Source organism: Bacteroides sp. 2_2_4 (genome assembly GCF_000157055.1).
Lineage (GTDB): Bacteria > Bacteroidota > Bacteroidia > Bacteroidales > Bacteroidaceae > Bacteroides > Bacteroides ovatus.
Genome location: NZ_EQ973358.1, coordinates 235,947 through 293,617, shown reverse-complemented (window position 1 = coordinate 293,617; position 57,671 = coordinate 235,947). Strand labels below are relative to the sequence as shown.

Sequence of the window (57,671 nt, the reverse complement as noted above, 5' to 3'; positions counted from 1 at the left end):
GAGAGAAGAGAGGATGAGTTATTTACTAAAATAAATTTAGGTATTTATACCTTAGAATTTATTTTCTAGGAAAATACCTGTGCTTATGAGGCGACTACATCTCTTTGATGCTAAATTTTGCCCTCATCCTCTCTTATACAAAGATAAGTAAAATCTTTCGATAAAACAACCGGAACGAAGAAAACTATCGGTTGAACAACTCAAACGTGAACTTACAGCCTATTCCTCCGAATTTCCAATTTTCGCTGCTCACAAAAACTCCTACGTCAAAAATATGCGTACCGATGCCATATCCTACTTCCAGATAAGGTTGAAGGTGCGGCATAGAGAGGGCACTGATATAAATACGTTCATTCTGCACATAACGGGTGTACTTCATCAGATGCCGGAGAATAAGGAACGGAGCTTCGTAGGTGAAATGCCCCCGTACATAACGGCGGGAGGAATTATACCAACGTGAGTCAAGCACCTGAAATACTCCGCCGATTTCATCATTCCAACCTACGGGAAGATTATGGCGGGAGAAATTGGCAAAGTCCACAAAATACAACTCATCCTGATTGGTGAATGCTCCGAATCCGAAACGATAATAAATATTACGCATCAATCCCAACCGGATTTGATGCTGAAGGTCAAACTCTATTCTTTCATATTCACCCGTACTCTTGAACACTCCTTTAATACCTCGTTCATAATCGACCGAGAAAGTCGGGTATAAAGAATGGAGGTTAATCTTTCGCTTTCCGTTCATATAATAATAGAGTCCCGGAGTCCACTCTATCCGGATGCGGGGAGCGAAACTGATATAAGTGTTCTTGAATTTATCCATAAATTCCGGGGGCGGCATCGGATAATCGCCAGTGATTACAAAGCGGGAAGGCTCTACCGCTGTTCTTTTATGGGCCGAGAACCCCAGACCGATATCCAGTCCGTTGACTACTTCAACGGTATGACGGAAGTTAAAATACAAGTCCTTGAAATAATCGAGATGAATTAAATCGAAATTGAAGATACTGTCCGGCATAGCTTTCAGTTCGTCCAGCACTTTACTACTATAAATACGGTTACCGTTACCCACATTCAACCGGAAGAATCCCCGCTTCTGCGGCCAGTATTCAAAATCGGCATTCAATGACCAGTAGAATTCCTTACGCGTAAAGTTGTATCCGAGTTTAGGCACAATGCGAAGTAATTTATCCCCTCTGAAAAGACGGTTATAACGAAAATCCTGTCGATAAGACAAACCGTTGCTTCCACTATAACTGAATAAGAGCGGATTGATAAACGGAGAAAATCGCACACTTCCGATATTGGACAAATTGAATTTATAATCTTCTACCATCAAATCACCCATCGTTCCCCAAAAGGCCTGACTCTTGGACGGCTTTTCTACCGTTGTCGTGTCACGTCTAAGCGTATAGTCATGATATAGTTTTTTCTCACTTTCATTCAAAGGAATCGGCCGCATGATAGCAAAGGTAGAGGCGTCCGTCTTATAAGCGTTCGTGTCACACTGTAAAGAGAAAGATTCCGAAAGATTATATTTTCTCTTCTCTTTCTTGCGCACCTTTTTTTCTTTCAGTTCGATGGATTTATAATCTAAAGAAGCGGTGTAATTACCATCCACCTTATTTCCGAGAAATTTGAAAAGAGCTTCTACGTCATAACGCACCGGCAGGAATTCATTTTTCTTGCCTACATCTCCCATCTGAATCCAACAGGTAAATGTTATCAGCTCCGATCTTCCCGAAAAACGAATTTCACGAACACTCCAAACGTTACTGCTGACCACCATATAGCCACCCACCAACTGATCGCTCTTAGTGCGGGGGATAAAGCGAACCCGATAATCCAGATTGTTAGGATCTCCCATCACGCTGTCTATCCGGTATTTATAATATTTCTGTCCGTTTTTGGCCAGTGGTGACAATAAGCGTTCATCATTCAATAAAGAAGAAGAGTAGATATTTACATTAAAGTACTCGAGCAATCCAGGCAATCCCCTATTTCCTCTCACAGTTCCCTGGGAAGCCTTTACTTTCTGATCGTAAATATTGGGAGCCGTATAATGAAGATCACTATATGTTTCAAGCAGATATTCGCGAACACCCTTTTGCAAACGAAACATAGAAGGTACATAACGGAGAATAAAATTCTTCTTCTGAATGTCCATCTTACCTTTTATATATAGGTTCGCGCGATAATCACTGACTATCGTTTCATACAAAGGTGCAAAAGTCATCACACGTTCTATAATGGAGTCAGCAGAGATTTCCTGATGGGTATAAGGATTCATTATATAATTATTGGCTGTCCCCTTTGGTATAAAAGAGAACAGACACAATATGCATCCTATCAATATTTTATCTCTCAATCGTCGTATCTCCTTCATTAACGTAGGCAAATATAAAAAAGAATATCGAAAAGCAAGAGAAGTTGGACACTAAAAAGAGTTATCAGAAGAAAACCTTCACATTATTCAAAATAACATGGAGATGAACTAAATCTTTGGCGCGGTTGTCTCGAAATAAATGCAGGAAGCTCTGCATATTCTGCTATTCTCTTCATATATAAAAAACGAAAATCCTCTTTCAACCTATCACCACCTTTCTAAAACTCTTTATTCATCGCACTTACAGAGCGGTGATAGGTTGAAAGAGGAATTAATAAAACCTGTATGGAAGAAGTTATAATATGAAGGGGATTTCAACAATAATGGGAAAAATACAAAGTTCCAATATCTGTAAATATAAGAGCCCCCTGAAAACATATTAATGACTAAATCAACCCTTCTATCTTTTTATTTATCACTTTATTCTTGACAAAGAAGAAAATTGTCGTATCTTTGCGATACTCTTCATATCAACCAGGCAGGGAACCTGCCTCGTTTCGTGGCAGGCATTTTTATGCCTGTCCTGATGCTTCATATGGCGGTTTCGTACCCCCGTGTGGAGTGTTAATGCACCCACTGCCTGGTTGGTGAAGAGTAACGGGAAAGGCGGAACCGCTCTTATTTCATAGAAAATCTTCGCCTACCACCTTATTCATAATTATATTATGGAAACAAAACAAGTTACCGTTCAACCAGCGGTGGGAGGCATGATAAAGGCTTCCAAAGATTCATTTGTTATTCCTAAAGAAGAATTAAAGGATTTCTACCTTAAATTCGCTTTCCTCCTGAACCCGGATTCCTGCTCCATAAACCGCACCGAATTCGAACTTTTAAACATTCTGCTGAAAGACCTGAAAAAAATCCTGGCAGCATTGACTCACCTCAACACCCATCCTTGGGATGAAGGCATTGCAGAAATCCAAATTTCATGCGGTGTTTACTCCCTACAAGACAACTTGAGCAAAAAAGAGCGTATGCAGATGAACACCTCTATGGGTAAACACCTACAATTTCTTACCCAAATGGCTGTGAACAGCCCAGTGTTCAAACTGTTATTCAAGAACTATCACAACCATTATATCCAAGTGGAAAGTTTGGTTAAACAGATGGCTAAAGAAATCAACGAACAGCAACAATAAGAATAGAAGTTGGAGAATCAACAGAGGGGGTACTTTTAGAAAAACACATTATTTTTCAAAATACCCCCTCTAAAATAGGGGTACTTTCAGAAAAAACATATAATTTTGCGCCATCAACCGATAAAAAAATAGACCATTTATGTCAAAAATGCGTTTTTTTGCCTTACAAGAGCTTTCCAACCGGAAACCTCTGGAAGTTATTGCCCCTTCCAACAAACTCTCTGATTATTATGGTAGCCACGTGTTCGACCGCAAGAAGATGCAGGAGTATCTTCCCAAAGAAGCTTACAAAGCTGTAACCGACGCTATCGAAAAAGGTACGCCTATCAGCCGTGAAATAGCAGATTTAATTGCTAACGGTATGAAAAGTTGGGCTAAGTCACTCAACGTCACTCACTACACACACTGGTTCCAGCCTCTGACAGACGGAACAGCCGAAAAGCATGACGGCTTTATCGAATTCGGCGAAGATGGCGGAGTGATTGAACGCTTCTCCGGAAAACTACTGATCCAGCAAGAGCCGGATGCTTCTTCTTTCCCTAACGGCGGCATCCGCAACACTTTCGAAGCACGAGGATATACAGCCTGGGATGTTTCTTCACCGGCATTCGTAGTAGATACCACTCTTTGTATCCCCACTATCTTCATTTCTTATACAGGTGAAGCGTTGGATTACAAAACTCCATTGTTGAAAGCACTTGCCGCTGTAGATAAAGCAGCAACGGAAGTCTGTCAGCTATTCGACAAGAACATCACACGCGTATATACCAATTTAGGATGGGAACAGGAATATTTCCTTGTAGACTCCTCCTTATATAATGCACGCCCCGACCTCTGCCTGACAGGACGGACACTGATGGGGCACTCTTCTGCCAAAGACCAACAGTTGGAGGATCATTATTTCGGCTCTATCCCTCCACGTGTCACTGCATTTATGAAAGAACTCGAAATCGAGTGTCACAAACTCGGTATTCCTGCCAAAACCCGTCATAACGAAGTAGCTCCCAACCAATTTGAGTTGGCCCCTATTTTCGAAAACTGTAACCTTGCCAACGATCACAACCAGCTCGTCATGGATTTGATGAAGCGTATCGCCAGGAAGCATCATTTTAATGTACTCCTGCACGAAAAGCCATATAGCGGAGTAAACGGTTCGGGCAAGCACAACAACTGGTCACTCTGCACAGATACCGGTATCAATCTGTTCGCTCCCGGAAAGAATCCGAAAGGCAATATGCTATTCCTCACATTTCTGGTAAACGCCTTAATGATGGTTTATAAAAACCAGGATTTATTGCGTGCCTCCATCATGAGCGCCAGCAACAGCTATCGTTTGGGAGCCAATGAAGCTCCTCCCGCCATCCTCTCTTGCTTTCTGGGTTCACAACTCTCGTCTACTCTCGACGAAATTGTCCGCCAGGTAGGAAATGAGAAAATGACGCCGGAAGAAAAAACCACACTGAAGTTAGGCATCGGACGTATCCCCGAAATTTTACTGGATACCACCGACCGCAACCGTACTTCTCCTTTCGCATTCACCGGAAACCGTTTCGAATTCCGCGCCGCAGGTTCTTCTTCCAACTGTGCTGCCTCTATGATTGCAATCAATGCGGCCATGGCAAACCAGCTGAACGAATTCCGGGCATCGGTAGAAAAGCTGATGGAAGAAGGAGTTGGCAAAGACGAAGCTATCTTCCGCCTGCTGAAAGAAACAATTATCGCCTCCGAGCCGATTCGTTTCGAAGGGGACGGTTATTCCGAAGAATGGAAACAAGAAGCTGCACGCCGCGGACTGACTAATATCTGCCACGTACCGGAAGCCCTGATGCACTATATTGATAACCAATCCAAATCAGTACTTATCGGCGAACGTATCTTCAACGAGACCGAATTGAACAGCCGTCTGGAAGTGGAACTGGAGAAATACACCATGAAGGTGCAAATCGAAGGCCGTGTATTGGGCGACCTCGCCATCAATCACATCGTACCAACTGCCGTTGCCTATCAGAACCGTTTGCTCGAAAATCTTCGCGGACTGAAAGAAATATTCCCGGCTGAAGAATATGAAGTATTAAGTGCCGACCGTAAAGAACTGATTCGTGAGATTTCACACCGGGTCACTTCTATCAAAGTACTCGTGCGCGACATGACCGAAGCAAGAAAAGTAGCCAACCACATGGAAAACTACAAAGAAAGGGCATTCGCATACGAAGAAAAAGTACGCCCGTATCTTGACCAAATCCGCGACCACATCGACCACCTGGAGATGGAAGTGGATGACGAAATATGGCCGTTGCCTAAATATAGAGAACTGTTGTTTACCAAATAAAATGTCTGCAAGATTGCACGAAAGCTCCCACTTTTGTGCAATCTTTTTATAGATTCGTTCATTTTCTCATTTTTTCTTTTTACTTTTGTGCTGTATAACACAGTTTTGTAGCACTCATGGTAAAAATGAATATGTCAGACATCGATATTTCGGAACCATTATCCGATATGTTAGCTCCTCTAAACAATGAGCAAAAGGAGTTTCTGATGAATAATTATACGATACAAACCTACAAAAAGAATGAAACCATCTACTGTGAAGGAGAAACGCCACATCATCTGATGTGTCTCATCAGTGGAAAAGTGAAAATCTTCAAAGATGGTGTGGGGGGTAGAAGTCAAATTATCCGCATGATTAAACCACGCGAATACTTTGCATATCGTGCTTATTTTGCCAAACAAGATTTTGTAACTGCCGCAGCAGCTTTCGAACCTTCCGTTGTTTGCCTGATTCCTATGAGTGCCATCACTACGCTGGTTGCCCAAAATAATGACTTGGCCATGTTCTTTATCCGCCAACTTTCCATTGACTTGGGTATCTCTGACGAACGTACCGTTAATCTGACACAAAAACATATTCGCGGACGCTTGGCCGAATCACTCATCTTCCTGAAAGAAAGTTATGGACTGGAAGAAGACGGTTCTACGTTGAGCATTTATCTTTCACGTGAAGATCTGGCAAATCTTTCCAATATGACTACTTCGAACGCTATCCGTACCTTGTCGCAATTCGCTACGGAAAGACTGATTACTATCGACGGAAGAAAAATCAAAATCATCGAAGAAGAAAAGCTGAAGAAAATAAGCAAGATTGGGTAAGAGAGTTTCTGCACCAATCGTTCCACCCTAAATAGTGAACATACATATAGAAAATATAATTGCAGACATAAAACGTGGCAACAAACAGGCTTTCAAAAAGCTATTTGATGACTACTATCCTATTCTTTGCGTGTTCGCATCCCACTATATTGAAGACAAAGAAGTTTGCAAAGACATCGCACAAGATGTATTGTTAGCTTATTGGGAACGGAAAGAAGATTTTGACGACATTTTGAAAGTAAAAAGCTTCCTTTATACCGTCACCCGAAATAAATGTCTGAATCACTTAAAACATGAGCAATTAGATATTCCCTATTTTTCTGGACAGGAAGAGTTCGATAGTGGCTTCGAAGCTGCCATTATCGAACAGGAAACATTCCACATGGTTCGCAAAGCGGTAGAAGAATTGCCTACCCAAATGCGAAATATCATCTTATATTCTATGAAAGGGTTAAAAAACCATGAGATTGCTGACAAATTGCAAATTTCAGAAGGCACTGTCCATACGTTAAAGAAATTCGCCTATCGCAAACTTCGCGAAAGTCTCAAAGGCATAAATTACACCTTATTACTATTTTTATGCAAATAAAGTAACTTTTTGATTACCCCGTTTTTTCGATTGGATTGTTTTACTTATATAACAAATCGAAAAAACGATGAATTCATTTAAAGAAAAATTTAAAATTGCAAAAATCTTAGCTTCCTTATTTACTCATTCGTCTACCCCCGAAGAGGAAAAGAACTATCGTGCATGGTTGGATGAAAACCCGGAACATCAAAAGATAGCCGACCGGATATTAAATAAGGAAACGTATGAAGAAAACAGCCGGTTAATAAAAAGCTTCTCTTCACAAAAAGCGTGGGAGAAAGTCTATCCGTTATTAGGAGGCAATCAATCGGGTACTGTTTTTTCGTGGAAAAAGAGTCTGAAATATGCAGCTCTCATCTTATTGTTATTAGTACCTGCTTCTTACTTTATCTATCATTGGATATCCGAAGAAACGATTAGCGACATCACTCCGGGAACCCTTGGCGGGGAACTGATCTTGAGTGACGGCAAATCTTTCAATCTTTCCGACAATAATCTTCCGGAGAATGCGGTCAGAGCATTTGTGATCGATTCGAAAGGGATTAACTATCAGATTCCCGCCAACAAACCGCAAGTAAAAGAAATCCAAAACACACTACGCACATTGCAGGGGATGGAATGCCTTATCACGCTTTCCGACGGCACAAGGGTACATCTCAATGCGGAAACCCGGCTGACTTATCCGGTTTGTTTCAGTAGTAAAGAACGTATTGTGCAAATTGAAGGGGAGGCTTATTTTGATGTTGCCCCGGACAAGGAGCATCCGTTTATCGTAAAAACATCGCATACATCTATCCGGGTGACGGGAACGTCGTTCAACGTAAGAGCCTACGCTGATGAAGATACGGAAAGTACGACCTTAATCAGTGGAACAGTAAGAATCAACAGTAGAAATGAAGAATTCGAATTAGTTCCCAACCAGCACTATACATATAATAAAAATACCGGTACAAATACCGTCGCCAACGTAAACACTGATTTGTATACATCTTGGGAATCCGGATCATTTATCTTTTTAAATGTCCCTCTTGAGAATGTGATGTCATACCTGTCCAAATGGTATGGATTCCAATATTCTTTTGAAGACGAAGCAGCCAAACAGGTGCGTATCGGAGCTTACCTTAACCGCTACGCCAACATGAACCCGATTATCGACATGATTACAGAATTAAATCTGGTCAATATCAAACAACGGGAGGGCATCCTGCACATTTCCTACAAACAGTAATAATACATAATATAACTAACGCATTATGAAAAAACGAGTAAAATCCCTGCCGTGGGTGGTATCTTATGCAAGCAGAAACTTTGTGAAGTTCTGTCTTTTATGGATATTCTCCCTTTCTTCACTCATGATTCAAGCACAGGACAATCAGAGAATCTCCATTGACTTGAGAGGAGAAACGCTGGAAGCAGCACTCTGGTATCTGCAGAATCGTACGAAATTTGTCTTTATGTATGGAACGGAAGACATTGCTAATGTGACCGATATCACCATCAAGGCAAAAGATAAGACAATTACTGAAATTCTGGATGAATGTCTGGAAGGCACTAACCTGACTTACGAAATCTCTGGTAGCGCAATTGTTATAAAGAAAAAGCAAAGCCAGAAAGTTACAATCAGTGGTTGGATTCGAGATGCCAGTGGCGAAGCATTACCCGGTGCCACTGTTACGATTCGAGGCTCCAAACATGGAGCCATCGCCGGATTGGACGGACATTATACTTTTAATATTCCGGCACAAGAGGGATTGATTCTAACTTTTTCTTTTATCGGAATGGAAAAGAAAACGTTGAAATATACAGGTAAGAAAACAATCAATGTCACTCTGACCAGTTCCAGTACGGAAATTGACGAAGTGGTGGTTACCGGTTATCAGAATATTCAACGCCGCGACCTTGTTGGTTCCATTACTACGATAAAAGCGAAAGACATTATAATACCTTCCTACACTACTATCGACCAAATGTTACAAGGACGTGTAGCAGGTATGGTGGTTACTAACTCAAGTAGTCGTGTAGGTACGGCGCCTAAGATCCAGATTCGAGGTACCAGTACGCTACAAGGAAATCGTGATCCATTGTGGGTAGTAGACGGTATTATTCAGGAAGATTTCCAAGTAACACTAGATAGCGGCGAACTGATGACTAAAAGTTTAAAGGATATCATCGGCAACCAGATTTCATGGCTAAACCCCGCTGACATCGAAAACATCACAATTTTGAAAGATGCTTCCGCCACTGCTATCTATGGTTCAAAAGCATCTAACGGTGTAATCGAAATCACAACCAAAAAGAATACCACTGACAGATTGACTGTGAACTATTCCGCCAACTTTAACATCGGGCAACGCCCTAATTATGGAATGTTCAACTTTATGAACTCTCAAGAACGCATCCGTTTCTCACAAGAGGCGTTCGATGCAGGAATCACTTACGCAACAATGCCTTATAAGGATCCTAACACCTATGAAGGTATATTACGGATGTTGCAGGAACATGACATTTCTGATATCGAATATAGAAAACTTTACAACGACATGGAAACCCGCAATACTGACTGGTTCAAACGCCTGACACGCCGTTCGTTCAGCCATAGTCACAACGTTAGTGTTTCCGGTGGAACGAACAAGTTTAGTTATTCGGCATCTATGGGATATAACAACAGCGAAGGTCAGGAAATAGGCAATGATAACGAACGTATGACAGGTCGCATCGCTCTGATGTTACGTCCGATAGAAAAACTGACTATCAGTATGACTTTAAACGGTAGCGTTTCTACTACTAACGGCTTTTTCGACGATATCAATCCAATGGGTTATGCTACCAATACAAACCGTATCATCGACCCGGATGCTTATTATATGCAAGAAAACGGATACTATTATAAAACAGGAAATAAAGAAACCCTTTCATACAATTTTATCAATGAACGGGACAACAGCGGTTCAAAAGCACGCTCCAACTTCATGTCCGCTTCCTTAGATGTCAACTGGCATGTCCTTGACTGGTTAACTTATCAATTTACAGGCGGTTATTCGACTAATAACAGTACAAATGAAAGCTGGGCTACCGAACACACGTACCACATTGCCAACCTGTATCGTGGTTACGATTTTAATTCTGTTACTCCCACCAGTGCCGATTTTAAAGCTGCACAGCTTCCATTCGGAGGTAGATTGTACACAAACGACAATAACCAGTATTCTTACAATATCCAGAACAAGCTACAATTCAGCAAAGCATTCAATCCTAATAACCGATTGAATGCGCTATTGGGTATGGAACTTCGCTCGTCTACAGCTAAAGGAACAGCCAATACAGTTTGGGGATATGTACCGGACAGAGGTGAACGTATTGTAGCGCCTACCATACCAAGCCAAGTAGTATCACCGGGCGGAAGTCCAACAGGCTGGGGAATATTAAAAGAACTTTATGACAGAGGTTGGAAAAGAACAAACAATACCAACAACTTCCTTTCGTTCTTCGCTACTTTTGCATACTCATTCAAGAATCGCTATGTAGTCAATGCCAATGTACGAAATGATGCTTCCAACGTTTTCGGACAGGATATCAATCACCGTATCGACCCGACTTATTCATTCGGTTTTTCCTGGAGAGCATCGGAAGAAGCTTTCTTCCAAAAGCATCTGAAATGGATCACAACACTCAATTTCAGAGGAACATTTGGTATTCAGGGAAACGCTTTGACACGTGAAAGTCCTGAACTAATCTTAAGTCAGAACGGAGTACAAGCAGGATATAATCGATATTACTCCACTATTAGCCAGATCCCCAATCCGTATCTCTCCTGGGAACGTACCAAAAACTGGAATTTCGGTGTGGACCTGGAACTGTTTCATATGTTTTATATGAATCTGGAATACTACACCCGACGTTCCAATGCGGTAATCACCGTAGATTTACCATTCGAATATGGAATTAACGACATGAAACGTAACGGCGGAATTATTTACAATCGGGGAATTGAATACACGTTATCATTCACACCTGTTCAGAAACGTGATTTCAGCCTGAATATTAACCTGAATGCCTCTAAAAACTGGAACAAAGGCGGAGAAACCACGATTGACAGAACCACGGGGATGTACTTGACCGGAAGCAACACCCAGATATTAAAAGAAGGATATCCGTTAAGCGGATTCTGGTCATATTCCTTTGCCGGTCTTGATGGAAGTAACGGCAAACCGATGTTCAACTATGTTGAAGTCCCGGAAGAAGAAAAAAGTAAAGGCATCGACCCGACCACTTACCTTGTATATTCCGGAGAAAAAGAGCCGTATTTCACCGGAGGTCTCGGTTTGAGTTTCCGCTACAAATCTTTGTCACTAAATACCAGCTTTTCCCTTTTGTTAGGTAGCAAAAAGCGTTTGACGTCACCTTACAATGATTTCCGAGGAGAACATAATATGATGCCCGATCCAACCAAGAATATAAACCGCGATTTATTGAATCGCTGGCAAAAAACAGGAGACGAAGCTTACACAAATATCCCCGGGTTGCCGATATGGCCATTAGGGATCGCTTGGACTTTGCCTAACACGGAGACCGCAGAATCACCCATTTATATGTGGGAAAAATCAGATGCTATGGTAGTCAGCGCTTCATTCCTGCGTTGCCGTAACATTGGATTATCCTGGCAGATGAAAAAAGAATGGTGCGACAAGATACATGCTAAAAACCTGTCTATTAACTTTAATATGGACAATGTATTTGTAATAGCCAGCAAACGTTTTAATGGTTTTGATCCGGAATTAGAAAACAGCATCATGCCACGTTCTTTCTCATTGGGACTTAATATAGGATTTTAAACAATAAACAAAGAGAGATATGAAACTTAAATATTTAATTTATACAATTACACTGACCGGCCTCACCGCTTGCGGAGATTTCTTAGAGCCAAAGTCACAGAGCCAATATATACCTAAAGACGCTAATGCATTGCAAGAGATGCTTATCGGAGAAGCCTATCCCCAACAAAAGGATACCAAATTTCTCAACTATCAGGAAATACTCGCAGATGATGTCGAGCAGAATCAGGTGGAAGGTTACGAATTCCCAGAAAACGACAAAGCAGATATGGAAATATTTGAGATACTGTATAGCTGGCAACCCAATATGTTCGAAATACGAGAAAAATTGGGACAACAAACAGTCAATACTTGGGAGAACCTTTATGAATATATTTTAGGAGCTAATGCCACACTTGACTATATTGACGAAGTATCCGGTACAGAAATTGAAAAGAATTATATTAAGGCACAATCCTATGCCCTACGGGCTTTTTATTATTATATGTTAGTCAATCAGTACGGACTTCCCTATAATTATAACAAAGAATCATTGGGAGTTCCTCTCAAGCTGGACAGTAAAATGAGAGATGATGACAATATATTGATGAGACGGAACACGGTAGAAGAAGTATACCGACAGATTGTTACCGACCTAAACGAAGCAGAACGTTTATTCCTAACTCTCTCCGCCACACAACAATATGAACCGAACTACCTTGTCAGTTTACCTATGGTACAATTATTAAAATCACGTGTAGCTCTATATATGGAAAATTGGGAAGAAGCTAAAACGTATGCGGAGAAAGTTATCAAAGATTGGAACTTCTCACTACGCGATCTGAATACTATTCCTGCACCGGAAGCAGGTATAAAAGAACCTTATTACACATTCAATACATATGATTCGCCGGAAGTCATCTGGAGTTATGGAACTATCAGAGACTTGACAGGTGAATACGAAGGTTATATCGATAAGAAAGATGAAAACAGCGATGAAGAAAAGACCAGAAGAATGTTCAAAGCAGCAGACGGGTTAATCAACAGTTTCTCAGAAGGTGACTTACGCAAAGACCGTTATATTACTAGGGAAATGCAATATAACGAGGCGGTTCCGGAGAACAGCACATTTTATGATACTTATCTCCCCTATGGCAAATATAAGACACTACGTTCTGTCCCCACTTCCGGAAGCAGTGATTATTTTGCACTCTCCTTCCGAATAGCAGAAGCTTATCTAAACTATGCAGAAGCCGCTGCCATGAGCCAAGCCGAAGGAGATGCCATCACCGCTATGAATACATTGCTGGAGAAACGATATGATAGAGGAAACGCACCGTCTTTTTCCGGATTGAGCGGAGATGCTTTGATCACCCAAATACGTGAAGAACGCAGAAAAGAACTTTGCTACGAAGGACAACGCTGGTTCGACTTACGTCGATATGGTATGCCTTCCATACAGCACAAATGGGAAGGCAAAGTTTATACACTAACAAAAAACGATCCTTCATACGTATTACCTATTCCTACAGAAGTGTTGCAAAGAAACTTATTATTGGAACAAAATCCGTTCGGACCGGAACGGACTGGAGTTCCTGTTACAAAATAACTATAAATATAAGAAATAATGATCGTCAATTTTAAACAACAGAGAATCATGAAGCCAATATATAATGTATGGATATTACTATTCTGTCTCACATTCTCGTCCTGTTATAATGAAGATATTATCAACCCGACACCAGATCCACTTGCACTTGCCGGAGGATTTGAGTTTCCGCAGGGAAATAATTCATGGGACAATGATGTTATGAAAATCTACCAAGACTTCGGAGTGAAAATAATATATAAAGATATCACAGAAAAAGATCTCAATAAAAATTGGACTAATGGTGGAGTCGGTAGTTCATCAAGAGTCTTCGAGAATTGTCTCAATGACGAAATGGGAGCATTTTATATTACTTTTATGAAGAACCACATTTTTCCTTACCTCAACCGGGAAGTTACGGATAGAGTATTTCCCATGTACTGGTATATGGTATACAATTATTCTGTATTTACTTCCATTATACCGGGAGTACTGGAATATTATGTTGCACTGCCCGAGCATGATGACGGCCAAACCGACTGCTGGATAACTTGTTTCTGGGGAGATAAAGCCCACAGTACTTACGATGACCCAATCACAGGATGGAAAACTCCTATTGCCGGCAATAAGGATAGTTTTACCATACGCCGCTTCAAAATAATTGATGAAGTTATAAATACAGCTATCGCCAACGGAAATATTATCATACCCGAAGATGAATTTGATGCAGGATTTGACCATTTAACTCCGATTGTCAGAAGTGAAGACATCGAAAGTAAAGCCGATCCTAATTATTATCTTAAAAGAGGCTATCCTGGTAATGTAAATTCATTATCAGGTAAACATTCTAAACCCGATTCCGATAATCCTCCAACAGCCAAAGAAACATTTATCGGCTATCTGCAAATAGCCATGCGTCATACCAAAGAAGAACGGGAAGTAATGTTTCCTTCGGCAACCTATCCATTTCTAAGCACTAAGTTCGATTTTGTGACAAACTATCTAAAAAAATATAATATTGATTTGGAAGCTATCGCCAAAGGACCGGAAGATTGGGATATTAAACCTTATCCGGAACTACAGAAAACTGATGAAGGAGATGGCGATGATGATGATCCTTGGGGAGACTGGGGAGATTGGTAAAGAAACTCTTCCATAACGATTAAGTTAGTCATTTCATTAAAGGATAGATAAAATAAGAATAAAGATATTTAGAATTTACCATATATTATAAACTCCAAATCATGAAATTAATAAGACTCTCATTGATATTATTGCTCTTATGCAGCACCACTCCTCTATGGAGCGACAGCGGACTTCAATTCAAAGGAAAGTTGAGACTACTCAAACCAACCACTTTGCAAGTTAAGGATTTGAATGGGAACCTCATTTTAAGTTGTCCTATTAACCAAAATGGAGTATTCGAAACCGAAAAAAAAGACATTATATCCGATGTATATACACTATATATTGGGAATACGGAGCAAAACATATACCTCGAAAACAGACCTGTAACCATTCATGGTTTTTTCGATGAAAAGAATCCCGAACAAAGTTCACTTTCATTCACCGGCATTGATCCGTTTCTGACTTTACAAAACTATATGCCGACCGAAAGAGATCCGGATAAAGCAACAATCCCGACTTCTGCCAAAGAGAAGCTGACATCTGCCATGGCATCCGCATTAGCTTATCTGGCAGATGTGAATGATTACCCATCCAACAAAATGTTATTGGATATGATACCGGAACAAGATAGGAATTCGTTGTCTGCCAAATGGTTAATCAACAAAGTAGAAGTCCTCTCCCACCAGATTATCGGTGCAGAATGTCCTGGTTTTACGTTCATTGACAACAATGGAAAGAGCATAGGTTTAAAGGACTTCCGTGGAAAAATTGTCGTACTGGATTTCTGTGCTTCCTGGTGTGGCCCTTGCCGCAAAGAGATGCGCAGTATGCTGACAATATACAATGATCTGAAAGCAGATGATTTAGAATTCATCAGTGTTTCGTTGGATGACAGCGAAGCAAAATGGAGAAAAATGCTGGATGAAGAAAAACTGCCGTGGGTGATGCTATGGGATAAAACAGGATTTCCCAAAAACAGCAAGACTCCAAGTGCTATTCAGACTGCTTACGGTTTCTACTCCATCCCTTTCCTTGTTGTCATTGACAAAGAAGGTAAACTCGCTGCACGTAATGTCCGAGGGGAACAAGTACGAGAAGCCATTTTAAAAATAAGACAATAAACAAACTATATAAATTATAACTCTTTCGACAATGAAGAAACTTATATTTCCAATCGTATGCTGTTTTATCAGCATGACAGTATCAGCCCAGTTAGTCAAACAGCAGGCAGAAACACAAAAAAAACAATCCGAACTGGACTGGTTTAACTGTTCTTTCGACCAGGACAGTGTATACGGAGCTGAAGTAAACAAAGCTTATGATTACTTGAATGCCAACAAAAAGAAAGCAAAGAAAAGACCGGTTGTTGCATTGATCGGAACAGGAATGGACGTAGAACACGAAGATCTGAAACAGGCTATCTGGGTGAATCCCAAAGAAAAACTAAACCAGAAAGACGATGACAAGAATGGTTGGATAGACGACATCAATGGTTGGAATTTCATCGGTGGCAAAGACGGTCAGGTCATGGAATCTCTGACACGCGAAGGAGAACGTGAATTTTTCCGTCTGAAAGATAAATATGCAGATTATATCTTTGACGGAAAGAAATATTATAAAATCATTAACGGAAAACGTCAGGAAGTACCCGCACCGGAAAATTTGGAAGAATACAATTACTATCGTTATAAAGTAATGCCTGAATCCAGAATCGGTGGTTCATACGGTGGATTGCAACTCTCTTACGTCATTGAAGAATATATTGAGAAGTTTGATAAGGACATGAAAAAGCGTTTCCCCGGAAAAGAGCTAACTGTCGATGATTTCCAGAGCTGCTATGATCCTAAGGCAGAAAGAGACAGCCTTTCTGAAATTGCTTTTGTTTTTACCGCTTATTCATTCAGCATTTACCAAACGGACAAATGGGATCTCGTATACCAAAGAATGGGGAAAAAAAGTGTGGAAACAGCTAAAACTTCCTATGAAGATGCTTTAAAGAAATACGGAACTGATAACCGGAAAGAAATTGTAGGTGATAATCCTCTGGATATTAACGACACGCATTACGGCAATAATGTACTGTTGACATCTGATGCGGCAACAGGCGTAATGAAGGCCGGCGTTATCGCAGCTAAACGTGACAACGGTATCGGAAGTAACGGTATTGCAGACAATGCAGAAATCATGACTTTACGCATCCACCCGGGAGAAGGAGAACCTTATTTAAAAGATATGGCACTGGCTATCCAGTATGCAGTAAACCATGGAGCGGATGTTATTTTATTGCCGGAACAAAATTCATTATACCCGGAAGAACAGAGACAATGGGTAGCAGATGCACTGAAAGAAGCTGAAAAGAAAGGAGCATTGGTAATAGTTCCGGTCTGGGATCTGTCAGCAGACATGGATAAAGACGAGTTTTTCCCTAACCGGAAGATGAGAAAAGACGGAGAACTTACCAATTTTATGGTGGTTGCTTCTTCAGACAAGAATGGAAATCCGGTATTGAACACCAATTACGGTGCAACTGCTCTCGATATTTATGCTCCGGGAACAGACATTTATTCATCTTATATGGGTGACACTTATCAAAAAGGAACTGGAGAAGGAATGGCTTCGGCTACTGTAGCCGGTGTAGCTGCCTTAGTGAAATCATATTTTCCTAAATTAACCGGCTCGCAAATCCGTGACATACTACTGAAGAGTGTCACTTCACGCAAAGGGGTGGAAGTGGAAAAAGGAATCCGCGTAAACGACAGTCCTTCACAAGACTTGTTCCTTTTCGATGATTTGTGTATTTCCGGAGGTATTGTAAACGCTTATCAGGCAATTTTGGAAGCAGAAAAAGTCAGCAAATAAAATTAGCTTATGAAGTATACGACTCGTATGATAGGAACCGTCGTCGCCTTTTGCATGGCGGTTCCTGTATTCGCCCAACAATATAAGGCAACCATACCTTACCGGATGGTAGGTGAAAAGATGATTATCGAAATGAAAGTGAACGGCACGGCACGTCCTTTCATATTTGATACGGGAGGACGTACGGCACTCACGACTCAAGCCTGCCAGGCACTGCAAATGGCAGCCACCGACTCGACTAAAGTAACGGATGTGAATAACGTGGAAAGCTATTACAAGACTACCCGGATAGAGAACCTGACTACCCCCGACCATGTTATTAATTTCAAAAATGCTCCGTCACTGGTCATTGATGAAGTAAAAGGCTGGGAATGTTTTGGAGTAGATGGCATCATCGGCAGTGATTTATTCGCCAACACCATTGTCACTATTGATTCACAAGCCAAAAATATTATAGTTACCTCTGCTGAAAAGCCATCGACAGTGTCTTTACGAAAGATGTTGAATTTCACCAAAGGGGGCGGTATGCCGATCGTCAGCGTACAGATAGCTCCGGTCAGCAATATAAATGTATTATTTGATACTGGTAGTCCCAGCCTGTTATCACTTATCGAAAGTGATTTTGAAAAAATCAAACCGGAAGCCTCTATGGAAGTGGTTTCCGAAGGGTATGGAGAAGGGAGTATCGGAGTATCCGGTCAGGCGGACAAAGCTTCTTCTTACAGGGTTCGTATTCCATTGCTATCAGTCGGAGCCACCAAATTCCGTAACGTAACAACCAGCACCAACAATCACCCTTACACATTATTGGGTGTCAAACTGTTGCAATACGGTAAAGTGACCATCGACTATCCACGCGGAAGATTCTATTTCGAAGCATTTCAACCGGACAATGAAATAAACAATCAAGGTAACAATTTTGACTTAACGGTCAAAGACGGAGATTTGTTTGTATCTACCGTATGGAGCAGTACGAAAGGTAAGATAGCAGTCGGAGACAAGGTAGTTAAAATCAATGGCAAACCTGCTAAGAAATATGACTTCTGCGAAAGTATTCTGAACGGAATACCGGAATTGAAAGAGAAAAAGAAGACGAAACTGACGATTGAGACAGCTTCCGGAGTAAAGGATATTATCTATGAAAAAGAATAATATGAAAAGTATAGGAATACTGACCGGCTTATGGCTGCTATTATTTCTAAACTGCGGACAAAGAATGGCAGCGCAAATCCGGAATAAGGTTTGCGACACCATTCCTTATGAGTTTATACAAGAGAAAATCATTATCCCCGTCACTGTTAACGGTATAAAAGTGAAATATATCGTCGATACGGGAGGAAGAACCGGAACGATGTATGATGCCGCAACGGAAATGAAAGCTACTGCCGCAGGATATATGCGTATCTCCGATGTGAATGCACAAGGCTCCAATTATCAGGAAGCGCACGTACAGAATGTTTCTATCGGGGAAAACTATAAAATCAAGCAGTTGAAGACGATGGTACTGCCTAAGAATCCATTCTTCACCGGACTAGGGGTTGTCGGTATTCTTGGAGGAGACGCTTTCGCACAGTCGGTAGTCACATTCGATTCCCGTTCTAAAATAATGGTTATCAATTATCCGTATCGTCCCGAAGGACTAAAAGTAACGGATGGGATTCCGCTGTTGGATGAGACGGATCATCACTCCATTGTCAATGTCCGCTTAGGGGACAATGACTTCAAGGTTCTGTTCGATACAGGTGCGGGAGGCTTTCTGCTTTATTCTACAGAAGATTATGAAAGGCTGTCTGACATTTCGAAAGTTACTAACCATGGATATGGTATCGTAGCTGCCGGAATAACAGGTCTAGGCAAGCCGGTGGATATAAAGAAGGTGACTGTTCCTCCTATCAACATCATGGGGAAAGAATTCACGAACGTGGGTAGTACGACCACAGTGATGAATGGAAGCATCATCGGGGTGGATTTACTGGAATACGGTAAAGTAATTATCGATTATATGCGCAGACGATTCTACTTTTTCCCGTTTGAAGAAGGAAAAACCGACATGGGCGGTGCTCCCGCTCTCTGGAACGTGAGTATTCTGCCACGCAATGACAGATTCGAAATTACAACGATCTGGGACAGCATGAAAGATAAAGTTGCTTTCGGCGACCAGGTGATTAACATCAACGGTACTTCTTTGGACGATTGTCCCATGAGCCAAATGGCTGTGGAAGATATCATGAACGCCATCCGCGGTGATACCGGTTATATTATTGTCAAGAAAGACAATCAAGAGAAAAAGATTGAAATCAGGAAAGAGAAATAAACTTTAAACAGAAAAAAGATATGAAGCGAATAATAACAAAGATGTATCTCTGTCTACTTGCATTTTGTATTGCCGGAGGAATCAGTGCACAGACACAGAACAGTATGACAGAGGTCATTCCATTCAAAACCATTGATGGAAAGATTATCGTAGAAGCCGCCATTAATGGCGAAGTGGCAGACTTCGTCCTCGATCTGTCAGGACATAACGCCCTGCTTCCTGAGGCTCTCAAGAAGTTACGCATCGACACGGGGAAGAACGGTACTTTTAGTGCTTATCAGGATTTTGTATTCAAACAAGTACCTGTTGGAAAAGTATATGAAATGGCAACAGTTGCTATTGGCAACAACACGTTTAACAACGATCTGCCTGCTTTCACTCTGGAAGACGAACCATATCTGCGCAAGCTGGGAGTGATGGGTGTATTAAGCGGTGCTATTTTCCGCACTTCCGTTCTGACTATTGATATGCAGCGGAAAAAACTCACAATTACGCAGCCCTATCGTCCTTCTTACATGAAATTAAACTACCGGGAGAACTTTGAGCTAATTACAGGATTAGGAATCGTATGTCCAATATCCATTCAGGGAAAACCCGTTTCTCTTGTTCTGGATACATGGAGCGAAGGATTAGTGAATCTTACCGAAAAAGATTTCAATACATGGAGCACACAATATACCAAAGGAACCAACCAAAAAGTTTCCAATGGATATAAAGAAGCGACTCAAGAAGAGGAAAGCCTCATCTTACCTGAAACCATGTTTGTAAAAACAAAGATTGAGGATGCCATGGCAGTGAAGAATCCATACCTGAAACGCTCCGTATTAGGCAAAAAGATACTGGACTACGGAATCATATCCATTGACTATATTCATCAGAAAATTTATTTCCAGCCGTTTGACATGGTTCCTATACCGGAAGCGGAAGCTAAAGTAACGGAAACTAAAGTTGAAGACGGTAAACTGAATCCGATTACCCGCCAATTCTTCCTCGAACACATCTTCGACTACAGAAAAGGGAACGATTTCGTTTATAATGGCGAGAAACCGGTTATAATTGATTTCTGGGCAACTTGGTGTGGACCTTGCATGCGCTTACTTCCGGAAATGGAAAAGCTGGCTGAAAAGTATAAAGGTAAAGTTGTATTCTACAAGGTTAATGCGGACAAAGAAAAGGATTTATGCAATCACTTCGGTGTACAGGCATTGCCTACCTTATTCTTCATACCTGCAGGCGGCAAACCGATTATTGAAGTCGGAGCTACTCCGGAGAAGTACGTACAAATCATCGAAGAGCAACTACTGAAATAAAAACTCTCTCTTAATTATATAACTACATTAATCTGAAACTTTAGCTAAAAGCCGGACATCATTCCGGCTTTTTTTATTTCCATATTATTGGAACTTATCATATAAACAAGTACATTTGCCCTGTCAAATCTATTTATAACTTAACACACATTTTGACCATGAAGAAAAGTATTTCTCTTCTTCTTTTGTCCTTGCTAATGATTACCCCCAGTTGCCAGAAGACAAAAGAAGCGGCGAACGAGTACAACATCGTTCCCAAACCCAACCAGATTCTTCCACAGGAAGGACGCTTTGAACTAAACAACAAAGTCTGCCTCGTAGTTCCCTCGGATGCTCCGGAAGTAAAAAGCATTGCCGACAGCCTGGCCGAACAACTAAAACTGACAGCAGGAATCTCCTTGAAAGAAGCTGAAAGTGCAGATGGAAAAACGGCGATCTCTTTTGTTGTACAGGAAGGTATGCCGAAAGAAGGTTATAAATTATCGGTCACTCCCAGTCTCATTACACTCACCGCTTCCCAGCCAAACGGATTCTTTTATGGAGTGCAGACTCTTTATCAGTTACTCCCTCCGGCAATTTACGGAAAGCAGTTGGATAAGAAAGCTGACTGGTCGGTTCCTGCCGTAGAAATTGAAGATTCACCCCGTTTTGTTCATCGCGGACTCATGTTGGATGTTTGCCGCCATTATGTACCGATTGACTACATTTACAAGTTTATCGACTTACTGGCTATGAACAAGATGAATGTCTTCCACTGGCATTTGACAGACGATCAGGGATGGAGAATCGAGATCAAGAAATATCCCAAATTGACGGGAATCGGTTCCAAACGTGAAAAGACATTAGTAGACTATTACTATGTAAACTATCCGCAAGTATTCGACGGAAAAGAACATGGAGGTTATTATACACAGGAGCAAATCAAAGATGTAGTGGCTTATGCTGCAAGTAAATACATCAATGTTGTTCCCGAAATAGAAATGCCGGGACATGCATTGGCTGCACTTGCCGCCTATCCGGAATTGTCATGCGACTCTACACAGACTTACAAAGTATCTCCTACCTGGGGAGTATTCGAACAGGTATTCTGTCCGAGTGAAACGACTTTCAAATTCTTTGAAGGAGTGATGGATGAAGTTATAGAATTATTCCCCAGCGAATACATTCACATCGGTGGCGATGAATGTCCCAAGACAGCGTGGAAGAACAGTGCTTTCTGCCAGCAGTTAATCCGCCAGTTAGGGTTGAAAGATGATACGACTCCCAGTAAGATAGACGGAATAAAGCACAGCAAAGAAGATAAGTTGCAGAGCTATTTCGTTACCCGTATGGAGAAATACCTGAATAGCAAAGGCAAAAACATCATTGGCTGGGATGAAATTCTCGAAGGTGGTCTGGCTCCCAATGCGACTGTTATGTCATGGCGCGGTGTAGAAGGCGGTATGAACGCAGCCAAAGCAGGGCATAATGCCATCATGACTCCGAATCCTTATGTATATCTGGACTACTATCAGGAAGAGCCGGAAATTGCTCCGACTACTATTGGCGGATACAATACCTTGAAGAAAACATATAGTTATAACCCTGTTCCAGACGACGCTGACGAGCTTGCCAAGAAGCATATCATCGGAATACAAGGTAATATTTGGAGAGAATATATGCAGACTTCAGAACGTACAGACTACCAGGCTTTCCCACGTGCAATGGCTATCGCCGAAACGGCCTGGACACAAAACGCAAACAAAGACTGGAAGAATTTCTGCGAACGGATGGTGACTGAATTTGAACGTTTGAAAGTTATGAACACCCAACCTTGTCTCAACTTCTATGACGTAAATATAAATACGCACGCAGATGAAAACGGCCCTTTAATGGTATTGCTGGAAAGTTTCTACCCGAATGCGGAAATCCGGTATACAACGGACGGCAGCGAACCGTCCAAAGTGTCCATCTTATATGAAAAGCCTTTCGTTCTTGAAGGTAATATCGACCTGAAAGCCGCTGCTTTCAAAAACGGAAAGATGTTGGGCAAAGTAGCTCACAAGCCACTGTATGGCAATTTATTGACAGGAAAGCCCTATACGGTTAATTATACGATGGGATGGACAGGCGATATATTCGATGAAAACGATGTATTAGGAGCTGACAAAACCACCTTTGGACTGACCAACGGCAAACGAGGCAATAATGCTTCTTATACTCCGTGGTGTAGTTTTGGCATCGTGGAGGGTAAGGACTTGGAATTTATCGTTCATCTGGATAAACCGACACAAGTCAGCAAAGTTATTTTCGGTTCTTTATTCAATCCTGCCATGAGAATTCTTCCTGCAGGAGGAGTTGCTGTAGAAGTATCAGCAGACGGCAAGCAATACACACGGATAGCCGAAAAAGCTTTGAAACACGATTATCCGGAAACAGGAAGAATTGCATTCACCGATTCCATTGAGTTTGAACCGGCACAGGCTACATTCCTGAAAGTCAAAATCAAGAATGGTGGCACACTGCGTAATGGTGTCAACTTTGAAAAGAATAACGGGCCGGAAGTCATTCCTGCCGAATTATGGATAGATGAAATAGAAGCGTATTAACCAAAGACAATCGACAAATATTGTTCGAAAAGCTTTGAGTTTATAAAATAAAGGGGAGCAAGACTCCCCTCTCAACAAAATCACCCACGCTACAGATTAAACTCTAGCGTGGGTGATTTTCATATTTATAAGGGTTTTAATACCCTCCTATGGTCGGATATAAACCGGATTAAATGAGTCCTTTGGCAGAAAGATAACGTTCTGCTTCCAAAGCAGCTTTACAACCACTTCCCGCAGCCGTAATAGCCTGACGATAATGCGGATCGGCAACATCTCCTGCCGCAAAAACTCCGGGAACTTTTGTACGGGGACTATCACCTTCCGTGATGATATAACCCACTTCGTCCGTATCAACATATTCTTTAAATATTTCAGTATTCGGTTGATGTCCGATAGCCAGGAAGAAACCGTCGATAGGCAAGCTGTAACGTTCTTCATCCGGTTCGCCCCAACGTTTCACCAGGTTTACACCTTCTACCCCATTGTCGCCAAACAAACCAACTGTGTTGTGTTCAAAAAGAACTTCTATTTTCTCGTGGTTCATTACTCGTTCCTGCATAATCTTCGATGCGCGCAGGAAAGGTTTGCGGACAATCAGATATACTTTGGATGCAAGTCCGGCAAGAAAAACAGCTTCTTCACAAGCTGTATCACCTCCACCGACTACGGCAACTACTTTCTTACGATAGAAAAATCCGTCACAAGTGGCGCAAGCACTTACACCCATTCCGGCATATTTCTTTTCATCTTCCAGTCCCAGATATTTAGCAGTAGCTCCGGTAGCAATAATCAATGATTCTGTTTCAATAACCTTATCACCGTCGATTGTTATTTTATAAGGGGCTTTGCTCAAATCGGCCGCCGTAGCAATACCGAAACGAACATCTGTTCCGAAACGGCTCGCCTGTGCACGCAAGTCTTCCATCAACTGCGGACCACTGATTCCTTCCGGATAACCGGGGAAATTCTCCACATCCGTAGTAGTAGTCAACTGGCCACCCGGTTGCAATCCTTCATAAAGCACCGGACATAAATTTGCACGTCCTGCATAAATCGCTGCCGTATATCCGGCAGGTCCTGAACCTATAATCAGGCATTTCACTTTTTCTATTTCTGCCATTTTAATTTATCTTTATCGTTTTGTTATAAACGTATATTATCTCAAATCTATTACCTCCGCATTGGGGTATTGTTTCTTATCAAACGTAAAAACCTGATCCGCATAATTCTGCTTAGTCTGATAACTTGTAATGGTTATCTCATTACGCGTCTGCTGACCACGCTGTTGAAGCAAAATACACAAAGGTTCATAAGTATCCTTTGTCACAAAAAGAGTGATATGTTCCAACTCCTGTTTCTTATCCCTGGCAGTCAAAACGACTTCCCAAACGGCTTTTCCACGATACGTCTTAGTTGCTCCTAACTTATAAGAGAATCCTTTCTGATACATATATAGAAACGTATACGGATTAATCTGCTGCAACTCTTCCTGTGTCGGATTGCTGACGTTCACTTCATCATTCTTTGTCACATAACTCCACTGCGTTTTTCCATCAAACCAAGTGATGATATCCGACGTTTTCAGTACGAATTTCTCTCCTTTCAACTGAATCGTTCCATTTTCTGCACCTTCTACCAGACCGTTCGTCACAGCCTTTACAATAAAATCAGCCTTTACACCACCTGCTTTACGAAACGCCTCTGCCGTCTTGTCAAGAATGACTTTAGCCTGCGACTGTTGTTGGGCAATCACAGGCAAAGACAGTAAAGCTATTAAAACACTAAAAATGTACTTTCTCATTTGATTAATAAACGAACGGTTACTGTAAATTGTTCAATCGCATTTCAAGATCGTTATCATCCATGCACAAGACATCGCGCGCCTTGCTTCCCTGGGTAGGACCTACGATTCCCGCTTTTTCGAGTTGGTCCATAATACGTCCGGCACGGTTGTAACCGATAGCGAATTTACGCTGAATTAACGAAGTGGAACCTTGCTGATGGATCACTACCAGTCGGGCTGCATCTTCGAACAACGGATCAAGCCGTCCCATATCAATATCTCCTACTTCACTACCACCATCTTCGCTCACGAACTCTGGCAGGAAGAACGGAGTAGGATAACTTTGCTGACGGGCAATAAACTTCGTAATTTCTTCCACTTCCGGCGTATCGATAAAAGCACACTGCACACGCACCGGATCGGCTCCCTGCAAGAAGAGCATATCACCCTTACCAATCAAACGGTTAGCACCCGGACGGTCGAGAATGGTACGGGAGTCCATCATGGCAGATACACGGAATGCGATACGTGCAGGGAAGTTGGCTTTGATCGTACCTGTAATAATATTAGTAGTCGGACGCTGTGTAGCGATAATCATGTGGATGCCGACAGCACGCGCCAACTGTGCAATACGGGCAATCGGAAGTTCCACTTCCTTACCGGCGGTCATAATCAAATCTCCGAACTCGTCAATCACCACTACGATATACGGCATAAACTTATGTCCCTTTTCTGGATTCAGGCGGCGGTTGATAAATTTCTCGTTATATTCTTTGATATTACGCACATGTGCCATCTTCAAAAGATCATAACGGGTATCCATCTCCACACAAACAGAGTTCAGGGTTTGCACTACTTTCGTTACGTCCGTAATAATCGGTTCGCCTCCATCAGGAAGTTTGGCAAGGAAGTGATTTTCAATCACCGAATAGATACTGAATTCCACTTTCTTCGGATCGACCAGCACAAACTTCAATTCTGCCGGATGCTTCTTATATAATAAGGAAGTGATAATGGCATTCAAACCGACTGATTTACCCTGACCGGTTGCACCTGCCACCAATACGTGCGGCATCTTGCAAAGGTCGAACATAAAGACTTCGTTCGTGATCGTCTTACCCAATACAATAGGCAAGTCATATTTGGATTCCTGGAATTTCTTGCTTCCGATCACACTCTGTCCGGAAACAATCTTCGGATTCTTGTTCGGTACTTCAATACCGATGGTTCCTTTACCCGGTATCGGAGCAATAATACGGATACCATCAGCGGAAAGGCTCAATGCGATATCATCTTCCAAACCACGGATTTTAGAAATACGTACTCCCTGTTCCGGAGTAATTTCATATAGAGTTACCGTAGGTCCCACAGTTGCTTTAATCGTACTGATTTCGATTCCGAAGCTGCGCAATGTATTGATGATGCGGTCTTTATTTGCATTCTGCTCGTCCATGTCAATCGTCGGATCATCATTTTCAAAATGCTTCATCAAATCGATAGTCGGGAAACGGTAGTTTTCCAAGTCCTTAGTAGGATTATACGGTTCGAGTTCAGGTCCTTGGTATTCTTCTTCCGAAGCTGCCGGTTCCACCTCAAATCCGGGTTCCGCCTCTTCCAAAGAGTCTTCCTGCACAATAGGAACAGGATTGGAAACAGTCGGTTCAAATACCATAGTCACTCCTTCACTTTCGTCAGATACGGAAGTATCTTCCTTTTCCGGTTTATTAATAGGAAAGTCGTCTTCAGGTTCTTCAGCCTGAATATCCATCACTGGTGCCGGAGGAGGTGTCTGTTTATACGTCCGTTTCAAATTGAACTCCACTTCTTGCGGTTGGGAAGTCGTAAATTCCGGATCTCCTTCCGGAACATTCTCCTTTTCTTCTTTCTTTTCGCGTTTCAAGAAACTCAATGCGAAGAGTTTACGCAACCAGATGACGGTACGCGCACTTATATATATGAAGAAACAGATAGCCGTTATCAACAGGATCATCCACACACCGGGTACTCCAACTTGCGAGATCAGCCAACGACTGACATTATATCCGTGCATACCTCCCAAATAAATGAAGGAATCCTGATAATGATCCATAAAGGCAAATCCGAAGAATACGGAGAACCAGACCAGCAAGAGTGTGCAGCCGATAAACCACTTCCACAGACGTACAACACGTACACGCATCAACTTCAATCCTGCCACTGCCAGGAAAACAAGTATGAAGAAAGAGGAAACACCGAAACAGTCATTAATCAGATAACTGGCCAACTGCGCTCCGCGTGAACCTGCATAATTCTTCACCTGATTATTAACAGCCGCCAAATCTGCCGAACTGCCACTATCAATAATACTTTGATCGGCAGCCCCCGTGAAGAAGAAAGAAGAAAAAGCCAACAACAGGTAAACAGAAAAGATGACCAGCATCAATCCGATTACAAAATGAATGGTTTCATTCTTAAATACAGCCACAATTTTACTGGGGGAAGAGGGAGTACGTTCCGCCTCCTTATCTAATTTCTTCTTTGCCATGAGTCTTTAATTCTTTTTTATAAAACAGGAATGAGATTCTAAGCTGCAAAAATAATAAAAAAATAACGAGCACTACGCTCATTCAATCCTTTTTCTTACCTTTGCGTTTCAAATCAATATAGATCATGGAAAAAGAAAGCCAAACGATATTTGATAAAAACGTAATTGAGTTCGTAACGGTAGCTGCCGAATTTTGTGCATTTCTCGAACGTGCCGAACGCATGAAGCGTAGCACTTTCGTTGATACATCATTAAAAATACTTCCCCTACTCTATCTCAAAGCATCTATGCTGCCCAAATGTGAGACTATCGGGGACGAAGCACTTGAAACGTATGTCACAGAAGAGATTTACGAAATTCTGCGTATCAACCTTTCCGGATTGATGGCTGACAAGGATGATTATCTGGACGTATTCGTGCAAGATATGGTGTATAGCGACCAGCCTATCAAGAAGTCTATATCGGAAGACCTGGCCGACATTTATCAGGATATTAAAGATTTCATATTTGTCTTCCAACTGGGACTGAACGAAACAATGAATGATTCATTGGCCATCTGCCAAGAAAACTTCGGTACACTGTGGGGACAGAAACTGGTAAACACACTTCGCGCCCTTCATGACGTGAAATACAACCAGGAAGAAGAAGAGGAAGTAGGTAATGAAGAAGGATTTTACGAACCAAGCGACGACAACGATTGTTGTGAAGAAAATGGCTGTCATTGCCACGATGATGATTGCCACTGTCACGAAGACGGTTGCCATTGCCACGATGATGAATTAAAATAGAAATGATTGTAAGAAGAACCATAGATAAAGATGAACTAAAAGAACTCCCGAAAACAGTTTTTCCGGGACGTATTTATGTTATCCAGTCGGAAGCTGAAACGGAAAAAGCTGTAGCCTACCTCCAATCCAGAGCAGTGATAGGTATCGACAGCGAAACTCGCCCTTCCTTTACCAAAGGACAATCGCACAAAGTAGCACTTCTCCAGATTTCTTCTGAAGAATGCTGTTTCTTATTCCGGCTCAATATGACGGGATTGACCCAGCCATTGGTTGACTTGTTAGAAAATCCGGCTGTAATCAAAGTGGGACTTTCACTGAAAGACGACTTTATGATGCTGCACAAACGTGCACCTTTCACCCAACAAAGCTGTATCGAATTACAGGACTATGTGCGTCAATTCGGAATACAGGACAAAAGTCTGCAAAAGATTTACGCCATCTTATTCAAAGAAAAAATATCCAAATCACAACGCTTGTCCAACTGGGAAGCTGATGTATTAAGTGACGGACAGAAACAATACGCTGCTACCGATGCATGGGCGTGCCTCAATATCTACAATCTGTTGCAAGAACTGAAACAGACGGGAGATTGGGAGGTTTCTCCGCTGACAGCTACTGTCTCCCCCGCGGAAGAAGTGATAAGTAATAAAATAAGTGATTAATAACCAATAATAAAACGATCTGAAGCCCTCCCCCTTGGGAGAGGGTTGAGGAAAGACTACATTATGCATAAAGTATATCTCAAACCTGGTAAAGAAGATTCTCTTAAGAGATTCCACCCCTGGATTTTTTCCGGTGCTATCGCTCGTTTTGACGGAGAGCCCGATGAAGGTGAAGTTGTAGAAGTGTACACCTCAAAAAAAGAATTTATTGCCGAAGGACATTTCCAGATCGGAAGTATTGCTGTGCGCATACTGTCTTTCCGCCAGGAACCTATCGATCACGATTTTTGGAAACGCAAACTGGAAATTGCATACGATATGCGCCGCAGTATCGGCATCGCCACTAATCCGACCAACAACACCTACCGTCTCGTTCACGGTGAAGGAGACAATCTCCCCGGACTGGTGATTGACGTTTATGCCAAAACCGCTGTTATGCAGGCACATTCTGCAGGAATGCATGTAGACCGCATGACAATTGCCGAAGCTTTATCCGAAGTAATGGGTGACAAGATCGAAAACATCTATTACAAATCAGAAACAACTCTCCCTTTTAAGGCAGACCTTTTCCCCGAAAACGGTTTTCTGAAAGGAGGAAGCAGTGATAATATCGCACAAGAATATGGCTTGAAGTTCCATGTGGACTGGCTGAAAGGTCAGAAGACCGGATTCTTTGTAGATCAGCGTGAAAACCGTTCTTTGCTGGAACGTTACGCCAAAGACCGTTCGGTACTGAATATGTTCTGCTACACCGGTGGATTCTCATTCTACGCCATGCGCGGAGGTGCGAAACTCGTGCACTCTGTCGACAGTTCAGCCAAAGCGATTGATCTGACTAACAAAAACGTGGAATTAAACTTCCCCGGTGATTCCCGCCACGAGGCGTTTGCCGAGGACGCTTTCAAATATCTCGACCGCATGGGCGACCAGTATGATTTAATCATCCTTGATCCGCCCGCATTCGCCAAACATAAAGATGCACTGCGGAATGCTTTGCAAGGTTACCGTAAACTGAACGCCAAAGCATTCGAGAAAATCAAACCAGGCGGTATCCTGTTTACTTTCTCTTGTTCGCAAGTGGTAAGCAAAGACAATTTCCGTACTGCCGTATTTACCGCAGCAGCCATGTCAGGGCGTAGCGTACGCATTCTACACCAGCTGACTCAACCGGCCGACCATCCGGTAAACATCTATCATCCCGAAGGAGAATATCTGAAAGGATTGGTACTCTACGTAGAATAACCGGCAAGGTGCCGGAACCAAGTTTCCATTCGGATATCAGACATTTCTCCGGAAGTATGGCTGATTAGAGAGGGCAATAACAGAAAAACGGAAGATTCAAAGTTAATTAGAGTTAACAAATAGAAGATTTTCGAGAAAACATTATGTTGTATAACATAAACCCTATATCTTTGCACTGTGTTTTTCATGGTATTAGATTTAAGGTTAACAAAGATTGGCTGTCTGGGATAGATAGCCTTCTTTTTTTTATACCCCCTTCATTTGTTTTTTCACACCCAAATCTCATCTTTTCTTCGCATTTATGCCATTTTTATCCCCTTTTTATCAAATTACTTGTCCACCTATTCAACGAAAATATTATATTTGCAAGGTTTATGAATGTGAAGAGAAACACAAATTAAAAAAGTCATGAGTATAAAAGTTCGTTTGATTATTATGAACTTCCTGCAATTCTTTGTATGGGGGTCATGGTTAATATCATTAGGTGGTTATATGGGAAGAGAACTTCATTTTGAAGGAGGACAAATCGGAGCCATTTTCGCCACCATGGGGATTGCCTCTTTGGTAATGCCGGGTATTATCGGTATTATTGCCGATAAATGGTTTAATGCAGAACGTTTATACGGACTTTGCCATATTGCAGGAGCAGGATGTCTCTTCTACGCTTCCACCGCAACGGGATACGACCAGATGTATTGGGCCATGTTACTCAACCTGTTGGTATATATGCCCACTTTATCCCTCGCCAACACGGTATCGTACAATGCACTGGAGCAATACAAATGTGACCTGATTAAAGACTTCCCTCCTATCCGCGTATGGGGAACAATCGGTTTTATTTGTGCCATGTGGGCTGTCGACCTTACCGGATTCAAGAATTCAAGTGCGCAACTTTATGTAGGCGGTGCTTCCGCATTGCTACTCGGACTTTATTCATTTACGCTCCCGGCCTGTCGACCGGCTAAATCTGAAAACAAATCATGGCTCTCCGCTTTCGGACTGGATGCGCTGGTATTATTCAAGAAAAAGAAAATGGCTATTTTCTTCCTTTTCTCCATGCTTCTAGGTGCAGCATTGCAGATTACGAATACTTACGGCGACCTTTTCCTAAGCAGTTTTGCCAGCATCCCTGAATATGCAGATTCTTTCGGAGTGAAACATTCAGTCATCCTGTTATCCATTTCACAGATGTCCGAAACATTGTTTATTCTTGCCATACCTTTCTTCCTGCGTCATTTCGGAATCAAACAAGTCATGCTAATCAGTATGTTCGCTTGGGTGTTCCGGTTCGGCCTGTTCGGTTTTGGAGATCCGGGATCAGGACTATGGATGCTGATCCTTTCCATGATTGTTTATGGTATGGCCTTTGATTTCTTCAACATTTCCGGTTCGTTGTTTGTTGAACAAGAAGCCAAATCTTCTATCCGTGCCAGTGCACAGGGCTTGTTCTTTATGATGACTAACGGATTGGGAGCCATCATGGGCGGATATGCCAGCGGTGCGGTAGTTGATGCATTCTCTGTATATGCCGACGGCAGACTGGTGAGTCGCGAATGGATGAACATTTGGCTGATCTTTGCCGCTTATGCGCTGGTAATCGGCATTCTGTTTGCCTTGGTATTCAAGTACAAACACCAGCAGGAGAGTAAAACAAATTAAGTAAAAGAGAACGATGGACAAAAAGGTAGAATTACAAGTTATAAATATCACGAACAGCCAGGCGCAAGTAGGCGCGTTTGCTATGCTATTGGGCGAAGTGGACGGTGAAAGGCAACTGCCTATCATCATCGGTCCAGCGGAAGCCCAGGCTACCGCTTTATATCTGAAAGGAGTGAAAACTCCCCGTCCGTTGACACATGATTTATTTATAACAAGTCTTACTATACTGGGAGCCAGCCTGATACGTGTATTAATTTACAAAGCAAAGGATGGTATTTTCTACTCCTATATTTACCTCAAAAAAGACGAAGAGATTATACGTATCGACGCACGGACTTCAGACGCAGTTGCCCTGGCAGTGCGTGCCGACTGCCCGATTCTTATTTATGAATCTATTCTTGAACAGGAATGTCTTCACATGTCGTCAGAAGAAAGAAACCGTTCTGAAGAAACGGACAACGACGAAGGGGCTGAAGAAGAACATGATTTGCCCGGTGCTACTTCCAGAACGCTTGAAGAAGCACTGGAACAGGCTATTAAAGATGAGAATTACGAGTTAGCCGCGCAGATACGCGATCAAATCAATTCAAGAAATAAAAATCAGTAAGTAATATTATGCACGTATTTTATACTCCAGATATACAGAAAAGCAACGAGCTTCCCGAAGAGGAAGCGCAACACTGCATCCGTGTTCTGCGGCTAAGTATCGGAGACGAAATCACGCTTACCGACGGTAAGGGTAACTTCTACAAAGCTGAAATTACTGTTGCAACCAACAAACGTTGTTTCGTAAACATCAAAGAAACCATTTTTCAGGAACCGTTATGGCCGTGCCATTTACACATTGCCATGGCACCGACGAAGAATATGGACCGCAACGAATGGTTTGCAGAGAAAGCTACCGAAATAGGTTTTGACGAACTGACTTTCCTCAACTGCCATTTCTCGGAACGTAAAGTCATCAAGACCGAACGGATTGAAAAGATTCTGATATCAGCCATCAAACAATCTCTCAAGGCACGACTGCCAAAGTTGAACGAAATGATCGAGTTCGATCAGTTCATCAGGCAGGAGTTTAAAGGACAGAAGTTTATCGCCCACTGTTACGAAGGGGAGAAACCTCTATTGAAGAATGTTCTGAAACCAGGAGAAGACGCCCTTGTTCTGATAGGTCCCGAGGGAGATTTCAGTGAAGAAGAAGTGAAGAAGGCCATCGAACGGGGATTCGTACCGATTAGTCTCGGCAAATCACGGCTCCGTACAGAAACAGCGGCATTGGTGGCCTGCCACACGCTGAATCTGCAAAATCAATAACAGCAGTAAATGTCTGAATCAATGATTATACAACTTTTAAATAACATAAGTATGGCAAAGAAAACGATTTCACGACTCTCGGTACTGGCAGTACTGATTGTTTTTCTGGCAGCATGTTCCAAAACATCGGAATATACAAATGTGATACCGGCTGACGCTTCGGTAGTTGCCTCTATCAATCTTAAATCCCTCGCAAGCAAAGCGGGATTGGATGATAAAGAGAATGAAGCTGCTAAACAAAAAGTACTGGAAGCACTGAAAAGCGGAATGAATGCGGCCACATTCCAACAACTGGAAAAGGTTATGAAGAATCCGGGCGAATCGGGAATCGATGTTGAATCTCCATTCTATGTGTTCTCTTCATCTTCTTTCCCTTATCCTACTGTTGTAGGTAAAGTGAACAATGAAGATAAGTTGCATGCTTCACTCGACGTGATGGCAAAAGAACAGATCTGCCAACCGGTAGGCGAAGCTGACGGTTACAGTTTTACAACGATGAACAGCGGTTTGCTTGTTTTCAATAGTTCCACTATATTGGTAGTCAATGTCAGCGGAACAACTCAAACTGATAAAGCCAAAGAAGCCATTACTAATTTGTTGAAACAGACAGCAGACAATAGTATCGTGAAATCAGGAGCTTTCCAGAAAATGGAGAAACAGAAAAGTGATATTAACTTCTTTGCTTCCATGACAGCTATTCCTTCAACCTACCGCGATCAGATAACCATGGGATTACCTACCGAAGTGAAAGCGGAAGACATCACTCTGATAGGAGGACTGAACTTTGAAAAAGGAAAGATTGCCCTCAAAACAGAAAACTATACTGAAAACGAAGCAGTGAAAGCTCTCCTGAAAAAACAAATGGAATCTGTTGGAAAAGCGAACAATACTTTCGTTAAATACTTCCCGGCTTCTACCCTGATGTTCTTCAACGTAGGTGTAAAAGGAGGCGAACTGTATAACCTGTTGAGCGAAAACAAGGAATTCCGCAACACAGTATCTATCGCTAAAGCAGACGAAGTAAAAGAGTTGTTCAGCTCGTTCAATGGTGATATTTCTGCAGGATTAATCAACGTAACGATGAGCAGTGCTCCCACTTTCATGATGTACGCTGACGTGAAGAACGGCAATGCTCTTGAAATGATTTACAAGAACAAGGAATCATTGGGATTGAAGAGAGGGGAAGATATCATGCAACTTGGCAAAGACGAATATGTCTACAAGACAAGAGGCATGAATATATTCTTCGGCATCAAGGATAAACAAATGTATGCAACCAATGATGAGTTACTCTACAAAAACGTAGGTAAAGCTGCCGACAAATCAGTCAAAGATGCTCCTTATGCATCGGATATGAAGGGAAAGAGCCTATTTATAGCAATCAATGCCGAAGCAATCCTCGATCTGCCTATCGTTAAAATGGTAGCAGGTTTCGGAGGACAGGAAGCTAAGACATATATCGAACTGGCCAACAAGGTTTCTTACCTGTCCATGAGTTCGGAAGGGGAAGTCAGCGAGATCGACCTCTGCCTGAAAGACAAAGATGTAAATGCCCTCAAACAAATTGTAGACTTTGCCAAGCAATTTGCCGGCATGTAATAAATGTATAAACCAACGGTATGAATAGTATTCACTTACAGCAAACACTTCCCCAAGTGTTTGCTGACCGTAATTCGGTGACTTCGGACGTATGGCATCAGGATCTTTTCTTCCGGAAAGGAGAAATGTATCTGATTGAAGCTGCTTCCGGCACCGGCAAATCTTCGTTGTGCAGCTATATCTATGGCTACCGCAACGACTATCAGGGGATTATTAATTTCGATGAAACCAATATCAAAGCATACTCCGTGAAGCAATGGGTCGACCTGCGAAAGCATTCACTAAGTATGCTTTTTCAGGATTTACGCATCTTCACCGAACTTAGCGCTCTTGAAAATGTGCAATTAAAGAATAACCTCACCGGATGCAAAAAGAAAAAAGAAATCTTATCATTCTTCGAACAACTGGGGATCGCAGATAAAATAAATGTGAAAGCCGGCAAGCTATCTTTCGGACAGCAACAGCGCGTCGCCTTTATCCGAGCGCTCTGCCAGCCGTTCGACTTTTTATTTCTGGATGAACCGATCAGCCACCTAGACGATGATAACAGCCGCATCATGGGTGAACTTATCATCGCCGAAGCAAAGGCACAAGGAGCCGGAGTGATTGCCACTTCCATCGGTAAACATATCGAGTTGCCTTACAACCATACACTTCAACTGTAGTAAGCTGGTTAATAACAGGTAGCAGGTAATAAACAACCTCTTTTCACAGCATCATTTCAAATCGTAAATAAAATGCCAACTCTTGTCTGGAAGCTTCTCCGCCAACATATCAGTATCGGTCAATTAGCCGGTTTCTTTTTAGCCAACCTATTCGGCATGATGATTGTATTGCTTAGCGTACAGTTTTATAAAGATGTCATTCCGGTATTCACCGAAGGAGACAGCTTTATGAAAAAGGATTTCATCATAGCTACAAAGAAAATCAGTGCTCTCGGTTCTTTTGCAGGAAAGAGTAATACATTCTCTGCCGAAGAAATTGCGGATCTGAAAAAGCAACCGTTTACCAAAACAATAGGAGCTTTCACTCCTTCTCAATTCAAAGTTTCAGCAGGATTGGGAATGAAGGAAGCCGGTATTCATCTTTCCACAGATATGTTTTTTGAGTCTGTTCCCGATGAGTTTGTCGACATCAAACTCGATAAATGGCATTTCGATGAAAACACACATACCATCCCCATTATCATTCCGCGCAACTATCTGAACCTTTATAACTTCGGTTTTGCGCAAAGCCGCAGCCTCCCCAAACTATCGGAAGGGTTAATGAGTCTGATTCAAATGGACATTATGATGCGTGGCAACGGACGGGTGGAACAGTACAAAGGATACATTGTCGGTTTCTCCAATCGTCTGAATACGATTCTTGTTCCCCAGTCTTTTATGAAATGGGCTAATGAGAATTTTGCACCGAATGCAGAAGCCCAACCGGCACGGTTGATTATCGAGGTTAGCAATCCGGCAGATTCCGCCATCGCCAGTTATTTTCAGAAGAAAGGATATGAAACGGAAGATGGTAAGCTGGATGCCGGAAAAACAACTTATTTCCTCCGTCTTATCGTAGGTATTGTATTGGGAGTGGGTTTATTTATCAGTATCCTTTCATTCTATATACTGATGTTGAGCATCTTCCTGCTTTTACAAAAGAATACGACCAAGCTGGAAAGTCTATTACTAATCGGATACAGTCCCAACAAGGTAGCATTGCCTTATCAGTTGCTCACGGTAGGATTGAACGTTATTGTGCTTGTATTATCCATCGGATTAGTCTCCTGGTTGCGCAGTTATTACATAGACAGCATCCGCTTGCTATTCCCACAACTGGAAACCGGATCATTATGGGCAGCAATCAGTATGGGTATTCTATTATTTATCGTTGTATCGGTGATTAACATACTGGCAGTAAAAAGGAAAGTGCTTTCGATCTGGATGCACAAATCATAGATGTAGAATCAAACACATAGCGTATGAAAAACAAAACTACATTTTCTATCCATAGAGGCTTAATAGCTTTCTTTTTCGGAATACTGTTCTGTTTTGCCCCATTGTCAGGGCAAAACGTACAAGATACAATTATTGCGTATTTTAATCTACTGGAAAAAGTCCCACAGGAGAAACTCTACTTACATCTGGACAAGCCTTTTTATGGGGCAGGAGAAAAAATATGGTTCAAGGGATATCTGGTAAACTCTGTTACACATCAAGATAATACACAAAGCAACTTCATCATTACAGAACTTGTCAACCGTTCCGACTCTATCGTAGAACGTAAGAAGATTCGTAGAGATTCATTGGGTTTTCATAATGCTTTCACCCTCCCTCCCACTCTCCCAGCAGGCGATTATTATTTGAGGGGATATAGCAACTGGATGCTTAATCAGGAACCGGAATTCTTTTATTCACACAATCTGAAAATCGGTAATTCGATTGATAATACGATTGTTTCAAACATTGAGTATCAGCAAGAAGACGAATCACATTATACAGCCAAGGTAAGATTTACCAGCAATACTCAAGAGGCTTTCGGAAATACTGCCATCCGCTACCGCTACATTGAAAACGGAAAGATTAAAGATAAAGGTAAAAGAAAGACAGATGAGAATGGGTTGATTTCTATTTCCCTGCCGGATTTGAAGCCTATTGCCACACGCCACATTGAAGTAGAGTTCGATGATACCCAATATACTTATAAGAAAACTTTCTATCTGCCTTCGTTTACAAAAGATTTTGATGTTAAGTTCTTCCCTGAAGGGGGCGCTCTCCTGACCGTTGCTCATCAGAATATAGCTTTCAAGGCTCAAGGATCGGATGGCTTTTCTACAGAAATAGAAGGATTCCTGTTCGATGCCAACGGAGACACATTGACAGCTTTCCGCTCGGAGCATGACGGCATGGGAGTTTTCACACTGAATCCGACTGTGGGAAATTCTTACTATGTGATTGCCAAATCCGGTGACAGGATTAGTAAACGATTCGACCTCCCAGCTGTAGAAGAAAAAGGAATCACACTTTCCATGACACATTATAAAAAGGAAATCCGTTACGAAATCCAGAAAACAGAAGCTACCGAGTGGCCTCAAAAGTTATTCTTGATTGCGCACACTCGTGGAAAGCTGGTCATCCTGCAGCCAGTCAGTGTCGACAGGACTTTTGGAAGAATGAACGACAGTTTATTCAACGCAGGCATCACCCATTTCATGCTGATCGACCAACAGGGCAACGCACTTAGCGAACGCCTGGTTTTCATACCCGACCGGAATCCGCATCAATGGCAAATTCTTGCAGATAAGCCGACATACGGAAAAAGAGAAAAGGTATCCCTGCAAATTTCAGCAAAAGACGATAACGGTACTCCGGTAGAAGGTAGTTTTTCCATCAGCATTACCGACAGAAAGAGTATCCGCCCGGATTCGCTTGCTGACAATATCGTATCGAATCTTCTATTGACCTCCGACTTAAAAGGATATGTAGAAAATCCCGGATATTATTTTTTGCAGCAAGACCTCCGGACTCTCCGCACGGTAGACTTCCTGATGATGACGCACGGATGGCGCAGACACCATATCCAGAATGTACTGACTGCACCTTCAATGAACCTCACCAACTATATGGAAAAGGGGCAAACTATCAGCGGACGTATCAAAGGTTTCTTTGGAGGTAACGTTAAGAAAGGACCTATTTGTATTCTGGCCCCCAAACAGAACATCATCGCCACTACCACCACAGACGAAAAAGGAGAGTTTATCGTGAACACATCTTTCAGAGATAGCACGACTTTCCTTGTTCAGGCACGTACCAAAAGAGGATTTGCCGGAGTGGACATCGTGATTGACACTCCTCAATACCCGGCAACTTCGCACAAGTCTCCTTTCCATGATGGAACAGCAACGTTTATGGAAGATTATTTGCTCAACACCCGCGACCAATATTACATGGAAGGTGGAATGAGAGTGTACAATCTGAAAGAAGTGGTAGTCACTGGAAGTCGTAAAAAGGCCAGTTCAGAAAGTATTTACACAGGAGGTATCAACACCTACACAATCGAGGGGGACAGACTGGAAGGATTCGGTGCACAAACAGCTTTCGATGCAGTCACCAGACTCCCGGGTATTAGCGTGACAAATGGAAATGAAATACATATCCGTAACAATCCCGAGCAACCTGTCATTGTTGTTGACGACGTGGTGTATGAAGACGATAACGACATCCTGACCATGATACAAACCAGCGATATGTCGAGTTTGAGCCTTCTTCGCGGTGCCGATGCAGCAATCTTAGGTTCCCGCGGTTCGGCAGGTGCTATCGTTATTACGCTGAAAGACGGCAAAGATATCCCGGCAAGACCGGCACAAGGCATTATCACATGTACTCCACTGGGGTACAGCGACTCGGTCGAGTTCTATCATCCTACTTATGATACGCCCGAAAAGAAGAATGACCAACGCTCGGATTTACGAAGTACGATCTATTGGAATCCTACCCTTCAACTGGATGCTAATGGAAAAGCAACCATCGAATACTATACTCCGGACAGCACTGCACCGGAAGATATAACCATAGAAGGCGTGGATAAAAACGGAAAGGTATGCCGAATCATACAGACAATAAACAACAGATAAATGTGGAAATGATTTTGAATGTCAGGTTTATAGACTTACGCAAGTAAGCACAACTCTATTAAGGCACCTTTATCTTTATTCTATCAAGCAGGTATACATCTGTTAAGCTACCGATATCATTCATTCACCACGGCCGTGGTGAGATCTTCCCACGGCCGTGAGAAGAAGCTACCACGACTGTGGAAAGAAGCTACCACGGCCGTGGAGAACTAACAAGAGCGGTACTTTAGCTGAACAATAAAGGCACTCTAGCTGAACAATGCCAGTATCTTTAAGCTACTTTACCCGTATCTCTGTGTTATTCTATCAGCATACTAGAGTTACCACACCTGATTTTTCAACACAACCTTAGTGGTAATATAACGTAAAAACATACAGATATACAAAAGTTATCACAAAAATAGCATCATGATAAAAAAGGAGATAAACAACTGTTTATCAAATAGCTATACTATTTAATCAGCAAAAACAAAGCTGACAATAAAAAAACAAGACCTTTATTGTCAGCCTATTGTCAGCTCCTATCATCAGTCATATTCCACTAAAAATCAAAAGATTAGCCACTGCCCTGACAGATTGACAATAAAAACAACACAAATATTATAGTAGATAATATCAGATGGCGGTATTCTCATACACTTCATTATTATTAGATTGAATACCACCAATTAGAGGTTAAAATGCAAATTAACCTTCCCTATCCCCTTATTAATCTTGATAAAAAAGCGATTGAATGCCAAACAGGTTAAAAATATTTCGTAATTTTGCAGATATAAAAGAATGAAGCTATGCCGGACTATGATTTAATCGCCATACTCGGACCTACAGCCTCGGGTAAAACTCCCTTTGCCGCTGCCTTGGCCTATGAACTCAACACAGAAATTATCAGTGCCGATTCCCGTCAGATATATAGAGGAATGAATCTCGGTACAGGAAAAGATTTGGCCGACTATACCGTAAACGGACGTACAATCCCCTATCATCTGATTGACATTGCAGACCCCGGATATAAATACAATGTGTTTGAATATCAACGTGATTTCTTGAATTCTTACGAAAGCATCAAACAAAAAGGCTGTCTTCCCGTTTTATGTGGAGGGACAGGTATGTATCTGGAATCCGTGTTGAAAGGATATAAACTGATGCCCGTACCGGAAAATCCGGAATTGCGTAACCGTTTGGCAAATCATTCGCTGGAAGAGTTGACGGAAATGCTAAGTCAATACAAGGCTTTGCATAACTCCACCGACGTGGATACCGTGAAACGGGCGATACGTGCGATAGAAATTGAAGAGTATTATGCAGCCCATCCGGTTCCCGAAAGGGAATTTCCGGAACTAGACAGTCTCATCATCGGAGTGGACATTGACCGGGAACTGCGCCGTGAAAAGATCACCCGCCGATTGAAACAACGATTGGATGAAGGAATGGTGGACGAGGTAAGACGATTGATCGAACAGGGAATTGCACCGGACGATCTCATCTACTATGGACTGGAATACAAATACCTGACATTATACGTCATAGGCAAACTGACTTATGAAGAAATGTTCAACGGTTTGGAGATAGCCATCCATCAGTTTGCCAAGCGACAAATGACCTGGTTCCGCGGCATGGAAAGAAGAGGATTTACGATCCATTGGATGAATGCAGAGCTGCCGATGGAAGAAAAGATAGCTTTTGTAAAAGAGAAACTGCAAGGGAATTAGTATCTTTGGCAGTTATTATAGTGCGATTTTTAATACACAATAGGATAGATAAACAAATATGAGTGTAGAACCGAAGAAATGGGGAGTGATTTACAACCCAAAAGCTGGTACCCGAAAGGTAAAGAAGCGCTGGAAAGAAATTAAGGAATACATGGACAGTAAAGGTGTAGACTATGACTATGTACAATCCGAAGGTTTCGGTTCGGTAGAGCGTCTCGCTAAAATCTTGGCCAACAATGGTTATCGCACGATTGTCATTGTGGGAGGTGATGGGGCATTGAACGATGCCATCAATGGCATTATGCTATCCGATGCCGAAGACAAAGAGAACATCGCCCTCGGCATGATTCCGAACGGTATCGGAAATGACTTCGCCAAATATTGGGGACTTAGTACCGAATACAAGCCGGCTGTCGACTGTATCATCAATCATCGGTTGAAGAAAATAGACGTAGGCTACTGCAACTTCTACGACGGAAACGAACACCAGCGTCGCTATTTCCTCAATGCCGTTAATATCGGACTGGGAGCACGAATCGTCAAAATCACCGATCAGACCAAACGTTTCTGGGGTGTGAAGTTCCTTTCATACGTTGCCGCCCTGTTCTCCCTCATCTTCGAACGGAAACTTTACAGAATGCATCTCCGCATCAATGATGAACATATCCGTGGACGCATCATGACCGTATGTATAGGAAGTGCCTGGGGATGGGGACAAACTCCCAGTGCCGTTCCATACAACGGATGGCTGGATGTATCTGTAATCTACCGCCCGGAATTCCTGCAAATTATTTCCGGACTATGGATGCTGATTCAGGGAAGAATCCTGAATCACAAAGTGGTGAAAAGCTACCGGACGAGAAAAGTAAAGGTACTCCGGGCACAGAATGCAGCGGTGGATTTGGACGGGCGTTTGTTGCCTAAACATTTTCCTTTAGAAGTAGGCGTGCTCCCGGAAAAGACAACGCTTATCATCCCCAACTAATCAGGATCACTCCACCCAAGGAGAGAAACATATACTCACAATCTAATTGATAATTTGTAATTGGTAAATAATAAAATGATAGAACTTAAGAACAACCCCGCCGGCAACTTTTTCCTGTTGGCCGGTCCGTGTGTGATAGAAGGTGAAGAAATGGCAATGCGCATTGCCGAACGAGTAGTAAAGATCACCGAAGCACTGCAAATACCTTATGTATTCAAAGGTTCTTACCGTAAGGCAAACCGCTCACGTCTGGATTCGTTTACTGGCATTGGCGATGAGAAAGCACTCAAAGTATTGAGAAAGGTACATGAGACTTTCGGAGTCCCCACCGTAACCGATATCCATACTGCAGATGAAGCTGCAATGGCAGCCGAATACGTGGATATACTTCAAATCCCGGCTTTTCTTTGTCGCCAGACCGACTTGTTGGTTGCCGCAGCCAAAACCGGAAAAACAATTAACATCAAGAAAGGACAGTTCCTTTCACCGCAGGCAATGCAGTTTGCTGCCGACAAAGTGGTGGAAGCCGGAAACAAGAATGTGATGCTTACCGAACGTGGAACAACTTTCGGCTATCAAGATCTTGTTGTAGACTACCGTGGTATCCCCGAAATGCAGTCATTTGGCTATCCGGTGATTCTGGATGTCACTCACTCCTTGCAGCAACCCAACCAAACCAGTGGGGTAACGGGAGGAATGCCGCAGTTGATAGAGACTGTCGCCAAAGCAGGTATCGCCGTAGGTGCCGACGGAATATTCATCGAAACACATGAAAACCCTGCCGTAGCCAAAAGCGATGGTGCCAATATGTTAAAGTTAGACCTTCTGGAAGGACTGTTAACTAAGCTAGTCAGGATACGGGAAGCTATAAAATAACTCTTTTCCCTGTCTATTTGTGATTTATAACCAAGCACAACGACAAATAACACAGAAATATTTATTTAAACTAAATAGAACATGAAACATTTATTACGTGGATTATTTATTGCAGTCCTTTTTATATGCTGCAATTTCCAGCTCGTACTTGCACAACCCATGCAAGAATTACCTGTGGACAAAAATGTTCGCATCGGTAAACTAGACAACGGGCTTACTTATTACATTCGCCACAACGCCCTTCCCGAAAAACGAGTTGAATTCTACATCGCCCAGAAAGTAGGTTCCATTCTTGAGGAACCGCAACAACGTGGTCTGGCTCACTTTCTGGAGCACATGGCTTTCAACGGAACAAAGCACTTCCCAGGTGATGAAACCGGACTTGGCATCGTGCCTTGGTGCGAAACGAAAGGTATCAAATTCGGCACGAACCTGAATGCATATACCAGTGTCGACCAGACGGTGTACAATATCAGCAACGTACCGACTGAAAATATAAACGTGGTAGACTCTTGTCTGCTGATTCTTCACGACTGGTCGAGCGCTATCAACCTTGCCGACAAGGAAATTGACAAAGAGCGTGGCGTTATCCGCGAAGAATGGAGAAGCCGCAACAGTGGTATGCTTCGCATCATGACTGATGCACAGTCGACTCTGTATCCGGATTCTAAATATTCAGACTGTATGCCTATCGGAAGTATTGATGTTATCAACAACTTCCCTTATCAGGATATCCGCGATTATTATGCGAAATGGTATCGTCCGGACTTACAAGGAATCGTTATTGTAGGTGATATCAATGTAGATGAAATTGAAGCTAAACTGAAAAAGGTATTTGCAGATGTAAAAGCTCCGGTAAACCCGGCCGAACGTATCTACTATCCAGTGGCAGATAATCAGGAACCGCTGATCTATATCGGTACAGACAAGGAAGTGAAGAATCCTTATGTGAACATCTTCTTCAAACAAGACGCTACACCGGATTCTTTGAAAAACACCATTGCTTATTATGCTACTCAATATATGGTCAGCATGGCTATGAATATGCTGAACAACCGTTTGAATGAACTCCGTCAAACCGCTAATCCTCCTTTCACTAGCGCAAGCGCAGAATATGGAAACTATTTCCTTGCCAAGACTAAAGAAGCACTCGCACTTGATGCAAGCAGCAAAATAGACGGTATCGATTTAGCAATGAAAACTGTTTTGGAAGAAGCGGAACGTGCACGCCGCTTCGGATTTACCGCATCAGAATATGAACGCGCACGCGCCAACTATTTGCAAGCCGTAGAATCTGCTTACAACGAACGTGAAAAGACTAAAAGTGGTTCTTACGTCAACGAATACGTTAACAATTTCCTTGAAAAAGAACCGATTCCGGGAATCGAAGTTGAATATACACTGGTAAACAAACTGGCTCCGAATATCCCTGTAGAAGCTGTCAATCAGGTGATGCAACAACTAATCACTGACAACAATCAGGTGGTTTTGCTGGCCGGTCCGGAAAAAGAAGGAGCAAAATACCCTACTAAAGAAGAAATTGCTGCTTTATTGAAACAAATGAAGTCATTCGATCTGAAACCTTATGAAGATAAAGTTTCTAACGAACCGCTAATCTCTGAAGATATTAAAGGTGGCAAGATTGTTTCTGAAAAAGCTGGTGAAATCTATGGTACGACTAAGTTGGTACTTTCCAACGGTGTAACCGTATATGTGAAGCCAACTGATTTCAAGGCTGACCAGATTGTAATGAAAGGTGTAAGCTTTGGTGGTACCAGCGTATTCCCGAACGAAGAAATTATCAATATCTCTCAATTAAACGGAGTAGCTCTAGTAGGTGGAATCGGTAATTTCAGCAAAGTAGATCTGGGTAAAGCTTTGGCTGGCAAACGTGCAAACGTAGGTGCGGGTATCGGCAACACTACGGAAACTGTTTCCGGTAGCTGTGCCCCGAAAGACTTTGAGACAATGATGCAGCTTACTTATCTGACTTTCACTTCTCCGCGTAAGGATAACGAAGCATTCGAATCTTACAAGAACCGTTTGAAAGCCGAACTTCAAAATGCGGACGCTAACCCGATGACTGCTTTCAGTGACACTATTACAAGCGTACTATACGGTCACCATCCACGTGCTATCAGAATGAAAGAAAACATGGTAGACCAGATCGACTATGACCGTATTCTTGAAATGTACAAAGACCGCTACAAAGATGCAAGTGACTTCACTTTCTTTCTGGTAGGAAACGTAGACTTGGCTACAATGAAACCGTTAATCGCTAAATATCTGGGAGGTCTGCCATCTATCAATCGTAAAGAGACTTTCAAAGATAACAAGATGGATATCCGCAAGGGAGAGATCAAAAATGTATTTGCAAAGGCACAGGAAACTCCGATGGCTACCATCATGTTCCTTTATAGCGGCACTTGCAAATATGACTTGCGCAACAATGTCCTGCTTAGCTTCTTAGATCAGGCTCTGGATTTGGTTTACACTGCTGAAATCCGTGAAAAAGAAGGAGGTACATACGGTGTAAGCTGCAACGGAAGTCTTGGTAAATACCCGAAAGAGGAACTTGTTCTTCAGATTGTATTCCAAACTGACCCTGCCAAGAAAGATAAATTGTCTGCTGTTGTTGTAGAACAACTTCACAAAATGGCAAAAGAAGGTCCGTCTGCCGAACACATGCAGAAGATCAAAGAATATATGCTGAAGAAGTATAAAGACGCCCAGAAAGAAAACGGCTACTGGCTTAATAATATGGACGAATACCTCTACACGGGTGTGGATAATACAAAAGACTATGAAAAGTTGGTCAACAGCATCACAGCAAAAGAAGTGCAAGACTTCCTCGCCAAATTGCTGAAACAGAACAACGAAATTCAAGTCATCATGACCGTGCCGGAAGAAAACAAATAAAAATTCTCTAGTATATCTACTGAATGATGATATTCAACGAATTACGCAAACATGGAAGGCTTGCCGCCAAACGGCATCCGATGTATGAAAAGAACAAAGTTGCTAAAATACTCGGTTATGTCATGGGCGCATTCTGGGCCGGTTACCTGATATTCTTCGGTACGACGTTCGCGTTCGGATTTTCTGATATGGTTCCCAACCGGGAACCATATCATGTGATGAACGCAGTGGTTCTGATCTTTATCCTGGCACTGGACTTTCTGTTGCGTGTTCCGTTTCAAAAAACACCGACGCAGGAGGTAAAACCTTACCTCCTGCTGCCGGTTAAACGAATTCGTGTCATCGACTTCTTACTGATCCGCTCGGGACTAAGCCTGTTCAACCTGTTCTGGTTGTTTCTGTTTGTCCCTTTTTCCTTCATCACTATTACCAAGTTTTTCGGTATCCCCGGTGTCATCACCTATCTTATCGGTATCTTGCTATTGATTATTGCCAATAATTACTGGTACTTGCTTTGCCGCACTCTTATCAACGAACGTATTTGGTGGATTCTATTACCTATCGCTTTCTACGGTGGAATAGGCTGCCTTCTTTTCATTCCCGAAGATAGTCTTCTCTTCTATTTCTTCATGGATCTGGGAGACGGATACATACAGGGTAACATTCTCTATTTTCTCGGCACCATACTTGTGATTGCCATTTTATGGTTGATTAACCGCAAGATCATGTCCGGACTTATCTATGCAGAGCTGGCAAAAGTAGAAGATAGCCAGATTAAACATGTCTCCGAATATAAATTCTTCGAACGCTACGGGGAAGTTGGCGAATATATGAGGCTGGAACTGAAAATGCTTTTACGCAACCGCCGCTGCAAAGGTGCATTACGCAATATCGCAATTGTAGTGGTGGCTTTCTCCGTCGCACTTAGCTTTTCCAGTGTCTACGACGGGAATTTCATGACTTCTTTCATCTGTGTATACAACTTTGCCGTATTCGGAATGATTATCCTTTCACAGATTATGTCATTCGAAGGTAATTACATTGATGGCCTGATGTCTCGTAAAGAATCAATTATGAGTCTACTGAAAGCCAAATATTACACATACAGCATTGGCGAAATCATACCTTTCATACTCATGATTCCCGCCATCATCATGAATAAACTCACTTTACTGGGCGCCTTCGCCTGGTTTTTCTATACCATCGGCTTTATTTATTTCTGTTTTTTCCAACTGGCTGTCTACAACAAACAGACGGTCCCCTTAAACGAGAAAGTGGCAAGTCGGCAAACGAATAGCGCTATACAGATGGTGGTTAATTTCGCTGCTTTCGGTGTGCCTCTCATCTTATACAGTCTATTAAATGCATTTTTAGGTGAAACAATCACTTACATTATTCTGTTAGTTGTCGGTCTCGGATTTACCCTGACTTCTCCTTTATGGATTAAAAATGTATATCATCGTTTCATGAAACGGCGATACGAAAACATGGAAGGCTTCAGAGACAGCCGCCAATAAACGCTCATGAATCATTAACCATATAAACATTGAAGATCATGATTATCATTGACAAACTTAAAAAGAATTTCGGTGAGAAGATTGCCGTAGACATAGAACACTACGAAATCAATCAAGGCGATATGCTCGGATTGGTGGGAAACAACGGTGCCGGTAAAACAACTCTCTTCCGAATCATGCTGGATCTGTTAAAAGCAGACGATGGTAAGGTGATTATTAATGATATTGATGTCAGCCAAAGCGAAGACTGGAAAAGCATTACCGGTGCTTTCATTGACGATGGTTTTCTGATTGATTATCTCACTCCGGAAGAATATTTCTATTTCATCGGAAAGATGTACGGACTAAAGAAAGAAGAAGTGGACGAACGTCTGATTCCTTTCGAACGTTTTATGAGTGGAGAAGTGATCGGGCACAAGAAGCTAATCCGTAACTACTCCGCAGGTAACAAGCAAAAGATCGGAATTATTTCTGCCATGCTTCATTACCCGCAATTACTGATACTGGACGAACCATTCAACTTTCTCGATCCAAGTTCTCAGTCTATCATCAAACATCTGCTCAAGAAATATAATGAGGAGCATCAAGCTACGGTTATCATATCCAGTCACAATCTCAATCATACCGTAGATGTATGTCCGAGGATTGCTTTATTGGAACACGGTGTCATCATCCGGGATATTATCAACGAGGACAACTCCGCAGAGAAAGAACTGGAGGATTATTTTAATGTAGAAGAAGAGTAAACGGTAAATAGGGAATGATAAAATAATGAATGGTAAGTATCCATCCTTACTAAAATTATTGCATAAACTAATTATGATGAGATATATAACAGAAAAGTCTGATACCCATAAGTCTAGTATAAAGAAACCTGATAGAAAGAAAAGATACTTCCTGCAATTCATCCTTTTATTAGGACTGATTGCCAGCCTTAGTTCCTGCCGCACTTCCGCACCCCGGCTGGATTATCAAGCATTGGCGCGAGCTTCTATATTGTTGGGGGTAGATATTAATATGGAGGATAACCATAAGCTCTATCTGGAAGCAGCCGACTGGATAGGGGTTCCCTATCGTGGTGGAGGTGATTCGAAACGAGGAGCCGACTGTTCGGGATTAGTTTATCAAGTGTACCGTAAGGTATACCGCACCCAAGTGCCGCGTAACACGGAAGATCTAAAAAAAGAAAGTAATAAAGTCGCCAAACGGAATCTCCGGGAAGGAGACTTGGTATTCTTCACCAGCAGTCGTTCAAAAAATAAAGTAGCTCATGTAGGCATTTACCTCAAAAACGGTAAGTTTATTCATTCCAGCACCAGTAAAGGAGTGATCGTCAGCAACTTGAACGAGAACTATTATACCAAACACTGGATAAGCGGCGGCAGGATACGTTAATTATCAACTTCTAATGATATAAAATTATGAAATCATTCATCGGAGCAGTTCTATTTATTTGCGTGGCATTCAGCGCCAATGCACAGCTTTTATGGAAAGTGTCCGGCAACGGACTGAACCAACCTTCCTACATCATAGGCACTCACCATCTAGCACCGTTCAGCATCATGGATAGCATTGCCGGACTTAAAAAGGCTATGAATGAAACTCAACAAGTATATGGAGAGATGAAAATGTCGGAAATGCAATCGCCTGCCACCATGGAAAAGATGCAAAAGGCAATGATGATTGAAAGTGATACCACGCTAAACTCTCTCCTTTCTCCGAAAGACTTTGAGACTGCTAATAAATTCTGCAAAGAAAACCTGATGGTAGATTTAAATATGGCTCCGAAGCTAAAACCTGCCTTCTTATTAAATAATGTAGTGGTGATGGCTTACGTAAAACATATAGAGAAATTCAACCCGCAAGAGCAACTCGACACATTCTTTCAAAGTCAAGCCATCCAAAACGGAAAAAAGGTGGACGGACTGGAAACTGCAGAATTCCAATTCAACCTGCTTTTCAATGGCAGTTCACTACAACGGCAAGCACAACTATTAATGTGCACTCTTAACCATATAGAGACTGAAGTAGAAAACCTGAGAAGGCTCACAAACGCCTACATGAACCAAGATCTGAACACCATGCTTAAAATCAGTGAAGAACGTAAAGGCGATCAATGTGACGCACTTCCCGGCGAAGAAAATGTCCTAATTTACAACCGTAATAAAGCATGGGCTGAAAAACTACCGGCAATCATGAAGGCTGCCCCGACTTTTGTTGCAGTAGGCGCCCTGCACCTCCCCGGAGAAAAAGGATTATTAAACTTACTAAAAAGACAAGGATACACAGTAGAAGCTGTGAAATAAGAAAAGTATTTAGTACTTTTGCGGAAAAGTTTTCCCCAATGAACTACAAAACCTATTTATTCGATTTCGACTACACACTAGCCGATTCGTCGCGTGGTATCGTTAAGTGTTTCAGAATTGTGCTTACCCGGCATCAGTATTTAACCGTTACTGATGAAGCTATCAAGCGTACAATCGGCAAAACATTGGAAGAATCATTCAGTATCCTTACCGGAATTACCAACCCGGCACAGCTGGAGGCCTTCCGGCAGGAGTACAGACTGGAAGCTGATGTACACATGAATGTAAATACCCGTCTTTTTCCCGACACATTGTCTACACTGAAAGAATTGAAGAAACGGGGTGCCCGCGTCGGAATTATCTCTACCAAGTATCGTTTCCGGATATTGAGTTATCTGGAAGAATATCTGCCTAAGGATTTTCTTGATATAGTAGTGGGAGGAGAAGATGTAAAAGCACCGAAACCTTCGCCGGAAGGAGTTAAATTTGCATTGGAACATCTGGGAAGTAGCCCCGAAGAGACATTGTATATTGGAGATAGCACCGTAGATGCCGAAACAGCGCAGAATGCAGGAGTCGATTTTGCAGGTGTGCTGAACGGAATGACAACGGCAGAGGAACTTCGTGTTTATCCACACAAAATCATTATGCAGAATTTAGGAGAATTAGTCCAATAGGCTACAATGAGAGCTAAAATGCTCATTTATTTGCCGTAATCATTTTATCTCCTATAAAAAATAAAAGAAATATTTGTCGGGAACGAATAAAAATAGTACTTTTGTGCCCGATTATTCCGCAACGGGTTCGATAAAGAGTTCTTTAAGTGATTAAAGACCACCCGCCGGAGCTAACTTATACATTTATATATAAGATGTACGCAATTGTAGAGATTAACGGTCAGCAATTTAAAGCAGAAGCTGGTCAAAAGTTGTTCGTTCACCACATCGAAGGTGCAGAAAACGGTTCAACAGTAGAATTTGAAAAAGTTCTTTTGGTAGACAAAGACGGAAACGTAACAGTAGGTGCTCCTACCGTAGAAGGCGCTAAAGTTGTTTGCCAGGTTGTTTCAAACTTGGTTAAAGGCGACAAAGTTCTTGTTTTCCACAAGAAAAGAAGAAAAGGACACAGAAAACTGAACGGTCACCGTCAACAGTTCACTGAATTAACAATTACAGAAGTAGTAGCTTAATCAATTAAAAAGTAAGAAGAAATGGCACATAAGAAAGGTGTCGGTAGTTCTAAGAACGGCCGCGAATCACAAAGTAAAAGATTAGGCGTTAAGATATTTGGTGGCGAAGCTTGCAAAGCAGGTAACATCATCGTTCGTCAAAGAGGTACTGAATTCCACCCGGGTGAAAACATCGGAATGGGTAAAGACCACACTCTTTTCGCTTTAGTAGATGGTACAGTTAGCTTCAAAGTTGGCAAAGAAGACAGAAGATATGTTTCTGTTGTTCCTGCTACTGAGGCATAATTGCACAACTGAAAATATTTAAGAGAAGGAGATGTAATCCATTGGATTACATCTCCTTTCTTTTTAACAACCAGAGTTTTATATATCACTCTAAAAGAGACATATATATATCATTCACTGCATATATGTTTATTATACAGCTCAATACATGTATTATATATATATCATAGACACATCATATATATTATATATAACACATATATTTGCTTGATTATTCGTTTTTTCTTTATCTTTGTAGCCTTAAATAAGAAAGTTCATAAAAAGTATAGATATGCTTACCATTAAACAAATTACAGAAAACACAGAGGCGGTACTCCGCGGACTGGAAAAGAAGCATTTCAAAAATGCAAAGGAAACGATCGACCAAGTGATCGCTCTTAACGACAAGAGACGTAGCACACAAAATGAATTAGATAAGAATCTGGCAGAGGTTAACTCGCTTTCACGCACCATCGGTCAACTGATGAAAGAAGGCAAGAAAGAGGAAGCTGAGACTGCACGCGCACGCGTTGCCGAACTAAAAGAAGGTAACAAAGAATTAGACGCCGCTATGACACAGGCTGCAACAGATATGCAGAATGTACTTTACACCATCCCCAACATTCCTTACGACAGCGTACCCGAAGGTGTAGGCGCTGAAGATAACGTAGTGGAAAAAATGGGAGGTATGGAAACTGAACTTCCTAAAGATGCACTCCCCCACTGGGAACTGGCTAAGAAATATGATTTAATAGACTTCGATCTGGGTGTAAAAATCACAGGTGCAGGTTTCCCTGTATATAAAGGTAAAGGCGCACAACTTCAACGCGCTCTTATCAACTTCTTCCTGGACGAAGCACGCAAATCCGGATATACTGAAATCATGCCACCGACAGTAGTTAACGCTGCTTCCGGCTATGGCACAGGACAGCTTCCTGACAAAGAAGGACAAATGTATCATTGTGAAGTAGATGATTTATATCTGATTCCAACAGCAGAAGTACCTGTAACCAACATCTACCGTGATGTAATTTTGGAAGAAAAACAGTTGCCAATAATGAATTGCGCCTATACACAATGTTTCCGTCGTGAAGCTGGTTCCTATGGTAAAGATGTGCGCGGACTGAATCGTCTGCACGAATTCTCCAAAGTAGAATTGGTTCGCATTGACAAACCGGAACACTCCAAACAATCTCATCAGGAAATGCTAGACCACGTAGAAGGTCTGTTGCAAAAACTGGAACTTCCATATCGTATCCTCCGCCTCTGTGGTGGTGATATGAGTTTCACTGCTGCCCTTTGTTTCGACTTCGAAGTATATTCAGAGGCACAGAAACGCTGGTTGGAAGTAAGTTCCGTATCCAATTTCGATACCTATCAGGCCAATCGTCTGAAATGCCGTTACCGTAATGCAGAAAAGAAAACCGAACTCTGCCACACACTGAACGGTTCAGCATTAGCACTGCCACGTATCGTTGCTGCCCTACTCGAAAACAACCAGACTCCGGAAGGCATTAGAATTCCGAAAGCGTTGGTTCCGTACTGCGGCTTCGACATGATAGACTAAGACTTGATCTGACAGACTAATAAAAGCACCCTTATATAGAGAGCCACTCATCAAAAGAGTGGCTTTTCTTTTATATTTCGCAAATAAGCTGTATCTTTGCCAAAATTTATATCATTCTGATAGCAGTTACGTAATAAAAACAACAAATTAATTAGATAATGAACAAAATCATTAGCAAGGAACGCTTTTCTGAAAAAGTATTCAAATTTGAAATTGAAGCTCCTTTAATTGCTAAATCTCGTAAGGCCGGACACTTCGTCATCGTACGTGTAGGCGAAAAAGGAGAACGTATGCCATTGACTATCGCAGGTTCCGATCTAAAAAAGGGCACCATTACTCTGGTAGTGCAGGAAGTCGGGCTTTCTTCTACCCGTCTCTGCGAGCTGAATGAAGGCGAATCTATCACTGACGTAGTAGGCCCACTCGGACAAGCTACCCATATAGAAAAATTCGGAACAGTAATCTGCGCTGGTGGTGGTGTAGGTGTGGCTCCGATGCTTCCTATCGTACAGGCTTTGAAGGCTGCCGGTAACCGTGTTATCACTGTATTGGCTGGACGCAATAAAGATCTCATCATCTTGGAAAAAGAAATGCGTGAAAGCTCTGACGAAGTAATTATCATGACGGATGACGGTTCTTACGGCCGGAAAGGTCTGGTGACAGAAGGTGTAGAAGAAGTTATCAAACGTGAGAAAGTAGACAAATGTTTCGCTATTGGCCCTGCCATCATGATGAAATTCGTTTGCTTGCTGACTAAAAAATATGAAATTCCGACAGATGTTTCGCTAAACACTATCATGGTGGACGGAACTGGTATGTGCGGCGCTTGCCGTATCACTGTAGGAGGAAAGACTAAATTCGTTTGTGTAGATGGTCCGGAATTCGACGGTCACCAGGTGAATTTCGACGAAATGCTGAAACGTATGGGTGCGTTCAAGAATATCGAACGCGAAGAAATGCATAAGCTGGAATCGGAATGTGAAGCAACCAAAGAAATCGATGAAAAAAGTCGTAATGCTGCTTGGAGGCAGGAGTTACGCAAATCCATGAAGCCAAAAGAACGTACGGCTATTCCTCGTGTAGAGATGAATGAACTCGATGCTGAATACCGTTCACACAGCCGTAAAGAGGAAGTTAATCAAGGATTAACAGCAGAACAGGCTGTTACAGAAGCCAAACGCTGTCTCGACTGTGCTAATCCTGGATGTATGGAAGGCTGTCCGGTAGGTATTGATATTCCCCGCTTCATTAAGAATATCGAACGCGGTGAGTTCCTCGAAGCTGCTAAAACATTGAAAGAAACAAGTGCGCTCCCTGCAGTTTGCGGCCGTGTGTGTCCGCAAGAAAAACAGTGCGAATCAAAATGTATTCATCTGAAAATGAATGAAAAGCCGGTAGCTATCGGTTATTTGGAGCGTTTTGCAGCTGATTACGAACGTGAAAGCGGACAAATCTCCGTACCTGTCATTGCAGAGAAAAACGGCATCAAAATAGCTGTTATCGGTTCAGGACCTGCAGGATTGGCATTTGCCGGAGATATGGCTAAATATGGATATGATGTAACTGTATTCGAAGCGTTGCATGAAATTGGCGGTGTATTGAAATACGGTATCCCCGAATTCCGTTTGCCAAACAAGATTGTAGACGTAGAAATCAACAATCTCGGTAAGATGGGCGTTAATTTCATCAAAGACTGTATTGTAGGAAAGACTATCGGTGTAGAAGACTTGAAAGCGGAAGGTTTCAAAGGAATATTCGTGGCTTCCGGTGCCGGACTGCCAAACTTTATGAATATCCCGGGAGAGAACTCTATCAATATCATGTCTTCAAATGAATACCTCACCCGTGTCAATTTGATGGATGCCGCCAGCGAAGATTCGGACACTCCGGTAGCATTCGGTAAGAATGTGGCAGTAATCGGTGGTGGCAACACAGCTATGGACTCTGTCCGTACGGCAAAACGTCTTGGCGCTGAACGTGCTATTATTATCTATCGTCGCTCGGAAGAAGAAATGCCTGCACGTATCGAAGAAGTAAAACACGCCAAAGAAGAAGGGGTTGAATTCCTCACTCTGCATAATCCTATCGAATATATTGCTGATGAACAAGGTTGCGTAAAACAAGTTATTCTGCAAAAGATGGAATTAGGCGAACCGGATGCTTCCGGACGTCGTAGTCCTGTAGCCATCCCGGGAGCAACAGAAACAATTGACATAGATCTGGCCATTGTCAGCGTTGGGGTATCTCCTAACCCGATTGTTCCAAGCTCTATCAAAGGACTGGAATTAGGACGGAAAGGAACTATCGCAGTAAATGACAACATGGAATCTTCTATCCCGATGATTTACGCAGGTGGCGACATCGTTCGCGGTGGAGCTACTGTAATTCTGGCGATGGGTGATGGCCGTAAAGCTGCCGCTGCTATGAATGAGCAACTGAAAACAAACGCCGGCAACTAACTGCCGCTTATTAACACCCGGGCTAAAACCAACTCACACGTGGGTAGAACATCGATCACCCCCGGCATAAAAAAGTAGAATAAGAAAAGCCCCGTTTACGAACTGTAAACGGGGCTTTTCTCATTTCAAATATCAAAGATACTTTCTACTTTACCACTTTGTTCGTCGCAGGATCAGGGAAAATTACAGCCGGTTTAAACGACTTGGCTTCCTCAAAATCCATCAATGCATAGGACATGATTATCACAATATCATCGGGTTGCACCTTGCGGGCAGCAGCACCATTCAGACAAATTTTGCCCGAACCGCGTTCACCTTTGATAATGTAGGTTTCAAAGCGTTCACCGTTGTTATTATCAGCGATATACACTTTCTCTCCCGGAATCATGTTTGCAGCATCCAACAGGTCTTCATCAATCGTGATACTACCCATGTAGTTCAGATTTGCCTCCGTGACACGTGCACAATGAATTTTCGACTTCAACACTTCAATCATCATAAGGTTTCGTCTTTTTAGTTATTCTTTATATTTAATGTTATCGATCAGCCGGACTTCTCCACAGAACACTGTGATGCATCCTACTGCGTAGGAAGTATCTTCCCAATTACTAATTTTCTGCAATGTGTTTCCGTCTACGATCTCAAAATACTCCATACGCAAACCCGGAGCGGCTTCAATCGCATCTTCAACCATCTTTTGCGTCTCGCTCACTGTATGAGTGGCTGCAAAGTTACGACTTTTAAATAAGGTGCGAGAAATATTTAAAGCATTTTCACGTTCTTCTGCAGATAAACGTTTGTTCCGGCTACTCAATGCCAGTCCGTCTTCCTCACGTACAATTGAACAACCTACAATTTCAAGGTTATATTTCAATTGTCGAACCATCTCACGAATAATTGCTAACTGCTGGAAGTCTTTCTCTCCGAAATATGCACGATCCGGCTGTACAGCATCAAACAGCTTGCTAACAATTTGGCAAACACCGTTAAAATGTCCTGGACGGAAAGCACCTTCCATCACCGTATCCAATGGTGCATAGCTAAATTGACGGGTATCCGGTTCCGGATACATTTCGCTAACTGAAGGAGCAAAAGCGAAATCCGCCCCGCATTCTTCCAACAAACGGCAATCTGCATCCAATGTACGCGGATATTTCTCCAAGTCGTTTTTATCGTTAAACTGTGTGGGATTCACAAAAACACTCACAACAGTTACACCATTCTCACTTACGCTGCGCTTTACCAGAGATGCATGTCCCGCATGTAAAGCACCCATTGTAGGAACCAGTCCCACCTTTTTACCTTGGGCTCTTAGGACAGCCAATTCTGCCTGTAAGTCCTTGATAGTGTGCACTACTTTCATTTTCGTCAATTGGTTTATGTTTTACTCGTTTGCAAAAACTCTGCAAAATAAACTAATATTTGCCACATAAAGAAAGAATATCTTATTTAATGTGTCTTTTTTTTCGTATCTTTGCAGAATATTATAGTGAACTATTGTTATTATGACAAAGGCGAATAAAGTTTTATTTATTACTCAAGAGATTACACCTTACGTTTCAGAATCCGAAATGGCCAATATAGGTAGAAACCTTCCACAGGCGATACAAGAAAAAGGCCGTGAAATCAGAACCTTTATGCCTAAATGGGGAAATATCAATGAGCGCAGAAATCAACTGCACGAAGTGATCCGCCTCTCTGGTATGAACCTGATTATCGACGATACTGACCACCCCTTGATTATAAAAGTTGCTTCTATCCAATCCGCACGCATGCAGGTATATTTCATCGATAACGATGATTATTTCCAGAATCGTATGCAGACA

At 42.1% G+C, this 57,671-nt stretch carries 44 protein-coding genes; 38 read left to right on the top strand and 6 right to left on the bottom strand.

Features of this window, described 5'->3' with window-relative positions; all coding sequences use genetic code 11:
* Positions 1 to 184: 184 nt before the first annotated feature.
* Positions 185 to 2,392, bottom strand: a complete 2,208-nt coding sequence (locus BSCG_RS18350) for a DUF5686 family protein (protein WP_032843129.1) — start codon at positions 2,390 to 2,392, stop codon at positions 185 to 187.
* Positions 2,393 to 3,057: 665 nt separating this feature from the next.
* On the opposite strand from BSCG_RS18350, the gene BSCG_RS18355 reads away from it, so the two are divergent.
* The 14 genes from BSCG_RS18355 to BSCG_RS18420 all read left to right on the top strand — a co-directional run bounded on the left by BSCG_RS18355 (position 3,058) and on the right by BSCG_RS18420 (position 23,865).
* Complete coding sequence (locus tag BSCG_RS18355) at positions 3,058 to 3,531, top strand: hypothetical protein (protein ID WP_004304628.1); 474 nt, start codon at positions 3,058 to 3,060, stop codon at positions 3,529 to 3,531.
* A 139-nt stretch (positions 3,532 to 3,670) separates the two neighbouring features.
* Entirely contained in the window at positions 3,671 to 5,860 is a 2,190-nt protein-coding gene (locus BSCG_RS18360) for a glutamine synthetase III (protein ID WP_004301833.1), read from the top strand.
* Between the two features lie 116 nt (positions 5,861 to 5,976).
* Positions 5,977 to 6,678, top strand: a complete 702-nt coding sequence (locus tag BSCG_RS18365; RefSeq protein ID WP_004301832.1) for a Crp/Fnr family transcriptional regulator — start codon at positions 5,977 to 5,979, stop codon at positions 6,676 to 6,678.
* Positions 6,679 to 6,712: 34 nt separating this feature from the next.
* A complete protein-coding gene (locus BSCG_RS18370; RefSeq protein ID WP_004301831.1) occupies positions 6,713 to 7,267 on the top strand; it encodes an RNA polymerase sigma factor in 555 nt (184 codons plus the stop codon).
* 67 nt (positions 7,268 to 7,334) lie between these two features.
* A complete protein-coding gene (locus BSCG_RS18375) occupies positions 7,335 to 8,495 on the top strand; it encodes a FecR family protein (RefSeq protein ID WP_008775503.1) in 1,161 nt (386 codons plus the stop codon).
* Between the two features lie 25 nt (positions 8,496 to 8,520).
* A complete protein-coding gene (locus BSCG_RS18380) occupies positions 8,521 to 12,099 on the top strand; it encodes a SusC/RagA family TonB-linked outer membrane protein (RefSeq protein WP_004309835.1) in 3,579 nt (1,192 codons plus the stop codon).
* Positions 12,100 to 12,118: 19 nt separating this feature from the next.
* Positions 12,119 to 13,687 carry a RagB/SusD family nutrient uptake outer membrane protein gene (locus BSCG_RS18385; protein WP_004309836.1) on the top strand — a complete coding sequence of 523 codons (1,569 nt, stop codon included), beginning with the start codon at positions 12,119 to 12,121 and terminating at the stop codon, positions 13,685 to 13,687.
* A gap of 48 nt (positions 13,688 to 13,735) precedes the next feature.
* Positions 13,736 to 14,809 carry a hypothetical protein gene (locus BSCG_RS18390; protein WP_008775500.1) on the top strand — a complete coding sequence of 358 codons (1,074 nt, stop codon included), beginning with the start codon at positions 13,736 to 13,738 and terminating at the stop codon, positions 14,807 to 14,809.
* 101 nt (positions 14,810 to 14,910) lie between these two features.
* A complete protein-coding gene (locus BSCG_RS18395; RefSeq protein WP_004309838.1) occupies positions 14,911 to 15,915 on the top strand; it encodes a TlpA family protein disulfide reductase in 1,005 nt (334 codons plus the stop codon).
* A 31-nt stretch (positions 15,916 to 15,946) separates the two neighbouring features.
* On the top strand, positions 15,947 to 17,653 hold the full coding sequence (locus BSCG_RS18400; RefSeq protein WP_004309840.1) for a S8 family serine peptidase: 1,707 nt from the start codon (positions 15,947 to 15,949) through the stop codon (positions 17,651 to 17,653).
* A gap of 9 nt (positions 17,654 to 17,662) precedes the next feature.
* Positions 17,663 to 18,805 (top strand): aspartyl protease family protein, encoded by a 1,143-nt coding sequence (locus BSCG_RS18405; protein ID WP_004309842.1) that lies wholly within the window; start codon positions 17,663 to 17,665, stop codon positions 18,803 to 18,805.
* Positions 18,792 to 19,967, top strand: a complete 1,176-nt coding sequence (locus BSCG_RS18410; RefSeq protein WP_008775499.1) for a pepsin/retropepsin-like aspartic protease family protein — start codon at positions 18,792 to 18,794, stop codon at positions 19,965 to 19,967. The genes BSCG_RS18405 and BSCG_RS18410 overlap by 14 nt, the downstream gene beginning before the upstream one ends.
* 20 nt (positions 19,968 to 19,987) lie before the next feature.
* Positions 19,988 to 21,277 carry a thioredoxin domain-containing protein gene (locus BSCG_RS18415; RefSeq protein ID WP_008775498.1) on the top strand — a complete coding sequence of 430 codons (1,290 nt, stop codon included), beginning with the start codon at positions 19,988 to 19,990 and terminating at the stop codon, positions 21,275 to 21,277.
* Positions 21,278 to 21,435: 158 nt separating this feature from the next.
* On the top strand, positions 21,436 to 23,865 hold the full coding sequence (locus BSCG_RS18420) for a beta-N-acetylhexosaminidase (protein WP_032849428.1): 2,430 nt from the start codon (positions 21,436 to 21,438) through the stop codon (positions 23,863 to 23,865).
* Positions 23,866 to 24,034: 169 nt separating this feature from the next.
* On the opposite strand, the gene trxB is transcribed toward BSCG_RS18420, so the two are convergent.
* From trxB to BSCG_RS18435, 3 genes are read right to left on the bottom strand one after another with little or no spacing between them, the layout of a single operon-like run.
* Complete coding sequence (gene trxB, locus BSCG_RS18425; protein WP_008775496.1) at positions 24,035 to 24,985, bottom strand: thioredoxin-disulfide reductase; 951 nt, start codon at positions 24,983 to 24,985, stop codon at positions 24,035 to 24,037.
* Positions 24,986 to 25,021: 36 nt separating this feature from the next.
* Positions 25,022 to 25,666, bottom strand: a complete 645-nt coding sequence (locus BSCG_RS18430) for a LolA-like putative outer membrane lipoprotein chaperone (protein WP_008775495.1) — start codon at positions 25,664 to 25,666, stop codon at positions 25,022 to 25,024.
* 19 nt (positions 25,667 to 25,685) lie between these two features.
* Positions 25,686 to 28,172: a DNA translocase FtsK gene (locus BSCG_RS18435; RefSeq protein WP_004301818.1), complete on the bottom strand. Its 2,487-nt coding sequence runs from the start codon at positions 28,170 to 28,172 to the stop codon at positions 25,686 to 25,688.
* A 125-nt stretch (positions 28,173 to 28,297) separates the two neighbouring features.
* Between BSCG_RS18435 and BSCG_RS18440 the strand changes: the two genes are divergently transcribed.
* The 23 genes from BSCG_RS18440 to BSCG_RS18550 all read left to right on the top strand — a co-directional run bounded on the left by BSCG_RS18440 (position 28,298) and on the right by BSCG_RS18550 (position 55,845).
* Positions 28,298 to 28,960, top strand: a complete 663-nt coding sequence (locus BSCG_RS18440) for a DUF5063 domain-containing protein (protein ID WP_008775493.1) — start codon at positions 28,298 to 28,300, stop codon at positions 28,958 to 28,960.
* A gap of 2 nt (positions 28,961 to 28,962) precedes the next feature.
* Positions 28,963 to 29,622 carry a 3'-5' exonuclease gene (locus tag BSCG_RS18445; RefSeq protein WP_008775492.1) on the top strand — a complete coding sequence of 220 codons (660 nt, stop codon included), beginning with the start codon at positions 28,963 to 28,965 and terminating at the stop codon, positions 29,620 to 29,622.
* 63 nt (positions 29,623 to 29,685) lie between these two features.
* On the top strand, positions 29,686 to 30,864 hold the full coding sequence (locus tag BSCG_RS18450; protein ID WP_008775491.1) for a class I SAM-dependent rRNA methyltransferase: 1,179 nt from the start codon (positions 29,686 to 29,688) through the stop codon (positions 30,862 to 30,864).
* A gap of 408 nt (positions 30,865 to 31,272) precedes the next feature.
* A complete protein-coding gene (locus BSCG_RS18455) occupies positions 31,273 to 32,523 on the top strand; it encodes a nucleoside permease (RefSeq protein ID WP_008775489.1) in 1,251 nt (416 codons plus the stop codon).
* A gap of 13 nt (positions 32,524 to 32,536) precedes the next feature.
* A complete protein-coding gene (locus tag BSCG_RS18460) occupies positions 32,537 to 33,130 on the top strand; it encodes a bifunctional nuclease family protein (RefSeq protein ID WP_008775488.1) in 594 nt (197 codons plus the stop codon).
* Positions 33,131 to 33,138: 8 nt separating this feature from the next.
* Positions 33,139 to 33,837 carry a 16S rRNA (uracil(1498)-N(3))-methyltransferase gene (locus BSCG_RS18465; RefSeq protein WP_008775487.1) on the top strand — a complete coding sequence of 233 codons (699 nt, stop codon included), beginning with the start codon at positions 33,139 to 33,141 and terminating at the stop codon, positions 33,835 to 33,837.
* Positions 33,838 to 33,888: 51 nt separating this feature from the next.
* Positions 33,889 to 35,436 (top strand): DUF4836 family protein, encoded by a 1,548-nt coding sequence (locus BSCG_RS18470; RefSeq protein WP_008775486.1) that lies wholly within the window; start codon positions 33,889 to 33,891, stop codon positions 35,434 to 35,436.
* 20 nt (positions 35,437 to 35,456) lie between these two features.
* Entirely contained in the window at positions 35,457 to 36,101 is a 645-nt protein-coding gene (locus tag BSCG_RS18475) for an ATP-binding cassette domain-containing protein (protein WP_004304608.1), read from the top strand.
* Positions 36,102 to 36,173: 72 nt separating this feature from the next.
* On the top strand, positions 36,174 to 37,379 hold the full coding sequence (locus BSCG_RS18480) for a hypothetical protein (RefSeq protein WP_008775485.1): 1,206 nt from the start codon (positions 36,174 to 36,176) through the stop codon (positions 37,377 to 37,379).
* A gap of 23 nt (positions 37,380 to 37,402) precedes the next feature.
* Complete coding sequence (locus BSCG_RS18485; RefSeq protein WP_008775484.1) at positions 37,403 to 40,054, top strand: TonB-dependent receptor plug domain-containing protein; 2,652 nt, start codon at positions 37,403 to 37,405, stop codon at positions 40,052 to 40,054.
* Positions 40,055 to 40,842: 788 nt separating this feature from the next.
* Entirely contained in the window at positions 40,843 to 41,763 is a 921-nt protein-coding gene (gene miaA / locus BSCG_RS18490; protein ID WP_004324997.1) for a tRNA (adenosine(37)-N6)-dimethylallyltransferase MiaA, read from the top strand.
* 58 nt (positions 41,764 to 41,821) lie between these two features.
* Positions 41,822 to 42,748 (top strand): diacylglycerol/lipid kinase family protein, encoded by a 927-nt coding sequence (locus BSCG_RS18495; protein WP_004301802.1) that lies wholly within the window; start codon positions 41,822 to 41,824, stop codon positions 42,746 to 42,748.
* A 75-nt stretch (positions 42,749 to 42,823) separates the two neighbouring features.
* Entirely contained in the window at positions 42,824 to 43,624 is an 801-nt protein-coding gene (gene kdsA, locus BSCG_RS18500; protein ID WP_004304603.1) for a 3-deoxy-8-phosphooctulonate synthase, read from the top strand.
* Between the two features lie 81 nt (positions 43,625 to 43,705).
* Complete coding sequence (locus tag BSCG_RS18505) at positions 43,706 to 46,543, top strand: M16 family metallopeptidase (RefSeq protein WP_004304602.1); 2,838 nt, start codon at positions 43,706 to 43,708, stop codon at positions 46,541 to 46,543.
* A 23-nt stretch (positions 46,544 to 46,566) separates the two neighbouring features.
* Positions 46,567 to 48,060, top strand: a complete 1,494-nt coding sequence (locus BSCG_RS18510; protein WP_032849427.1) for a DUF5687 family protein — start codon at positions 46,567 to 46,569, stop codon at positions 48,058 to 48,060.
* Positions 48,061 to 48,098: 38 nt separating this feature from the next.
* On the top strand, positions 48,099 to 48,806 hold the full coding sequence (locus BSCG_RS18515; protein WP_004301798.1) for an ABC transporter ATP-binding protein: 708 nt from the start codon (positions 48,099 to 48,101) through the stop codon (positions 48,804 to 48,806).
* Between the two features lie 25 nt (positions 48,807 to 48,831).
* On the top strand, positions 48,832 to 49,455 hold the full coding sequence (locus BSCG_RS18520) for a C40 family peptidase (protein ID WP_004324994.1): 624 nt from the start codon (positions 48,832 to 48,834) through the stop codon (positions 49,453 to 49,455).
* A 26-nt stretch (positions 49,456 to 49,481) separates the two neighbouring features.
* A complete protein-coding gene (locus BSCG_RS18525) occupies positions 49,482 to 50,366 on the top strand; it encodes a TraB/GumN family protein (protein ID WP_008775482.1) in 885 nt (294 codons plus the stop codon).
* Between the two features lie 38 nt (positions 50,367 to 50,404).
* Positions 50,405 to 51,043 (top strand): HAD-IA family hydrolase, encoded by a 639-nt coding sequence (locus BSCG_RS18530; protein ID WP_008650889.1) that lies wholly within the window; start codon positions 50,405 to 50,407, stop codon positions 51,041 to 51,043.
* Between the two features lie 194 nt (positions 51,044 to 51,237).
* A complete protein-coding gene (gene rplU, locus BSCG_RS18535; RefSeq protein WP_004316691.1) occupies positions 51,238 to 51,555 on the top strand; it encodes a 50S ribosomal protein L21 in 318 nt (105 codons plus the stop codon).
* A 21-nt stretch (positions 51,556 to 51,576) separates the two neighbouring features.
* Positions 51,577 to 51,840, top strand: a complete 264-nt coding sequence (gene rpmA, locus BSCG_RS18540; protein WP_004301792.1) for a 50S ribosomal protein L27 — start codon at positions 51,577 to 51,579, stop codon at positions 51,838 to 51,840.
* A gap of 271 nt (positions 51,841 to 52,111) precedes the next feature.
* A complete protein-coding gene (gene serS / locus BSCG_RS18545) occupies positions 52,112 to 53,386 on the top strand; it encodes a serine--tRNA ligase (RefSeq protein WP_004301791.1) in 1,275 nt (424 codons plus the stop codon).
* 158 nt (positions 53,387 to 53,544) lie between these two features.
* Complete coding sequence (locus BSCG_RS18550) at positions 53,545 to 55,845, top strand: bifunctional dihydroorotate dehydrogenase B NAD binding subunit/NADPH-dependent glutamate synthase (protein ID WP_004309008.1); 2,301 nt, start codon at positions 53,545 to 53,547, stop codon at positions 55,843 to 55,845.
* A gap of 145 nt (positions 55,846 to 55,990) precedes the next feature.
* On the opposite strand, the gene panD is transcribed toward BSCG_RS18550, so the two are convergent.
* Both panD and panC read right to left on the bottom strand, forming a co-directional pair.
* On the bottom strand, positions 55,991 to 56,344 hold the full coding sequence (panD, locus tag BSCG_RS18555; protein ID WP_004301789.1) for an aspartate 1-decarboxylase: 354 nt from the start codon (positions 56,342 to 56,344) through the stop codon (positions 55,991 to 55,993).
* 18 nt (positions 56,345 to 56,362) lie between these two features.
* Positions 56,363 to 57,208, bottom strand: a complete 846-nt coding sequence (gene panC, locus BSCG_RS18560; protein ID WP_004309009.1) for a pantoate--beta-alanine ligase — start codon at positions 57,206 to 57,208, stop codon at positions 56,363 to 56,365.
* A 142-nt stretch (positions 57,209 to 57,350) separates the two neighbouring features.
* On the opposite strand from panC, the gene BSCG_RS0127410 reads away from it, so the two are divergent.
* Positions 57,351 to 57,671, top strand: a 321-nt coding sequence (locus BSCG_RS0127410; RefSeq protein WP_032849426.1) for a glycogen/starch synthase, incomplete at its 3' end; no start/stop codon positions are given.

Coding starts and splice junctions, on each gene's coding strand:
- BSCG_RS18350 (WP_032843129.1), bottom strand. CDS start 2,392: ATGAAGGAGATACGACGATTGAGAGATAAAATATTGATAGGATGCATA.
- BSCG_RS18355 (WP_004304628.1), top strand. CDS start 3,058: ATGGAAACAAAACAAGTTACCGTTCAACCAGCGGTGGGAGGCATGATA.
- BSCG_RS18360 (WP_004301833.1), top strand. CDS start 3,671: ATGTCAAAAATGCGTTTTTTTGCCTTACAAGAGCTTTCCAACCGGAAA.
- BSCG_RS18365 (WP_004301832.1), top strand. CDS start 5,977: ATGGTAAAAATGAATATGTCAGACATCGATATTTCGGAACCATTATCC.
- BSCG_RS18375 (WP_008775503.1), top strand. CDS start 7,335: ATGAATTCATTTAAAGAAAAATTTAAAATTGCAAAAATCTTAGCTTCC.
- BSCG_RS18380 (WP_004309835.1), top strand. CDS start 8,521: ATGAAAAAACGAGTAAAATCCCTGCCGTGGGTGGTATCTTATGCAAGC.
- BSCG_RS18385 (WP_004309836.1), top strand. CDS start 12,119: ATGAAACTTAAATATTTAATTTATACAATTACACTGACCGGCCTCACC.
- BSCG_RS18390 (WP_008775500.1), top strand. CDS start 13,736: ATGAAGCCAATATATAATGTATGGATATTACTATTCTGTCTCACATTC.
- BSCG_RS18395 (WP_004309838.1), top strand. CDS start 14,911: ATGAAATTAATAAGACTCTCATTGATATTATTGCTCTTATGCAGCACC.
- BSCG_RS18400 (WP_004309840.1), top strand. CDS start 15,947: ATGAAGAAACTTATATTTCCAATCGTATGCTGTTTTATCAGCATGACA.
- BSCG_RS18405 (WP_004309842.1), top strand. CDS start 17,663: ATGAAGTATACGACTCGTATGATAGGAACCGTCGTCGCCTTTTGCATG.
- BSCG_RS18410 (WP_008775499.1), top strand. CDS start 18,792: ATGAAAAAGAATAATATGAAAAGTATAGGAATACTGACCGGCTTATGG.
- BSCG_RS18415 (WP_008775498.1), top strand. CDS start 19,988: ATGAAGCGAATAATAACAAAGATGTATCTCTGTCTACTTGCATTTTGT.
- BSCG_RS18420 (WP_032849428.1), top strand. CDS start 21,436: ATGAAGAAAAGTATTTCTCTTCTTCTTTTGTCCTTGCTAATGATTACC.
- trxB (WP_008775496.1), bottom strand. CDS start 24,985: ATGGCAGAAATAGAAAAAGTGAAATGCCTGATTATAGGTTCAGGACCT.
- BSCG_RS18430 (WP_008775495.1), bottom strand. CDS start 25,666: ATGAGAAAGTACATTTTTAGTGTTTTAATAGCTTTACTGTCTTTGCCT.
- BSCG_RS18435 (WP_004301818.1), bottom strand. CDS start 28,172: ATGGCAAAGAAGAAATTAGATAAGGAGGCGGAACGTACTCCCTCTTCC.
- BSCG_RS18440 (WP_008775493.1), top strand. CDS start 28,298: ATGGAAAAAGAAAGCCAAACGATATTTGATAAAAACGTAATTGAGTTC.
- BSCG_RS18445 (WP_008775492.1), top strand. CDS start 28,963: ATGATTGTAAGAAGAACCATAGATAAAGATGAACTAAAAGAACTCCCG.
- BSCG_RS18450 (WP_008775491.1), top strand. CDS start 29,686: ATGCATAAAGTATATCTCAAACCTGGTAAAGAAGATTCTCTTAAGAGA.
- BSCG_RS18455 (WP_008775489.1), top strand. CDS start 31,273: ATGAGTATAAAAGTTCGTTTGATTATTATGAACTTCCTGCAATTCTTT.
- BSCG_RS18460 (WP_008775488.1), top strand. CDS start 32,537: ATGGACAAAAAGGTAGAATTACAAGTTATAAATATCACGAACAGCCAG.
- BSCG_RS18465 (WP_008775487.1), top strand. CDS start 33,139: ATGCACGTATTTTATACTCCAGATATACAGAAAAGCAACGAGCTTCCC.
- BSCG_RS18470 (WP_008775486.1), top strand. CDS start 33,889: ATGGCAAAGAAAACGATTTCACGACTCTCGGTACTGGCAGTACTGATT.
- BSCG_RS18475 (WP_004304608.1), top strand. CDS start 35,457: ATGAATAGTATTCACTTACAGCAAACACTTCCCCAAGTGTTTGCTGAC.
- BSCG_RS18480 (WP_008775485.1), top strand. CDS start 36,174: ATGCCAACTCTTGTCTGGAAGCTTCTCCGCCAACATATCAGTATCGGT.
- BSCG_RS18485 (WP_008775484.1), top strand. CDS start 37,403: ATGAAAAACAAAACTACATTTTCTATCCATAGAGGCTTAATAGCTTTC.
- miaA (WP_004324997.1), top strand. CDS start 40,843: ATGCCGGACTATGATTTAATCGCCATACTCGGACCTACAGCCTCGGGT.
- BSCG_RS18495 (WP_004301802.1), top strand. CDS start 41,822: ATGAGTGTAGAACCGAAGAAATGGGGAGTGATTTACAACCCAAAAGCT.
- kdsA (WP_004304603.1), top strand. CDS start 42,824: ATGATAGAACTTAAGAACAACCCCGCCGGCAACTTTTTCCTGTTGGCC.
- BSCG_RS18505 (WP_004304602.1), top strand. CDS start 43,706: ATGAAACATTTATTACGTGGATTATTTATTGCAGTCCTTTTTATATGC.
- BSCG_RS18510 (WP_032849427.1), top strand. CDS start 46,567: ATGATGATATTCAACGAATTACGCAAACATGGAAGGCTTGCCGCCAAA.
- BSCG_RS18515 (WP_004301798.1), top strand. CDS start 48,099: ATGATTATCATTGACAAACTTAAAAAGAATTTCGGTGAGAAGATTGCC.
- BSCG_RS18520 (WP_004324994.1), top strand. CDS start 48,832: ATGAATGGTAAGTATCCATCCTTACTAAAATTATTGCATAAACTAATT.
- BSCG_RS18525 (WP_008775482.1), top strand. CDS start 49,482: ATGAAATCATTCATCGGAGCAGTTCTATTTATTTGCGTGGCATTCAGC.
- BSCG_RS18530 (WP_008650889.1), top strand. CDS start 50,405: ATGAACTACAAAACCTATTTATTCGATTTCGACTACACACTAGCCGAT.
- rplU (WP_004316691.1), top strand. CDS start 51,238: ATGTACGCAATTGTAGAGATTAACGGTCAGCAATTTAAAGCAGAAGCT.
- rpmA (WP_004301792.1), top strand. CDS start 51,577: ATGGCACATAAGAAAGGTGTCGGTAGTTCTAAGAACGGCCGCGAATCA.
- serS (WP_004301791.1), top strand. CDS start 52,112: ATGCTTACCATTAAACAAATTACAGAAAACACAGAGGCGGTACTCCGC.
- BSCG_RS18550 (WP_004309008.1), top strand. CDS start 53,545: ATGAACAAAATCATTAGCAAGGAACGCTTTTCTGAAAAAGTATTCAAA.
- panD (WP_004301789.1), bottom strand. CDS start 56,344: ATGATGATTGAAGTGTTGAAGTCGAAAATTCATTGTGCACGTGTCACG.
- panC (WP_004309009.1), bottom strand. CDS start 57,208: ATGAAAGTAGTGCACACTATCAAGGACTTACAGGCAGAATTGGCTGTC.